Origin of the sequence: Polaromonas sp. OV174 (assembly GCF_900112285.1) — a bacterium.
GTDB lineage: Bacteria > Pseudomonadota > Gammaproteobacteria > Burkholderiales > Burkholderiaceae_C > Polaromonas.
Genome location: NZ_FOKZ01000017.1, coordinates 57,672 through 100,068, shown reverse-complemented (window position 1 = coordinate 100,068; position 42,397 = coordinate 57,672). Strand labels below are relative to the sequence as shown.

General features: G+C 62.2%; 38 protein-coding genes (1 of these 38 running past the window's edge). 25 read left to right on the top strand and 13 right to left on the bottom strand.

What is annotated here, in order from left to right:
- From BM160_RS15505 to BM160_RS15480, 6 genes are all read left to right on the top strand, one after another.
- Positions 1 to 329, top strand: a 329-nt coding sequence (locus tag BM160_RS15505) for an integrase core domain-containing protein (protein ID WP_143093263.1), incomplete at its 5' end; no start/stop codon positions are given.
- Positions 330 to 613: 284 nt separating this feature from the next.
- Positions 614 to 2,365 carry a DNA internalization-related competence protein ComEC/Rec2 gene (locus BM160_RS15500; RefSeq protein WP_369821793.1) on the top strand — a complete coding sequence of 584 codons (1,752 nt, stop codon included), beginning with the start codon at positions 614 to 616 and terminating at the stop codon, positions 2,363 to 2,365.
- Positions 2,366 to 2,462: 97 nt separating this feature from the next.
- Positions 2,463 to 3,950, top strand: coding sequence for a circularly permuted type 2 ATP-grasp protein (locus BM160_RS15495; RefSeq protein WP_092007076.1), 1,488 nt, complete (start codon positions 2,463 to 2,465; stop codon positions 3,948 to 3,950).
- A 2-nt stretch (positions 3,951 to 3,952) separates the two neighbouring features.
- Positions 3,953 to 4,915, top strand: coding sequence for an alpha-E domain-containing protein (locus BM160_RS15490; RefSeq protein WP_092007075.1), 963 nt, complete (start codon positions 3,953 to 3,955; stop codon positions 4,913 to 4,915).
- 193 nt (positions 4,916 to 5,108) lie between these two features.
- The gene (locus BM160_RS15485; protein WP_092007074.1) at positions 5,109 to 5,930 is read left to right on the top strand and encodes a transglutaminase family protein; all 822 of its coding nucleotides are present in this window, start codon (positions 5,109 to 5,111) and stop codon (positions 5,928 to 5,930) included.
- 419 nt (positions 5,931 to 6,349) lie between these two features.
- Positions 6,350 to 6,850: a DUF4124 domain-containing protein gene (locus tag BM160_RS15480; protein WP_092007073.1), complete on the top strand. Its 501-nt coding sequence runs from the start codon at positions 6,350 to 6,352 to the stop codon at positions 6,848 to 6,850.
- A 316-nt stretch (positions 6,851 to 7,166) separates the two neighbouring features.
- On the opposite strand, the gene mltB is transcribed toward BM160_RS15480, so the two are convergent.
- From mltB to BM160_RS15460, 4 genes are all read right to left on the bottom strand, one after another.
- Positions 7,167 to 8,258: a lytic murein transglycosylase B gene (gene mltB, locus BM160_RS15475; protein WP_092007072.1), complete on the bottom strand. Its 1,092-nt coding sequence runs from the start codon at positions 8,256 to 8,258 to the stop codon at positions 7,167 to 7,169.
- A 31-nt stretch (positions 8,259 to 8,289) separates the two neighbouring features.
- Complete coding sequence (locus BM160_RS15470; RefSeq protein WP_092007071.1) at positions 8,290 to 10,290, bottom strand: transglutaminase TgpA family protein; 2,001 nt, start codon at positions 10,288 to 10,290, stop codon at positions 8,290 to 8,292.
- A 391-nt stretch (positions 10,291 to 10,681) separates the two neighbouring features.
- On the bottom strand, positions 10,682 to 11,704 hold the full coding sequence (locus BM160_RS15465; RefSeq protein ID WP_255368942.1) for a DUF58 domain-containing protein: 1,023 nt from the start codon (positions 11,702 to 11,704) through the stop codon (positions 10,682 to 10,684).
- Between the two features lie 20 nt (positions 11,705 to 11,724).
- Entirely contained in the window at positions 11,725 to 12,645 is a 921-nt protein-coding gene (locus BM160_RS15460) for an AAA family ATPase (protein ID WP_092007070.1), read from the bottom strand.
- 42 nt (positions 12,646 to 12,687) lie between these two features.
- Between BM160_RS15460 and BM160_RS15455 the strand changes: the two genes are divergently transcribed.
- The 8 genes from BM160_RS15455 to BM160_RS15420 all read left to right on the top strand — a co-directional run bounded on the left by BM160_RS15455 (position 12,688) and on the right by BM160_RS15420 (position 21,757).
- On the top strand, positions 12,688 to 13,641 hold the full coding sequence (locus BM160_RS15455; protein ID WP_092007082.1) for a histone deacetylase family protein: 954 nt from the start codon (positions 12,688 to 12,690) through the stop codon (positions 13,639 to 13,641).
- Positions 13,642 to 13,650: 9 nt separating this feature from the next.
- Positions 13,651 to 14,460: an enoyl-CoA hydratase gene (locus BM160_RS15450; protein WP_092007069.1), complete on the top strand. Its 810-nt coding sequence runs from the start codon at positions 13,651 to 13,653 to the stop codon at positions 14,458 to 14,460.
- On the top strand, positions 14,439 to 15,776 hold the full coding sequence (locus BM160_RS15445; RefSeq protein WP_092007068.1) for a mechanosensitive ion channel family protein: 1,338 nt from the start codon (positions 14,439 to 14,441) through the stop codon (positions 15,774 to 15,776). Before BM160_RS15450 ends, BM160_RS15445 begins: the two co-directional genes overlap by 22 nt.
- A gap of 163 nt (positions 15,777 to 15,939) precedes the next feature.
- Positions 15,940 to 16,689 (top strand): electron transfer flavoprotein subunit beta/FixA family protein, encoded by a 750-nt coding sequence (locus BM160_RS15440; RefSeq protein ID WP_092007067.1) that lies wholly within the window; start codon positions 15,940 to 15,942, stop codon positions 16,687 to 16,689.
- A complete protein-coding gene (locus BM160_RS15435) occupies positions 16,690 to 17,622 on the top strand; it encodes an electron transfer flavoprotein subunit alpha/FixB family protein (protein ID WP_092007066.1) in 933 nt (310 codons plus the stop codon).
- 108 nt (positions 17,623 to 17,730) lie between these two features.
- Complete coding sequence (locus BM160_RS15430; RefSeq protein ID WP_092007065.1) at positions 17,731 to 19,521, top strand: acyl-CoA dehydrogenase; 1,791 nt, start codon at positions 17,731 to 17,733, stop codon at positions 19,519 to 19,521.
- Between the two features lie 134 nt (positions 19,522 to 19,655).
- On the top strand, positions 19,656 to 20,609 hold the full coding sequence (locus BM160_RS15425) for an NAD(P)H-dependent flavin oxidoreductase (RefSeq protein WP_092007064.1): 954 nt from the start codon (positions 19,656 to 19,658) through the stop codon (positions 20,607 to 20,609).
- A gap of 29 nt (positions 20,610 to 20,638) precedes the next feature.
- Positions 20,639 to 21,757 (top strand): acyltransferase family protein, encoded by a 1,119-nt coding sequence (locus BM160_RS15420; protein WP_092007063.1) that lies wholly within the window; start codon positions 20,639 to 20,641, stop codon positions 21,755 to 21,757.
- Here BM160_RS15420 and BM160_RS15415 read toward each other — a convergent pair.
- Positions 21,692 to 23,044 carry an MFS transporter gene (locus BM160_RS15415; protein WP_092007081.1) on the bottom strand — a complete coding sequence of 451 codons (1,353 nt, stop codon included), beginning with the start codon at positions 23,042 to 23,044 and terminating at the stop codon, positions 21,692 to 21,694. The two genes, BM160_RS15420 and BM160_RS15415, sit on opposite strands and share 66 nt — an antisense overlap.
- 126 nt (positions 23,045 to 23,170) lie before the next feature.
- Here BM160_RS15415 and BM160_RS15410 point away from each other — a divergent pair, with 126 nt between their 5' ends.
- Positions 23,171 to 23,836 (top strand): helix-turn-helix transcriptional regulator, encoded by a 666-nt coding sequence (locus BM160_RS15410; protein ID WP_092007062.1) that lies wholly within the window; start codon positions 23,171 to 23,173, stop codon positions 23,834 to 23,836.
- 83 nt (positions 23,837 to 23,919) lie between these two features.
- Here the strand turns inward: BM160_RS15410 and BM160_RS15405 are convergent, their stop codons facing one another.
- Positions 23,920 to 24,267 (bottom strand): DOPA 4,5-dioxygenase family protein, encoded by a 348-nt coding sequence (locus tag BM160_RS15405; protein ID WP_092007061.1) that lies wholly within the window; start codon positions 24,265 to 24,267, stop codon positions 23,920 to 23,922.
- A 128-nt stretch (positions 24,268 to 24,395) separates the two neighbouring features.
- On the opposite strand from BM160_RS15405, the gene BM160_RS15400 reads away from it, so the two are divergent.
- From BM160_RS15400 to BM160_RS15365, 8 genes are all read left to right on the top strand, one after another.
- Positions 24,396 to 25,484, top strand: a complete 1,089-nt coding sequence (locus BM160_RS15400) for a PA0069 family radical SAM protein (RefSeq protein ID WP_092007060.1) — start codon at positions 24,396 to 24,398, stop codon at positions 25,482 to 25,484.
- Between the two features lie 273 nt (positions 25,485 to 25,757).
- Positions 25,758 to 26,669 carry a bifunctional GNAT family N-acetyltransferase/nucleoside diphosphate kinase regulator gene (locus BM160_RS15395; protein WP_092007059.1) on the top strand — a complete coding sequence of 304 codons (912 nt, stop codon included), beginning with the start codon at positions 25,758 to 25,760 and terminating at the stop codon, positions 26,667 to 26,669.
- A gap of 34 nt (positions 26,670 to 26,703) precedes the next feature.
- Positions 26,704 to 27,159, top strand: a complete 456-nt coding sequence (locus BM160_RS15390) for an N-acetyltransferase (protein ID WP_369821792.1) — start codon at positions 26,704 to 26,706, stop codon at positions 27,157 to 27,159.
- A 290-nt stretch (positions 27,160 to 27,449) separates the two neighbouring features.
- Entirely contained in the window at positions 27,450 to 28,445 is a 996-nt protein-coding gene (locus BM160_RS15385) for a Bug family tripartite tricarboxylate transporter substrate binding protein (RefSeq protein ID WP_092007058.1), read from the top strand.
- A gap of 56 nt (positions 28,446 to 28,501) precedes the next feature.
- Complete coding sequence (locus BM160_RS15380; protein WP_092007057.1) at positions 28,502 to 29,086, top strand: amino acid synthesis family protein; 585 nt, start codon at positions 28,502 to 28,504, stop codon at positions 29,084 to 29,086.
- Positions 29,076 to 29,888: an alpha/beta fold hydrolase gene (locus BM160_RS15375; RefSeq protein WP_092007056.1), complete on the top strand. Its 813-nt coding sequence runs from the start codon at positions 29,076 to 29,078 to the stop codon at positions 29,886 to 29,888. The genes BM160_RS15380 and BM160_RS15375 overlap by 11 nt, the downstream gene beginning before the upstream one ends.
- A 180-nt stretch (positions 29,889 to 30,068) precedes the next feature.
- A complete protein-coding gene (locus BM160_RS15370) occupies positions 30,069 to 31,526 on the top strand; it encodes an NAD-dependent succinate-semialdehyde dehydrogenase (RefSeq protein ID WP_177219036.1) in 1,458 nt (485 codons plus the stop codon).
- A gap of 2 nt (positions 31,527 to 31,528) precedes the next feature.
- Entirely contained in the window at positions 31,529 to 32,224 is a 696-nt protein-coding gene (locus BM160_RS15365; protein ID WP_255368941.1) for a GntR family transcriptional regulator, read from the top strand.
- Between the two features lie 143 nt (positions 32,225 to 32,367).
- Here the strand turns inward: BM160_RS15365 and BM160_RS15360 are convergent, their stop codons facing one another.
- Together BM160_RS15360 and BM160_RS15355 are read right to left on the bottom strand one after the other, a co-directional pair.
- Positions 32,368 to 33,966 (bottom strand): sulfatase family protein, encoded by a 1,599-nt coding sequence (locus BM160_RS15360; RefSeq protein WP_092007054.1) that lies wholly within the window; start codon positions 33,964 to 33,966, stop codon positions 32,368 to 32,370.
- A 15-nt stretch (positions 33,967 to 33,981) separates the two neighbouring features.
- The gene (locus tag BM160_RS15355) at positions 33,982 to 35,016 is read right to left on the bottom strand and encodes a Bug family tripartite tricarboxylate transporter substrate binding protein (RefSeq protein WP_143093271.1); all 1,035 of its coding nucleotides are present in this window, start codon (positions 35,014 to 35,016) and stop codon (positions 33,982 to 33,984) included.
- A gap of 33 nt (positions 35,017 to 35,049) precedes the next feature.
- Here BM160_RS15355 and BM160_RS15350 point away from each other — a divergent pair, with 33 nt between their 5' ends.
- A complete protein-coding gene (locus tag BM160_RS15350) occupies positions 35,050 to 35,946 on the top strand; it encodes a LysR family transcriptional regulator (RefSeq protein WP_092007052.1) in 897 nt (298 codons plus the stop codon).
- Between the two features lie 37 nt (positions 35,947 to 35,983).
- On the opposite strand, the gene BM160_RS15345 is transcribed toward BM160_RS15350, so the two are convergent.
- The 5 genes from BM160_RS15345 to BM160_RS15325 form a co-directional block, all read right to left on the bottom strand.
- Positions 35,984 to 36,652: an amino acid ABC transporter permease gene (locus BM160_RS15345; RefSeq protein ID WP_092007051.1), complete on the bottom strand. Its 669-nt coding sequence runs from the start codon at positions 36,650 to 36,652 to the stop codon at positions 35,984 to 35,986.
- Positions 36,653 to 37,016: 364 nt separating this feature from the next.
- Entirely contained in the window at positions 37,017 to 37,799 is a 783-nt protein-coding gene (locus tag BM160_RS15340) for a transporter substrate-binding domain-containing protein (RefSeq protein ID WP_092007050.1), read from the bottom strand.
- Positions 37,800 to 37,932: 133 nt separating this feature from the next.
- Positions 37,933 to 39,549, bottom strand: coding sequence for a phosphoethanolamine transferase (locus BM160_RS15335; RefSeq protein ID WP_255368940.1), 1,617 nt, complete (start codon positions 39,547 to 39,549; stop codon positions 37,933 to 37,935).
- 162 nt (positions 39,550 to 39,711) lie between these two features.
- Positions 39,712 to 40,572, bottom strand: a complete 861-nt coding sequence (gene fghA / locus BM160_RS15330; RefSeq protein ID WP_092007049.1) for an S-formylglutathione hydrolase — start codon at positions 40,570 to 40,572, stop codon at positions 39,712 to 39,714.
- A gap of 131 nt (positions 40,573 to 40,703) precedes the next feature.
- Positions 40,704 to 41,810: an S-(hydroxymethyl)glutathione dehydrogenase/class III alcohol dehydrogenase gene (locus tag BM160_RS15325; RefSeq protein WP_092007048.1), complete on the bottom strand. Its 1,107-nt coding sequence runs from the start codon at positions 41,808 to 41,810 to the stop codon at positions 40,704 to 40,706.
- 218 nt (positions 41,811 to 42,028) lie between these two features.
- Between BM160_RS15325 and BM160_RS15320 the strand changes: the two genes are divergently transcribed.
- Positions 42,029 to 42,397, top strand: the 5' portion of a protein-coding gene (locus tag BM160_RS15320; protein ID WP_092007047.1) for a transporter substrate-binding domain-containing protein. 516 nt of this gene lie beyond the right edge of the window; only the first 369 of its 885 coding nucleotides appear in the window; it begins with the start codon at positions 42,029 to 42,031; its stop codon lies beyond the right edge, outside the window.

Sequence of the window (42,397 nt, the reverse complement as noted above, 5' to 3'; positions counted from 1 at the left end):
AGGCGCTGGTGCATCACTCCGACAGGGGCATCCAGTATTGCTCAAATGACTATCAGGAAATCCATCGGCGTCACGGCATCAAGTGCTCAATGACCGACGGCTACGACTGCTACCAGAACGCGCTGGCCGAGCGGGTTAACGGAATCCTGAAGATGGAGTTCCTGCTGCATCGACCGGCCGACCTGAGCCAGGCCAGCCGCATGGTTCAGCAGGCCGTACAAATCTATAACCAGGAAAGGCCGCACCAATCCCTACAATTGAAAACGCCCGATGAGGCTCATCGGGCGTCTTTAGCTGGCCTCATCGGCTCGGCTATTTGTGCTTCATAGGTGTCAACCTATGGCAGGACGGGTCACAATTTAGTTTGGATAAGGGCTGCGATGGCCAAAATCTTGAGGTCAACAGGATGCGAGCGGCGGACTGCAATTGACACAAATCCAGATTTTCCAATTGCATCAACCACTTAGGCTTCCACTTTCGAACTTTCCAGCTGCCTCGTGGCGTGCTACCACGGGTGCTACTTTCAGACTATTTGTTAATTTGAGCCACTTTCAAACTATTTGTCTCACTTTCGAACTTAATTGTTAATGGCCATGAGCGCGCCGATTGGGATGTGTTTCGCGCCACCGGCGTGGCCCATTTGATGAGTATTTCGGGTCTTCACATCACCATGTTCGCCTGGGCCGCGTCCTGGCTGATTGGCGCCCTGTGGCGGCGCTCGGCCAGGCTGACGCCGCGCCTGTGTCTGGCCTTGCCGGCCAGCCGCGCCGGCGCCTTGGGAGGGCTGCTGCTGGCCGTCCTGTATGCGCTGTTTTCGGGCTGGGGCGTGCCGGCCCAGCGCACCATCTGGATGCTGGCCACGGTGGTCTTGCTGCGGCAAAGCGGCAGGCAGTGGCCCTGGGGCCAGACCTGGCTGCTGGCCATGGCCGTGGTGGTGGCGCTGGATCCCTGGGCGCTGATGCAGGCCGGCTTTTGGCTGTCGTTTGTCGCTGTAGGTGTTTTGTTTGCCGCCGGGCCGGCCCAAGGAAAACAAGCCCCCTCGGGGGGCAGAGAGCCACGTGAAGCGGGCGAACGTGGGGGCGATGTAGCTACTGATTCAGGAGCTGGTGGCGTTCGTCCACAAAGGGCTGAAGGCCGATTTGATTTAAAAAATGGGCTGGCGTCGCGTTTTTTGCCACCCCTGCTGCACGCCGCGCGCGAGCAATGGGTGGTAACGCTGGCGCTCACGCCCTTGTCGCTGCTGCTGTTTAATCAGGTCTCGCTGGTCGGGCTTCTGGCCAATGCCGTAGCCATTCCCTGGGTGACCTTGCTGGTCACGCCGCTGGCCATGCTGGGCGTGCTCTGGGCGCCGCTGTGGGATGTGGCAGCCTGGGCGGTGGGCTTGCTGGCGCTGTTGTTGCAGTGGCTGGCCAGTTGGCCGCTGGCTTCCGTTAGCGTGGCGGCCGCGCCATTGTGGTGCGCGGTTGCCGGTGTGCTGGGCGGTGCCTTGCTGGCCTTGCGCCTGCCCTGGCATTGGCGCGTGCTGGGCCTGCCGCTGCTGTTGCCGGTCTTGCTGTGGCAGCCGGTGCGCCCGGCGCCGGGGCAGTTCGAGCTGCTGGCCGCCGACATAGGCCAGGGCAATGCGGTGCTGGTGCGCACCGCCAGCCACAGCCTGCTGTACGACACCGGACCGCGTTTCTCGCGCGAAAGCGATGCCGGCCACCGCGTGCTGGTGCCCTTGCTGCGGGCGCTGGGCGAGCGGCTGGACCTGCTGGTGCTGAGCCACCGTGACAGCGACCACATAGGCGGTGCGCCCGCCGTGCTGGCGATGCAGCCGCAGGCGCGCCTGCTGAGTTCCATTGAAGACAGTCATCCGCTGCAGGCGCTGCGCCCATCAACGCGCTGTGCGGCGGGCCAGCACTGGGTCTGGGACGGCGTGAGTTTTGACGTGTTGCATCCCGACGCCGCCGACTATAGGGAGGTGAGCAAATCGAATGCCATGAGCTGCGTGCTGCGCATTTCCAACGGCGGCCAGACCGCCTTGCTAGTGGGTGATATTGAGGCGGCGCAGGAGCTTAGGCTTAGCAGCGTCCCGGCCAGCCTGAAGGCTGATTTTCTGCTGGTGCCGCACCATGGCAGCAAGACCTCGTCGAGCGCGCTCTTTCTGGACGCGGTGCAGCCGCCGCTGGCGCTGGCCCAGGCGGGCTACCGCAACCGCTTCGGTCATCCGGTGGCGTCTGTGGTGGCACGCTACGATGAGCGCGGCATTCGGCTGGTGCGCTCGCCGCAGTGCGGGGCCGCCAGCTGGCAGAGTCAGAAACCGGCGGAACTGGACTGCCAGCGGCAAGCCGGCCTGCGTTATTGGCAGCATCTGCCCGAGCCGTAAAAAATGACCGAATGCACCGGCTTGGCGCATTACTTGCTAAGCTCTGTACAGGTGCCTCTCGACGCACCACACGCCAACTTTGCTGGAGATCATGCTCATGAGCCGACCGATGTTTGACGAGATGAATGCAACGGCTTCCAGCGTCCGCGCGCACTACCAGGACTACCAGCGCTGGCTGGCCCGGCAGACGCCAGATGCAATGCAGGCGCGCCGCGCCGAAGCGGAAATGATTTTTCGCCGCGTCGGCATCACCTTTGCCGTGTATGGCGCCAAGGATGAAGACGGCGCCGGCACCGAGCGCCTGATTCCCTTCGATCTGATTCCCCGCATCATTCCGGCCCATGAATGGGCCAGCATGGAAAAAGGCCTGGTGCAGCGCGTCACGGCTTTGAACCGTTTCCTGCACGATGTTTACCATGGGCAGGAGATCATCAAGGCCGGTGTCATACCGGCCGAGCAGGTGTTCCAGAACGATCAGTTTCGCCCGGAGATGATGGGCGTGGTGGTGCCCGGCAACATCTATTCGCACATCAGCGGCATAGACATCGTGCGCGCGCCCAATGCGCAGGGCGAGGGCGAGTACTACGTGCTGGAAGACAATCTGCGCGTGCCCAGCGGCGTGAGCTACATGCTGGAAGACCGCAAGATGATGATGCGGCTGTTCCCCGATCTGTTCAGCGAGAACCGGGTGGCGCCGGTGGAGCATTACCCCGACCTGCTGCTGGAGACGCTGCGAGCCATGGCGCCGCCGGCCACCGCCCAGCCCACCGTGGTGGTGCTGACCCCCGGCATGTACAACTCGGCTTATTTCGAGCACGCGTTTTTAGCGCAGCAAATGGGCGTGGAGCTGGTCGAAGGCCAGGACCTGTTCGTCAAGGACAACTTCGTCTACATGCGCACCACGCGCGGCCCCAAGCGCGTCGATGTGATTTACCGCCGCGTCGACGACGACTTCCTTGATCCGCTGGCCTTTAGGCCCAACTCGACCCTGGGTTGCGCCGGCCTGCTCAATGTCTACCGCAGCGGCAATGTCTCGCTGTGCAACGCCATAGGAACGGGCGTGGCCGACGACAAATCCATCTACCCCTATGTGCCAAAAATGATCGAGTTCTACCTGGGCGAAAAGCCCATCCTCAAGAACGTGCCGACCTATATCTGCCGCAACAAGGAAGACCTGCAATACACCCTGGCCAACCTGAAAGACCTGGTGGTCAAAGAAGTACACGGTGCCGGCGGTTACGGCATGCTGGTGGGGCCGGCAGCCACCAAGGCCGAAATCGAAGACTTTCGCGCCGCGCTGCTGGCCAACCCGGCTGGCTATATTGCCCAGCCCACCTTGAGCTTGTCGACCTGCCCGACCTATGTGGAAAGCGGCATCGCGCCGCGCCACATCGATTTGCGGCCCTTTGTGTTGAGCGGCAAGGACGTGCAGATGGTGCCCGGTGGCCTGACCCGCGTGGCGCTCAAAGACGGCTCACTGGTCGTCAATTCCTCGCAGGGCGGCGGCACCAAGGACACCTGGATTCTGGAGGACGGGGCGGGCATGCCGGCTCAGTCGCAGTCGCAATCACAGGGAGGGATCTGATCATGCTGTCACGCACTGCCGATCACCTGTTCTGGATGTCGCGCTATACGGAGCGCGCCGAAAACACCGCCCGCATGCTGGATGTGAATTACCAGACCTCGCTGCTGCCGAAATCGGCGACGCTGGTGCAGGCCGGCTGGCAGGGCTTGCTCAGCATCAGCGAGCTGAAGTCCTCTTACGCCGCCAAGTACGGTGAGCGCATCCATCCGCGCGAGGTGATGGATTTCATGGTGCGCGACGAGAAAAATTCGTCCAGCATCATCTCCTGCCTGCAGAACGCCCGCGAAAACGCCCGCGCCGTGCGCGGCTCGTTAACCACGGAAGTCTGGGAAACGCAAAACCAGACTTACCTGGAGGTGATTCGCATGCTCAAAAATGGCGATTTCGAGCGTGATCCGGGCGAGTTTTTTGAGTGGGTCAAGTTCCGCTCACACCTGTCGCGCGGCGTGACGGCAGGCACCATGCTGCAGGATGAAGCCTTTCATTTTCTGCGCCTGGGCACCTTTCTGGAGCGCGCCGACAACACCGCCCGGCTGGTCGATGTGAAGTTTCATGCCGTGCAGAATGATTTTCTTGGCACGGTCAGCGAGAAGCATCAGGAATACGATTTTTATCACTGGAGCGCCATCTTGCGCAGCGTGTCGGCTTTCGAGGTCTATCGCAAGGTTTACCGCGACGTCATCAAACCCGAGCGCGTGGCCGAGTTGCTGATTTTGCGCCCCGACATGCCGCGTTCCCTGCTGGCCTGCCTCAACGAGGTGATGGGCAACCTGGCCATGGTAACCAGCGACAGCAACAGCGAAACCCAGCGCCGCGCCGGCAAGCTGCGGGCCGAGTTGCAATATGCCCGCATCGACGAAATCCTGGCGACCGGCCTGCATGCCTACCTGACCCAGTTCCTCGATCGGGTGAACGAGCTGGGTTTTCATATCAGCCGCGAGTTTCTGGTTCCGGTGACCCATTGACACCCCATCCTGACGCGGCGGCCGCAGCGCCGAGCCGCCCCAAGCAAGGCCAGCCCCCTCGGGGGGCAGAGAGTTACGCGAAGCGGAGGAACGTGGGGGCAATGGCCGCAGCGCCGGGCCGCCCCAAGCAAGGCCAGCCCCCTCGGGGGGCAGAGAGTTACGCGAAGCGAACGAACGTGGGGGCACATCTCACATGAAATTGCACGTCAATCACACGACCGAGTACCGCTACACCGCGCCGCTGCGTTACGCCTTGCAGACGCTTTGGCTGGTGCCGCAGTCCGGTCCGGCGCAAACCGTGCACTTCTGGAGTGTGGGCGCACCGCAAAAGCTGTTCGCCCAGCGCGACGCCTTTGGCAACAGCGTCAACGCCTATACCTTTGTGGGCCAGGAATCTGGCGACGTGCGCTGGAGCCTGGTCAACGCCGCAGGCGAGGTGGACACCCTGGGCATCGCGGAGTTCAACGATGACGCCAGCCTGCCGCTGCCCCAGCTGTATTTGCGCGCCACGCAGCTGGCCCAGCCGCATCCGCTGCTGGCCGAATTCGGCCGCCGCTTCGTGCTGCCGGATGGCGCCGACGGAAGCGCTGATTTAAGTGAGCTTTTGGCCTTGAGCCAAGGTGTGGCGGGCGCGGTAAGCTATCAAAAATATAGTACCAACGTCACCACCACGGCGCTGCAAGCCTTTGAAGCCGGCGCCGGCGTGTGCCAGGACCAGGCCCACGTGATGGTCGCCATTTGCCGCAGCCTGGGGATTCCGGCGCGCTATGTGAGCGGCTATTTTTACGCCGCCAATGAGCCCGATCTGGCCAGCCATGCCTGGGTAGATGTCTGCCTGGACGTGGCCAGCCGGCGCTGGGCCAGCATAGACGTGACCCATAGCTGCCTGATCGACGAGCGCCATGTGCGCCTGGCCATGGGCACCGATTACAACGCCTGCCCGCCCATCAAGGGCGTGCGCCAGGGCGGCGGCGAGGAGTCGATGACGGTGAATATCACGATTGAGCCGGTTTGATCGGCTTGGGCCGACATGGGTTTGCAACGCCATCGTGAATTGATGGCAGTTGGATTGGCTTAGTAACGATCTGGGCCTATTGTTGTCCGCTGTTGCTTATCGAGAGGCAGTCCGCAATGCAGCGACTCCTGCCCTTGGCGAGCGACTGTTTTCTGGAAACTCAGTTGCTTTCCGGCAGAAGGCCTACAACGACGTAGAGCGCATGCTCAAGAACGTATGCTGAATCCTTAGGTACAGGCGGAGAGGTCGCGCTTCGCTGCATGGGGGTGCACCCCATACCCGGCGTGCCGCCTCATTGGGCACTCCTGCTAGCCCTTTTCTCAGGCGTTTTACAGGGGGAAAAGGGGAGTCGAATATGATTGCCGGGGACTTTTTTCGAAGAATTAGTTTGTAAAAAAATTTGCGTTGAAGGGTTGGCCATGAGCAAAACAATCGGGATGGCAATTTTCTTAGGAGCATTGGCGCTGGCAGCCGGTGGGAATGCCAGTGCCCAACAGCATGTTTATAAATGCCAAAGCGCAGCTGGTAAGTTCGAGTTCTCTGATGCGCCATGCAATGGTGCCAAGACTAGCGAAAAACTTCAGACTCAGGGAAACTCACTTGACTTTTCAGGTAGCAGGGAGTCCCAGTTGCGCCGGGAAAATGAACAACTCAGAGAGCAACTGCGCGACCAGCAAAAAGGGGCAACCTCTGCGGGGTCAGCGGCCCGACGAACACAGCCCGACCTGCAAGCAGAGCGAGTTGACACTATCGCATGTGAGAGAGCAAAACGTGACTACGAGGTTACGGCTAATTCAAACTACAACAATACTCCTATTGTCGAGGCTAAGCGATCAATGATGTATGGCACTTGTGGTATGCGAGAGCCAGACAGCAAGACGATTAACGTTGACACCCGGGTCAACACCTACGTTCGATAGTTGTTCAGCTTCTTCCTACAAAGGCCTGGAGGCTGTGCATGTTTAGGGCGAGGCGTCGCTAAGGATTTACCCGAGACAAATCTCACAGATCCAGTTCTCAGGATCGACCGCACCAGGGAGCTAATCGATGCTCGAACCTCCGCAGGGCATTTCTCTTAGATAACAGAGGTCGCCTGGTAGTCTGAATCGGTCATCGGCCTGCGGCTGCAGCGATAACGGCAACTGGCTGACCTTCCTCAAATCCGCAATGGTGTGCGGTGATCACGCCTATGGTTTTGCTCTGTTGGACGCGCCAGCGCCCAACAGCGCACATCAGTTACGGCTTCACCTGCTGCGCCACTTCCCGCCCCAGCTCCAGCACCGCCATGGCGTAGTAGCTGCTCCAGTTGTAGCGGGTGATGACGTAGAAGTTTTCAGTGCCGGCGACGTATTGCGGTGCGTCCGGGCCGTTGAGCAGTTCTACCAGTGCCAGCGGGCCTTTGTGTTCCAGGGCTGCGCCTTCGAGCACCGCGCCTTTGGCTGTGAAGCTGTCGACGCTGAAGGTGGGCAGGATGTCGGGCGCCATCAGGGCGTCCATGTCCAGGCGGCTGGTATCAAAACTCACCGGGTAATAGCTGGGCATGCCCGGCTGCCAGCCGTAGGCCTTGAAGTAGTTGGCGACCGAGCCGATCACGTCGGCCGGGCTGTTCCACAAATCAACCTTGCCATCGCCGTCGAAGTCCACCGCGTATTTGACCCAGCTGGAGGGCATGAACTGCGGCATGCCCATGGCGCCGGCGTAGCTGCCCTTGAGCTCGAAGGGGTCGGCGCTCTTGCGGCTTTCCTGGGTCAGAAACTGCTCCAGCTCGCCCTTGAAGTAATCGCTGCGTTCCTGGGCACGCGGGTGGCTGGCCGGAAAGTCGAAGGCCAGGGTGCTGAGCGCGTCCATCACGCGAAAGCTGCCGGTGTCGCGGCCGTAAATGGTTTCCACGCCGATGATGCCGACGACGATGTCTGCCGGCACGCCGTATTCTTTTTCGGCGCGCTCCAGCGTTTCCCGGTTGGCCAGCCAGAAGCGCCGGCCGGCCTCTATGCGTATCGGGTCTATGAAGCGGCTGCGGTAGACGCGCCAGTTTTTCACAAAGGGCTTGGTGGCGGGCTGCATCAGCCGTGCCACGGTGGCGTTATAGCGGGCCTGGCCGATGGCGCTGCGCACCCATTCCGGGTCCAGGTCGCGCCGGCTGGCCATGTCGGCGGCAAACTGCATGGCCTCGGGCCGCGTGGCGTAGAGCGGGCCTTGCGCTGGCGCGGCCTTGGCGCCAGTCGTCTTTTTTAAGGGTTTTGTGGCGTTTGCGCCCGTGTAGCCTGCGATGGCAGCTATTAAAACAATAGCTAGTCGGAAATAGGGGAAGTTTTTGGATCGTGTCATGCGTGGCAGTCGGGTGGGCGGCAGGGCAATTTTAAGCAGGCCAGGGCAGGCGCTTGAATTGCTGTTTCAGGGGTTGGAGCGAATGGGTGGACGATGGCGCGTAGCGCTGGCGTTCCAGCGCCATCAGCCAGTCATGCAGGGCTTGGCCCTGGCTGCCGTGACTGGCCAGCACCTGCTGGGCCAGTTGGCGCGGTGAACTGGCGGCGCAGCTGGGTATGCCGGCCCGGGCCAGCCGCTGGCGCGCGCGGGCCAGCAGGCGCAGCCAGGGGTCGTGCTGGCTGCGCTCCCACAGGGTCCAGGCGGCGCCGGCCAGGCTGCTCAGGACCAGGATGGCCAGCAGGACATAGCTCAGGTCTTGCCAGCTTGGCGATGTGAAGCCGAGATTCTTGAGCAGCTGGAGCTGCTTGCCCTGGGTGTAATTGAGCACCCACTGGTTCCAGCCGTTGTTGATGGCTTCCCAGCCGGCCCGCAGCTGCGCCGACAAGGTCGGGCTGAAATTGCCAAGCGCCTGTGCCACCACGCCTTGCGGCGCGGCCAGGCGCTGGAAGGCGCCGGTGCGGCCGGGGGCCACGGCCGATGTTGGATCCACGCGCAGCCAGCCCTGGCCGGCCTGCCAGACTTCGGCCCAGGCGTGGGCGTCGCTTTGCCGCACGACCCAGAAGTCGTCCAGGCTGTTGCGCTCGCCGCCCTGGTAGCCGGTGACGATGCGGGCGGGAATGTTCATGGCGCGCATCAGGATCACAAAGCTGGAGGCGATGTGCTCGCAAAAGCCTTCCTTGCGGTCAAACCAGAATTCATCAGCCGTGTGCTGGCCATAGACGCCGGGCTCCAGCGTGTAGCTGTAGCCGCCGCTGCGCAGGCGCTCGAGCGCGGCCTGAACCAGCTGTGCGGTGCTGGCGCCGGCATGGCGCGGGTCGCTGCGGATCTGCTCGGCCAGTGCCTGGGTGCGCGGATTGAAGCCGGGCGGCAAGTCGACAAAGGCCTGCAGGCCGGCCACGGGCTGCAGCGGGCCGTGGCGAAAGCTGGAGTAGCTTTGCGCCTGGTAGCGCACCAGGTCGGTGACGGGCCGGTCGAGCTGCCACTGCAGATCGGTCTGCATGGCGCTTTGGTAGCCGGGCAGATCCGGGCTTTGCGTGGCCGCTTCCATCACAAAAAGCCAGGGGCGGCTGGTGGGCGCCAGCGTGACCTGATAGTGCACGGGCGCGCCGGACACGGCCAGATTGGCTGTGACACCGTAACGCGATGCCGTGCCGAAACGCGCCGGTCGCCATTCGCGCCCGTCAAAGTCGGACAGCACCGGGCCGCGAAAATACAAATCGGCTTGCGGCGGCGGCTGGCCTTCAAACTTGATGCGCATGGCCACGCTGTCGTCCAGCGCCAGCTTGGCAATCGTGCCGACCTGCATACTGCCGCTCAGGCCGGTGCGGCCCGTCATGGCATCGCTGGGTACGCCCCACAAGGGCGCTAGGCGCGGAAACAGCAGAAACAGCACCAGCATGACGGGCGCGCCCAGCAAGGCCATCCAGCCGGCGGTTTTGGCGGCCTGCGCCAGCGGTGGCCGGCCCACCGGCATATGGGCATTGACCAGGGCGGTCAGCAGGCCCAGCAGCGCCAGCAGCATGGCCACGGCGGTCATGAGTGACTGCGAGTAGAAAAAATTCGTCAGCATGGCGAAGAAGCCAAGAAAGAAAACCACGAAGGCATCGCGCCGCGCGCGCAGCTCAAAGGTCTTGAGCGCCAGCAGCAGCACCACCAGCGTGACGCCGGCATCGCGCCCCAGCAGCGTGCGGTGGCTGGCGTAGGTGGCGGCCAGCGCGACCAGCAGCAGCCCGGCCCGCCACCAGTGGCTGGGCAGGGGCAGCGCCTGGACGGCGAGCTTGCCGCGCCACAGCAGCGCGGCGGCCGTGAGCGCCGTGCACCACCAGGGCAGCTGGCTGACCTGGGGCAGCACGATCAGGGCGATCACCACCAGCAGGAAGAGGGTGTCGCGGGCTTCTCTGGGGAGGGTGGAGAGCTTGGTCGTGGGGTTCATTTTTTCGGGGGATTGTTTTTTTGGTTCCGGGGCCGGGTTTCGGCCCGGCGGCCGACTCACTTTCTCTTGCTTCGCCAAGAGAAAGTAAGCAAAGAGAAGGCGACCCGCAGTCTGGGTCCTTGCGCTTCGCTCCAGGCAACCTGCGCTGCTCGACTCCGGCGGGGGGCCGCAGAACTCGCTGCGCTCAAACAACTGCGGCCCTGATCCCGCCTCCATCTGCGCTGCTCGGCCCAGCCAGGACGGGGTGGGAGCGGATACGAATACCGAATACCAAGAAAAGCCGGGATACACCACATCATTTCTTTGCAGGTTTTTGTAGCGGGTCTCGCTAAAAGTGAGTCGCCTGCCAGGGCGAGACCCGGCCTCCACTCGCCGCCAAACCCCCAAGCCCTCAGCATGTCGCCAACATCTCCAGGCAAGCCCGCTTATGCGCCTCGCCCCGAGCCGGCTTGATCTCGCGCCCGGCCAGGCGCAAGCCGTAGTCCAGGCCCAGCCGGTCCGCCATCAGCACCCAGGCGCATAGGCGCGACAGGCGGGCCTCCTGCTCGGGCAGGCCGGCGGCCTGCGCGTCCAGCCACAAGGCCTGTTGCTGGGTCTGCTGGGTGTCCCGGCTCAGCAGCTCGTTCGATCCGGTAGCCTGCGCGCGGGCGGCTTTTTTCCAGACCACCAGCTTGAGCGGGTCGCCACGGCGGTAAGCGCGAATGCCATCAAATTCGCCGGAGTTTTGTGAACGCGCTGCCGTGGCCGCACCTTGGGCACGCGGCTCACCCGGGGGGAGCGGTGGCGGATTGAGCTCGGGCGCCGGGTAGACCAGGATTTGCGCGGCCGGCCGCCAGACCGTCCAGACCCTGAAGGTGCCCAGCGGAAAGCGGGTCTCGGCGGTCAGCGTCGGCAGGCGCTGCAGGCCGCGGCGCGGGGGCGTGAAGGCCACCTGCACCACACTGCTGCCTTGCGCCGGGACGTCGGTCCAGGCCCAGTGCAGCGCGCTGGCTTTTGGCGCAGTCGCCGCCTGAGGATTCAGCACGCTCAGGCCCAGGCCGTAACGCGTAGCCGCCTTGGTATTCGTGAGTTTGATGTCAAAAATGGCTGTAGCGCCCGCGTACTGGGCGCGGGGCGCTACCAGGTTCATAGCAAGGCCGCGCAGGGTGGCATGGCTGACATGCATGCCGACCAGGGCGCAGCCGGCCAGCAAAAAGGTCAGCAGGTAGCCCAGGTTGAGCTGGTAGTTGATGGAGGCGACCAGCAGCACCAGCAGGGTGGCGCCCAGCATCAGGCCGGGACGCGTCGGCAGGATGTAGACGTTGCGCTGGGTCAGCGTGACGCTGTCGGTGAAGGGGAGGCGGGATTCGAACCAGCTTTGAAAACGTTGTCGGAGCAGGCGCGCAGGATTGGGCATGAAGGCGAAGACGGCCATGTCAAACGCGGGCGTGCGGATCAGGGCAGGGCCACGGCGTCAAGCATGGCGCGCACCTGCTCGGCCGCACCCCGGCCGGCATCGCTGACGGGCACCAGGCGGTGCGCCGCGGTTTGCGGCAGCACGGCGGCGATGTCATCGGGCGCGACGTAGTCCCGCCCGCTCAGAAAGGCCTGCGCCTTGGCGGCCCGCATGATGGCGATGCCGGCGCGCGGGCTCAGGCCCTGCAAAAACCAGCGCCCCGAGCGGGTGGCGGCCATCAGGTCTTGCAGGTAGTTCAGCAGCGGCTCTGCGGCATGAACTTGCTGCACCAGTTGCTGCAACTCCAGCAGGTCGTGCGGCGCCAGCAGGGCCGGCAAGTTGTCCACCATGTCGCGCCGGTCGCCGCCCCTGAGCAGTTCACGCTCGGCGGCGCGGTCCGGGTAGCCCAGCGAGATACGCATGTGAAAGCGGTCCAGCTGGGACTCGGGCAGAGCGTAGGTGCCGAGCTGGTCTTGCGGGTTTTGCGTGGCAATGACAAAAAACGGAATCGGCAGGGGCCGGGTCTCGCCTTCGACGGTGACCTGCTTTTCCTCCATGGCTTCGAGCAGGGCGCTCTGGGTCTTGGGGCTGGCGCGATTGATCTCATCGGCCAGCAGCACCTGCGCAAACACCGGCCCGGGGTGAAACACAAAGCCCTCGCGCTGGCGCTCGTAAATAGATACGCCCGACAAGTCGCTGGGCATCAGGTCGGCGGTGAACTGCACGCGTGAAAACTGCAGGCCAAAGGAGCGCGACAGCGCGTGCGCCAGCGTGGTTTTGCCGACGCCGGGCACGTCTTCAATCAGCAGATGACCGCCGGCCAGCAGGCAGGCGACGCAGTCCTGTACCTGCGTGGATTTGCCCACAATGACCGTGTTAAGCTGATTCAAAAGCGCTTGAAGTTTTTCTTTGACGTGCATGCCTTCAACCATACCGTAATTTTTTCGCCAAACTTTCAAGCCATGAATGCGACTGGTTACTTCACTCACAAAGATTGCTGGAAACATGAGATGGGCCCAGGACATCCGGAGTGTCCCGAGCGGCTAGATGCGATTGAAGACCGCTTGCTGGTCAGCGGCGTGGGCGACGCGCTGGCAAGACGGGAAGCGCCGCTGGCGGCGCTGGGCGACATCGAGCTGGCGCACGACCGCATGCTGGCGGCGGCGCTGCGCGGTCTGAGCGATACCCTGGCCGATGACATCAAGGCGGGTGGACCACCCTACGTCCAGATTGATCCCGATACCTTGCTCAACGTACACACCTGGAATGCCGCTTTGCGCGCTGCCGGTGCGGTACTGGCGGCCACCGACAGCGTGATCGCCGGCGAGATGGAGAACGCCTTTTGCGCCGTGCGTCCGCCTGGCCACCATGCCGAGCACAACAAGGCCATGGGCTTTTGCTTTTTCAACAACATCGCCATTGCCGCCAAGTACGCGCTGGAGCGCCACGGCCTCAAGCGCGTGGCGATTGTTGACTTTGACGTGCACCACGGCAATGGCACCGAAGACATCATTCGCGGCGATGAGCGGATTTTGATGGTGAGCTTTTTCCAGCATCCGCTGTTTCCGTTTAGCGGCGCCGAGGCGCACGACGGCAATATGGTGAATCTGCCGGTGCCGGCCTATACCAAGGGCATGGAGGTGCGCGAGCTGATAGAGATGATGTGGATGCCGCGCCTGGAAGCGTTCCAGCCCGAAATGATTTTCATCAGTGCCGGCTTTGACGCGCACCGCGAGGACGAGCTGGGCCAGATGGGCCTGACCGAGCAGGACTACGCCTGGATCACCATGCGCGTCAAGGACGTGGCCAAGCGCCACGCCAAGGGCCGTATCGTGTCCGCGCTGGAAGGCGGCTACAACCTGAGCGCGCTGGGGCGCAGCGTGGAAGCGCACATCCGCGTGCTGGCAGATTTATAGGAGTTTTTTATGCGTACCACTGGGCCTGCCGCTGCGCCGCCGCCCGTTCTTCATACCTGGGATGCGCGGGGCGTGCACCGCCTGGTGCTGAACCAGCCAGGCAGTTTCAATACCTTGAGCGAAGAGGTTCTGGCCGCGTTGCAGACGGCGCTCGATGCCATCGCCGGTGAGCCTTCGGCCCGCGCCGTCGTGTTGTCGGCCGAGGGCAAGGCCTTTTGCGCCGGCCACAACCTCAAGGAGATGCGCGCACAGGCCGAGCTGGCCTATTACCAGAAACTGTTTGCCCGCTGCACGCGCGTGATGCTCAGCATCCAGAATCTACCGGTGCCGGTGATTGCCAGGGTGCAGGGCCTGGCCACCGCCGCCGGTTGTCAGCTGGTGGCGCAATGCGATCTGGCGGTGGCCGCCAGCCAGGCCAGTTTTGGCGTCAACGGCATCGACGTGGGCCTTTTTTGCGCCACGCCCAGTGTGCCGCTGGTGCGCAACATGCCGGCCAAGCAGGCCATGGAAATGCTGCTGACGGGCGAGTTCATCACGGCTGACGAGGCGCGGCTGCGCGGGCTGGTGAATCGCGTCGTGCCGCTGGAGGCGTTGGATGCCGAGGTCGAGCAGCTCCTGCTGGCCTTGCTGTCCAAGCCGCGCGAAGCGCTGGCCATGGGCAAGGCGCTTTTTTACAAGCAGCGCGAAACCGGCGTGGAGGCGGCTTACCAACTGGCCGGCCAGGCCATGGCCTGCAATATGATGCACGCCGTTGCACAGGAAGGCGTACAAGCCTTCATCGAGAAAAGGAAACCTGAATGGCCGGTACTGGCACCCTGAATTTTCGTCCTCCATCCCCGCTCCCAATTGACAGCCTGGATCAGTGGTTTGCCGGGCTGATGCAGCCCATGGCCCTGATTGAGCTGGCGGCTTTGCTGGGCTGCGTGCTCCTGGCCTGGTTGGTGGCACGTCTGCTGGGCCGTTCGCGCCACCAGCCCGATGATCAGTCGATTCTCTTTGGCCGGCGCATTGTCGATGGCGTGCTGTTTCCGCTGTTGCTGCTGTCGTTTGCCTATGCCGCCCAGGAGCTGGTGGCGCGCATGCTGCCGCTGGCGGTCTTCAAGGTGGCGATTCCCGTGCTGCTGTCGCTGGCCGTGATAAGGCTGGGCGTCAAGGTCTTGCAGGCCGCCTTCAAGGATGCGCCGCTGGTGCGGGCGCTGGAGCGCACCATTTCCTGGGGCGCCTGGGGCGCCATGGTGCTCTGGGTCAGCGGCTTGCTGCCGGTCATTCTGGAGGAGCTGGACGATATCAAGTGGAAGGTCGGCAACTCGGTCATGTCGGTGCGCACCATGCTGGAAGGCGCGCTGACCGCCGGCATCGTGCTGCTGATTGCCTTGTGGATTTCCTCTGCGATAGAGGCGCGCCTGCTGCGCTCGGCCACCGGCAGCGAACTGTCCCTGCGCAAGGCCATCAGCAATGCCACGCGCGTGGTGCTGATGTTTGTCGGTTTGCTGCTGGCGCTGTCTTCTGTGGGCATAGATCTGACGGCGCTGTCGGTGCTGGGTGGTGCGATTGGTGTGGGCGTGGGTTTTGGCTTGCAAAAGCTCGCGGCCAACTATGTCAGCGGTTTTGTCATGCTGGCCGAACGCAGTGTGCGCATCGGCGACAACGTGCGTGTTGATACCTTTGAAGGCCGCATCACCTACATCAATGCCCGCTATACGGTGGTGCGAGCCGCTTCCGGGCGCGAGTCCATCGTTCCCAATGAGATGTTCATCAGCAACCGCATTGAAAATCTGTCGTTCACGGACTCGCGCCTGTTGCAGACCACCATGGTGTCCGTCGGCTATGACAGCGACGTCGAACTGGTCATGCGTTTGCTGACCGAGGCTGCTGTGACGCAGGCGCGCGTGCTGCGCGATCCCGGTGTGTCGGTGGCCTTGACCAATTTTGGCGCCGACGGCCTGGAGTTCACGCTGAATTATTGGCTGGCCGATCCGGAAAACGGCCAGCAAAACCTGCGTTCGGCCGTCAACCTGTCTATCTTGAAGGCTTTGCGTGAAAACGGCATAGATATTCCCTATCCGCAGCGAGTAATTCATACCCAGGTCAGCGTGGAGCCTACGCTCAAGTCCGACTCAATCAAGCCCTTATAATCAACAAAATAGAACGACCGTTCTTTTTTTGTCGACTGCCACGGATAACCCTCTTGCAGTTGGGTCGCCGCCCCGCATCATGAATGCCGCAGCATAGAATGCAAAGCTTACCTTTACGTCAACGTAAACGTCACCGTCCATCAATAAACTCTGGAGTCCTCCAATGAAGGTTTTGGTCCCCGTCAAGCGTGTAGTCGACTACAACGTGAAAGTGCGCGTCAAATCAGACGGCACAGGTGTCGATATTGCCAACGTCAAGATGAGCATGAATCCCTTTGACGAAATCGCCATCGAAGAGGCGACCCGGCTCAAGGAAAAAGGCGTGGCCACGGAGGTTATCGCCGTGTCCTGCGGTGTGCTGCAGTGCCAGGAAACCCTGCGCACCGCCATGGCGATTGGCGCGGACCGCGCCATCCTGGTCGAAACCGACGCCGAACTGCAGCCGCTGGCCGTGGCCAAGCTGCTGAAGGCCCTGGTCGACAAGGAAGCCCCGCAACTGGTGATCCTGGGCAAGCAGGCGATCGATGATGACTGCAACCAGACCGGCCAGATGCTGGCCGCGCTGCTGGGCTGGCCGCAAGCGACCTTCGCCTCCAAGGTGGAAGTCGAAGGCGGCGTCGCCAAGGTCACGCGCGAAGTCGACGGCGGCCTGGAAACCCTCTCGCTCACCCTGCCGGCCATCATCACCACCGACTTGCGCCTGAACGAGCCGCGCTATGTGACCTTGCCCAACATCATGAAGGCCAAGAAAAAGCAGCTGGACAACGTCAAACCCGCAGACCTCGGTGTTGACGTCACGCCCCGCATCAAGACCCTGAAGGTCAGCGAGCCGCCCAAGCGCAGCGCCGGCGTCAAGGTGGCCGACGTCGCCGCCCTGGTCGACAAACTCAAAAACGAAGCGAAGGTGATCTAAATGACTGCACTGGTAATTGCCGAACACGACAACAAGGCCATCAAGCCCGCCACCCTGAACACCGTGACCGCCGCCGCTCAGTGCGGTGGTGAGGTGCATGTGCTGGTGGCCGGCCTGAATGCCGCAGCCGCGGCCCAGGCCGCCGCGCAAATCGCCGGCGTGGCCAAAGTCATCCACGTCGATGGCGCGCACTTTGAACATGGCCTGGCCGAAAACATGGCCGCCCAGGTGCTGGCCATCGCCAGCAGCTACTCGCACATCCTGTTCCCGGCCACCGCCTCCGGCAAAAACATCGCCCCGCGCGTGGCCGCCACGCTGGATGTGGGCCAGATCTCGGACATCACCAAGGTGGATAGCCCCGACACCTTCGAGCGCCCCATCTACGCCGGCAACGCCATTGCCATCGTGCAAAGCCTGGACGCCACCAAGGTCATCACCGTGCGCACCACCGGCTTTGACGCGGCAGCGGCCAGCGGCGGTTCGGCCGCCATTGAAACCCTGGCCGGCGTGGCCGACAGCGGCAAGTCCACCTTTCTGGGCGCCGAGATCGCCAAGAGCGACCGCCCCGAACTGACGGCGGCCAAGATCATCGTCTCCGGTGGCCGCGCCCTGGGCAGCGCCGAGAAGTTCATGGAAGTGCTGACGCCGCTGGCCGACAAGCTGGGCGCCGCCCTGGGCGCCAGCCGCGCCGCCGTCGATGCGGGCTACGCGCCCAACGACTGGCAAGTGGGCCAGACCGGCAAGATCGTCGCGCCCCAGCTCTATGTGGCCGTCGGCATCTCGGGTGCCATCCAGCATCTGGCCGGCATGAAGGACTCCAAGGTCATTGTGGCCATCAACAAGGATGCCGAAGCGCCCATCTTCGGCGTGGCCGACTACGGCCTGGAGGCCGACTTGTTCACGGCCGTGCCCGAACTGGTGGCTGCGCTTTAAGCCAAAGAAAGCCAAGGGCGTCTTGCGGGACGCCTTTTTTTTATCTGTTTTTTGTACCCGGATGACCTGCGCTGGCGGGCATTTGCTGACATAAGTGGAGAGACTGTCATGAGCTACATCGCCCCCGTCAAGGACATGCTGTTTGATATCCAGCATCTGGCCAATATTGAGCAGGTCGCGCAAATCCCCGGTTTTGAAGATGCCGGTTTGGAGACGGCGCAGGCGGTGTTGGAGGAATGCGCCAGGTTTAACGAGGGGGTGCTGGCACCGCTGAACGTCGAAGGCGACACCAACCCCTCAAGCTTTCAATCCGGCGTGGTCACCACCACGCCAGGCTTCAAGCAAGCCTTCAAACAATACGTGGAAGGCGGCTGGCAAGGCCTGCAGCACCCGGTCGATGTTGGCGGCCAGGGCCTGCCCAAAACCATAGGCGCGGCTTGCGGCGAAATGCTCAATTCGGCCAATATGAGTTTTGCCCTGTGTCCGTTGCTCAGCGACGGCGCCATCGAGGCGCTGCTGACGGCCGGCTCCGATGAGTTGAAAGCGGTCTACCTGGAAAAGCTGGTGAGCGGCCAGTGGACAGGCACCATGAATCTGACCGAGCCCCAGGCCGGCTCGGATCTGGCCATGGTGCGGGCCAAAGCCGAGCCGCAGGGCGACGGCAGCTACAAGGTCTTCGGCACCAAGATCTTCATCACCTATGGTGAGCACGACATGGCCGAGAACATCGTGCACCTGGTGCTGGCCCGCGCCAGTGGCGCACCCGAAGGCGTGAAAGGCATCAGCCTGTTTGTGGTGCCCAAATTCATGGTGGGCAAAGACGGCTCGCTAGGCGCGCGCAACGATGTGCATTGCGTCAGCATCGAGCACAAGCTGGGCATCAAGGCCAGCCCCACGGCCGTGCTGCAATACGGCGATCACGGCGGCGCCGTCGGTTACCTGGTCGGCGAGGAAAATCGCGGCCTGGAATACATGTTCATCATGATGAACTCGGCGCGCTACGCCGTCGGCATGCAGGGTATTGCGATTGCCGAGCGGGCCTATCAAAAGGCCGTGAGCTTTGCCAAGGACCGGGTGCAGAGCCGGCCGGTCGACGGCTCCATCAAGGCCAGCGTGCCCATCATTCACCACCCCGACGTCAAGCGCATGCTGATGACCATGCGTGCCTACACCGAAGGCTGCCGCGCCATGGCCTCGGTGGCCGCCGCCGCCTACGACGCATCGCACCACCATCCCGACGCGGAAGTGCGCCAGCAGAACCAGGCTTTCTATGAATTCATGGTGCCGCTGGTCAAGGGCTATAGCACCGAGATGAGCCTGGAGGTCACCTCGCTGGGCGTGCAGGTGCACGGCGGCATGGGCTTTATCGAGGAAACCGGCGCGGCGCAGTATTACCGTGATGCCAAGATTCTGACGATTTACGAAGGCACGACCGCCATCCAGGCTAATGACCTGGTGGGCCGCAAGACCTCGCGCGATGGCGGCCAGACCGCGAAGGCGATCGCCGGGCAAATCGAAGCCACCGAAGCCGAGTTGCTCAAGCAGGGCAGTGCCGACGCGCTGGCCGTGGCCAAGCGCTTGAAAGCCGCGCGCGAAGCGTTTGTTGAAGTGGTCGAGTTCGTCGCCGCCAACACCAAGGCCAAGCCGAATGCGGTGTTTGCCGGCAGCGTGCCCTATTTGATGCTGGCCGGCAATCTGGTGGCCGGCTGGCAGATGGCGCGTTCGTTGCTGGTGGCGCAGGAGCAATTGGTACTCGGCGTTGACGTCGCCTTCATGCAGGCCAAAATCATCACCGCCCGCTTTTACGCCGACCATTTGCTGACCAAGGCGCCCGGTGTGCGCGACAGCATTGTCGAAGGCGCCGACAGCGTGACGGCGCTGGCGCTGGAGTCGTTTTAACAGTGGCCGGGCGCAAGAGGCCAGCCCTCTTGCCTTAATTGCTTTGCTGCTATTTTGATAGCTGCTTGCGCCCGTCTATTAAGGGCTGCAGCTCGTTTTTGCTTAAATTTCGCAAGACTTTGATGAAAGAAGCCATGTCCAGACTTCCCGCGCCCCTGAATAATTTGCCGCTGCCCATCATCGGCTCGCCGCTGTTCATCATCAGCAATCCCCAGTTGGTGATCGCCCAGTGCAAGGCCGGCGTTGTCGGCGCCATGCCGGCGCTCAATGCCAGGCCGGCCGCGCAGCTGGACGACTGGCTGGCCGAGATCACCGAAACCCTGGCCGCCTATAACCAGGCGAATCCGGACGCGCCCGCCGCACCCTTTGCCATCAACCAGATCGTGCACAAGAGCAACGACAGGCTGGAGCACGACCTGCAGGTCTGCGCCAAGTACAAGGTGCCCATCATCATCACCTCGCTGGGCGCGCGCGAAGACGTCAACCAGGCCGTACACGCCTGGGGCGGCGTGGTGTTGCACGACATCATCAACAACAAGTTTGCCCGCAAGGCGATTGAAAAGGGCGCCGACGGCCTGATCGCCGTGGCCGCCGGTGCCGGTGGCCATGCCGGCATCAAAAGCCCGTTTGCGCTGATTCAAGAAATCCGCCAGTGGTTTGATGGCCCGCTGGCGCTGTCGGGCGCGATTGCCACCGGTGGTGCGGTGCTGGCCGCCCGTGCCATGGGGGCCGACTTCGCCTACATCGGCTCGGCCTTCATCGCCACCGAGGAAGCGCGCGCCGCCCAGGCCTACAAGCAGGCCATCGTCGATGGCAGTTCCGATGACGTGGTCTACAGCAATCTGTTTACCGGTGTGCACGGCAACTACCTGGCGCCATCGATACGCGCCGCCGGCATGGACCCGGACAACCTGCCCGAGAGCGATCCGAGCAAGATGAATTTTGGCGGTGACAAGTCCAAGGCCTGGAAAGATATCTGGGGTAGCGGCCAGGGCATTGGCGCCGTCAGCAAGGTGCAGAGCGCCGCCGCTTTTGTGGCCCAGCTCAAGCGTGAGTATGAAGATGCGCGTCTTCAGTTGGCGCTTTGAGTCCCTCATCTCCTTCATCTGCCAACTTGATGCGTTCGCCTGATCAGCGTCTGCCCGGCCTGGACGCGCTCAAGGGCCTGGCCTGCGCGCTGATCATCTGGCACCACCTGGCTTTTTATGGCCCGATGTCGGATGTGCTTTATCCCTTTGTGCCTGAGCTGACCGACTGGCTGTATGAGTATGGCCGCATGGCGGTGCAGGTGTTTCTGGTGGTGGGCGGCTTTCTGGCGGCCAGCTCGCTGGCGCCGCGCGGCGTGGCCAGTTTCGGGCGGGCCGGTGGCCTGATTTTTCGCCGTTATCGCCGGCTGGTACGTCCCTATCTGGTGGCGCTGCTGGCCAGTGTGCTGGTCACGGCGCTGGTGCGGCCCTGGTTTCACGATGACTCGCTGTCGGCAGCGCCCGGGCTTTGGCAAGTGCTGGCCCATGTGCTGATGTTGCAGGACGTGTTTGATCTGGAAGCGCTGTCTGCCGGCGTCTGGTATGTGGCGATTGACCTGCAGCTGTTTGCCCTGAGCGTGCTGATTTTCAGCCTGGCCGGCTGGCTGGGGCGGCGCTGGCGCGGCATGCCGGCTCAGCTTGGGGTCTGGCTGGTCGGCGTGCTTGCCGCGCTGTCACTGCTGGTGTTCAACCTCCAGGAAGGCCTGGACATGACGGGGCTGTACTTTTTTGGGGCTTATGCCCTGGGCATGCTGGCTTTTTGGTCAGGCAGCATGCCGAGGCAGTGGCTTTGGTGGGGCGGCATGGCCTTGCTGGGCAGCGCGGCGCTGCTGCTCGATTTCAGGGAGCGCCTGCTGCTGGCGCTGCTGGTGGCGTTCGGCCTGGTCTGGCTGCGTCAGAGCGCCGGGGCGCGCCAGGGCCTGCGGCTGCGCTGGCTGACACAGCTGGGCCAGATGTCTTACTCGGTCTTTTTGATTCACTTCCCGGTCTGCCTGCTGGTCAATGCCGTGGTCAGCTATTTCTGGCCGACCCAGCTGCTGGCCAACACCCTGGGTTTGTTCGCGGCTTTTTTCCTGTCCTTGCTGGCGGGCCGCATGCTGTACCTGTGGGTTGAGTTGCGCCCGCCGGCACGCCAGCTTCGCGCTTCAGCTGCGCACGATTTTTCGGGTCAGCAGCATGGCCAGGGTCGGAGCCAGGGCAAAAGCGCCTAGCAGCCAGTAGGCCGCGCGCTGCGCGCCGGCCACGCCGCCCGGCTCTGACAGGCCGGCCGCGTTGGCGGTCAGGCCGGCCAGTGCCGCGCCTATGGCCATGGCATAGAGCTGCACCGTGGTGATGGACGAGGAGGCCAGGTTTTCTTCACCCGGGGCGGCCGATTTCAGCACCCGCGTCACCAGGTGCGGCCAGCCCTGGCCCACGCCGAAGCCGGCACCGGCCAGGGCCAGAATCATGAGCAGATCTTGCGCCGGCCCGGGCAGGCCGGTGGCGCCCGGCAGCACCACGGCCAGCGTGGTCAGCGAGAGCGTCATCACCAGCGGGCCGGTGCTCACCATGCGCTTGGCCGCCGCGCCGCTGTGGCTTGAGGTCAGCAGCGAAGCCAGGCTCCAGCCACCGGCCATCGCGGCCGTGGCGTAGCCGGCCATCAAGGGCGTGTAGCCGTGCAGGGTCTGCAGGAAGTAGGGCACATAAATCTCCGTGGTCGTGCCTATCATGAGCAGGCAGATGCAGGCGAAAACCTTGCCCATGGGGCTGTGCAGCGAGTAGGCGCCGGTGGGCAGCAGCGGCACGCCGGCGCGCTGGTCCAGCCTGGCCATCAGCAGGCCCAGGGCCAAGCCAAAGGCCACGCCGCCAAGCTTCCAGGCAGTGGACGGCCACAGGCCGGCCAGCGCAATCACCAGCACCGAGCTGGCCAGCAGCGTGATTTTGAGCGCCGGCACGCGCACCGTGGCCGGGCCGGTTTTTTTCTGTTGCGGCAGTTGCGACATCACCACCAGGGCCTGCAGCAGGGAGATAGGCAGCAGCACCCAGAAAGCCAGCCGCCAGTGACCGCTTTGCGCAAACAGGCCACCGACGGCGGGGCCGAACAAGGTGGCCACACCCCACATGCCGGAGACCAGCGCCACGGCGCGCGGCCACAGCGGCGGCGCGAACACGACGCGGATCAGCGCATAGCTGAGCGCCGCCAGCAGGCCGCCGCCCAGGCCCTGCACGCTGCGGCCGGCCAGCATCCAGCCCATGCTGGGCGCGCTGGCGCAGGCCACGGCGCCCAGCGTGAAGACGGACAGGGCCAGCAGATAGGCCAGGCGCGGGCTGAGCCGGTCCAGCAGCTTGGCCGTCAGCGTGGAGCCGAGTATGGAGGCGACCACGAACAGCGTGATGTTCCAGGCGTAGTACTCCAACCCGCCTATGTCGTTGACGACCGAGGGCAATATGGTGGTGACGATGTGCACATTGATGGCGTGCAGCGCGACGCCGCCGGTCAGGGCCACGGAGCGCAGCATATTGCAGCCCGACAACAGGTCGGCCCAGGAGGGCGGCGAAGGGCTGGTGGTGTTCAAGTGAAATCTCGACTTTCTAAGCTATCGCTTTTATTATGCAAGTAGTTGTTTGGATATTAAGGGTTGCTCATGGAATATGCAAGTAATAACTTGGATAATAAAAATCTGCATTCCAGCAGCGAACGCCTGCTGTTTCGCCTGAAGACCCGAGGCCCGGCTTCAACCGCAGCGCTGGCGCAGGAGCTGCAGCTGAGCGCCGAAGCCGTGCGCCTGCAGGTGCAAAAACTGCTGGCCGAAGGACTGATCACCGGCCAGCAAGAGGCCCAGGCCAGCGCCGGCCGGCCCAAGCAGAACTGGGTGCTGACGGCGGCCGGCAACGCCCGCTTTCCCGACGCGCACGCGCAACTGAGTATTCAGCTCATAGGCTCGATCAAGCAGCTGTTTGGCGAACAGGGGCTGGAGCGGCTGATTGCGCAGCGCGAGAACGACATGCGCGCCGACTACCTGAAAGCCCTGCAAGGCTTGAATAGCCTGCCGCAAAAACTCGAGCAACTGGCGCAGCTGCGCGCCGCCGAAGGCTATATGGCGCGCGTGGAAGAGGACGGCCAGGACTGGCTGCTGATCGAAGACCATTGCCCGATCTGCGCGGCGGCGCAAAGCTGTCAGGGTTTTTGCCGCTCCGAGTTGCAGCTGTTTCAGGAGGTGATGGGCCAGGAGGCGGTGGTCAGGCGTGAAGAGCATTTATTGGCCGGGGCGCGGCGCTGCGTTTACCGCATCAGCCGGCGCCAGGCCTGAGGCGGCCATGAGCGGTGAATTTAAGGAAAAAGTGGCTCTTGGGCAGGTGGGGCGGGCGCAAGCAGCTATCGAATCGATAGTGATTAAGGCCTGAACATGTCCAGCTTCAGGGCCGAGGCCTGACCCAGCCAGGAGGCATGGCGGGTGTGATCGGCCAGGTCATCGCCCGTGACGCCGTGAACCAGGATGTCAAGGCCGCCGCGATGCTGCTCCAGCCAGGGAATCAGGCGCTCAAACTCCGCGCTGTCAAAGCTCAGCTGGCAACTCCAGTGCGGATGTGGCCCGACCTCGCGCTCATGCACCCGTCCCACCGCCACCTTGAACAAGGCGCCCGCCTGCTGGCTCAGCGCGCGGGCTTGCTCCAGGGTTTGCGGCCCGAAATAGAGATGGGCGTGGTAGTGGGCGTAAAGGTTTTCGGGGCGCGGGGTCATGACAATTCCAGCTGAATTCGTAAGTCTCAAGTGTAGGCTTGTGAAGGTGGCGTATTTTGATAAACTGTATATTTATACAGTTATTTTGAGTAGCCCAAGCGCCAACCATTTCTGAGCCTGAGAGCGTCATGACCGAGGTTTTTATCCCCCTGCATGCCATCAAGGGCCGCGGCACGGCCACGCGCATGGCGCACCGCTTCGAGAAAGAGGCCCGCCAGGCCTATGACGACGGCTGGGGCACGCTGCAAGAGGCGGCGGCAGGCGAGCCGCCGCGCCTGCCAACCGAGGTGTTGTTTGAAGATGCGCGCAGCGCCATCACCCGCAATGACTCGCCCGACATCTTTTTTGACTACGGCCTTAACCCTTATCGGGGCTGCGAGCACGGCTGCGTATATTGCTACGCCCGGCCCACGCACAGCTACCTCAATCTCTCGCCCGGCCTGGACTTCGAGACCAAGATCATCGCCAAGTGCAATATTGCCGAGGTGCTGCGCGCCGATCTGGCCAAGCCGCGTTATGTGCCCAAGCTGCTCAACATCGGCTCGGCCACCGACTGCTATCAGCCGGTCGAGCGCGAGCTGCGCCTGACACGCGGCGTGATCGAGGTCTTGCAGCAGGCGCGGCATCCGTTTTCGCTGGTCACCAAGTCCAGCGGCGTGGAGCGCGACCTGGACCTGATTGCGCCCATGGCGGCCGACGGCTTGGCGGCGGTGTACGTCACCATCACCACGCTGGACGGCGAATTGGCGCGCAAGCTGGAGCCGCGCGCGGCGGCGCCGCAGCGTCGCTTGCGCACCATACGGGCTCTGGCAGACGCTGGCGTTCCGGTGGGCGTCAGCGTGGCGCCGCAGATTCCGTTCGTCAACGAGGACATGGAGCAGGTGCTGCAAGCGGCCTGGGAGGCGGGCGCGCGCACGGCGTTTTACACCGTGATCCGCTTGCCCTGGGAAGTCGCGCCGATTTTTCAGGAATGGCTGGCGCTGCATTACCCGCAACGTGCCGCCCGCATCATGGCGCGCATTCAGGAGATGCGTGGCGGCAAGGATTACGAGGCTGACTTTGCCACCCGCATGAAGGGGTATGGTTTGTGGGCCGAGCTGATCCGCCAGCGCTTTGAGAAAACCTGCTTGCGGCTGGGCTTGAATCGCCAGCGCACGGAGCTGGATTTGAGCCGTTTCAGAGCGCCGGGTCGGGGTGGCCAGGGCACGCTTTTTTGAGTCTGTCGTTTGAGGGCTTGGCGCTGGGCCAAGTACCGCACTGAAGACGTGCGATATAGCAAGCTCACTAGCATGACGGGCTTTGTCAATCCAGCCGTGGAGCGTTTCATTCATGCACGGCTTGCATTTCACTGCCGACCCGTGCTCATGCCGGGCAGATGTATTGGTGCCCGCTCGCGCGTTGCATTAAAATGAGCGCTTTGTCGAAAGAACCGTCACGGCCATGTCCGTGCTCGTGAAAGGCTTTCATTCTTGCAACCTAAGGGGGTGAAGATGAGTAGGCCTTTTATTTCGCTGTGTCCAGAGATCACTCGGTCCAACGCACTAACGCTGATGAACTGGTTGGAAGACGAGAGTGTCACCCACCACCTGAGCGATTCGCGCCACGTTTCCCGCTTCATCGAGCAAGTCCTCGATCGGGTCCAGATGCCGATCCTGACCCATCTGTTCAACCAGGGCGGCCGCTTCTTCATGGCCTACGACCGCCATGACGTGCCTGTGGGCTTCGTTCGACTCGTCAAGACGGGCGTTGACTGCGAGATGGTCTTGGTCATCGGCGACCGCGATAACTGGGGCCGTAAGCTCGGCGCCAGCGCCATCCGTGAAGGCATGAAGCTCGCCTTCTTCGACATGCGGGCCGACAAGCTCATCGCCAAGATCCATCCAGACAACGTGCGGTCGCTGAAGGCCTTCGTGCGCTGCGGCTTCCAGCTCGAAAGCGAAACGCCTACGCTGGCGTCATTCGCCCTGTCCTCGGCACGCTATCGCTGGCTCTTGCGTGAAAGCCCTGAGGGTGAGCCCGCCCATATCACCATCACCGAAATCGACAAGGCCCGGCTCCTGGACCTGATCGCCCTCGAACAAGGCCCAGCGGTTGTCGAGTTGGAGCACGAGGTTGAGCGGGCCATCGTCGTCGATCCGCGGCAAGTGGCGCGGGATGTTGTCACGATGAACTCCAGGGCCTTGCTGCAGCTGGACGACGAAGAAGTGGAAGTGGCCTTGGTCTACCCCGAGGACGCGGGCGACAGTGCCGGGAAGCTGTCGGTTTGCTCCGGCATCGGCACGGCGATCCTGGGCTACAAGGAGGGCGATGCCATCGACTGGCGCATTTCGGACCGGACCCGCCGTATTTGGATCGAGAAAGTACTTTACCAGCCAGAAGCCGCGGGCGATTTTCACCTGTAGGTTCGCTACGTTGCGCCACAGCCGCAGATCTTGCATGAGCACCCCGGCGACGACGAGCCGGCACCAGGTGTGTTCGCCCGACGCACACGTAGAGCTGTCATTGAATTCTGAAGGGGGATTGGCCGGCTATACGGTCTTCAACCGCCTGGTAGAGCTTGAGCGCCGCGCCGACCGCTACCTGCGGGCGCCGCATTCCAAATACGACCCGGCTTACCAGCGGCGCGGCCTGGCCACGGCGGTCTATCGGTGGGGGCTGGACGCGGGTCTTTGTTTGATGACCGGGGCACGCCAGTCACCCGGTGCCCATGCGCTCTGGCATGCCCTGGCCAGACGCTACGAACTGGGTTATGTGGACTTGCGCAGCAAGACCCTGCGCTATCTGGGGCCGCAGGTGAGGCCTCAGGTACTCGATGACCTGCACACCCGGATGATCTTGCTGGGGCAGGGCTGGACCATGGATGGGTTTTGCGCCGCCGCTGGCATGCGCTGAGTTCAGCGGGCAGGCTCTCAGATCACTGGCCCAGGGCCGCTTGCCGCGGCGGGTCTTTGGCGACAGAGTCCCGTCAATGTTTCGCCTATGGCATCAATCTGCGATGGCTGGCGCACAGATTGAGCGGAGCGCACCAGCCTTGCCTTGGCGAGGCCTCGCTTCGGAGGGGCGGCAGCTACCAAGGGTTTACCACTATTCGTGTTGATTTTTATTGCCCAGATAATTGGTATACCAACATACGGTATTCAATTTTACCGAGATCAATTCACTTTTTCGCAAGAAGGGTCGCCATGCTTATCAAGCTCAAACATTCCTCCACCCAATCATTGGGCCGCCTGCTTGCCGGTCTGGTCGTGTCCGTGGTGGCATCAGCGGCCATGGCGGCCTGGCCGGAAAAGCCCATCACCATCGTTGTGCCATTCGCTCCCGGCGGCAGTTCCGACATCGTGGCCCGCAATCTGGCCCCCATGCTGGGTGAACGGCTCGGCCAGGCCGTGGTGATTGAAAACGTGGCGGGTGCCGGCGGCATGCTGGGCACGCAACGCGCGGTACGCGCCGCTCCTGACGGCTACACCATTCTTCTTGGCTCCGGTTCGGAAATCCTGATCAACAAGCTGATCAATCCGAAAGTGGCCACTGACGGCATCAAGGATTTGTCGCCCGTCGTTTTCGTCGGCACCGGCCCCATGGTGTTGGTGGGTAAAGCGGGTCTGCCGGCCAATTCCGTTGCCGACGTCCTGGCCCTGGCGCGCGCCAAACCCGGAACCCTCAGCTATGCCTCGGCAGGCAATGGCACGCCCATGCATGTCGCGGGTGAGTTGCTGAAGATGCGCGCTGACGTGTTCATGACCCACATTCCCTACCGCGGCGCAGCCCCGGCATTGATTGACCTGATAGGCGGGCAGATCGACCTGGGCGTGTCCACGCTGAGCGCGGCACAGCCCTACATCAAGTCCGGCAAGATCAAGGCCTTTGCCGTGACCAGCGCCAAGCCATCCGAGCTGGCGCCCGGCATTCCGGCCATGGGGCAGGTCAAAGGGCTGGAAGGCTTTGATCTGGGAGTCTGGTTTGGTCTGTTTCTGCCGAACAAGACGCCACCCGAGATCCTGCAAAAAGTCCAGACCGCCGCGCAGCAGGTGCTGGCCGATCCGCAGGTCAAGAAACGCCTGGCCGAGCAGGGCATCAGCGCATCCGGCGCGTCGGCCGCCGAGCTGAGCAAGTTCATGGCGACGGAAGTCGAGAAATACCGCGCCGTCGTCAAGGCCGCCAAGATCACCGCTGAATAAAGCTGGCTCACCTGAGCCAGTGCAAACCCATACCGAAATTTTTAGGAGTAGAACCCATGGCCGAGATTCGTAAAATCGTCACTTTTTATGAGCAGACGCTGATTGAGGGCGGCAAGGCCGCGCCGACGCCGCTGAGAATGTTTGCCGCCGCCGCTGTGTTGAAGAACCCATGGGCCGGCATGGGCTTTGTCGAGGACCTCAAGCCCGGCATTCATTCGGTGGCGCCCGTGCTGGGCGAATTGTTGACGGATGAAATCCTGCGCATGACGGGCTCGGGCGCGGTCATTGAAGGTTATGGAAAAGCCGCCTTGGTGGGTACCAACGGCGAAATTGAGCATGCCTCGGCCCTGATACACACCTTGCGCTTTGGCAACTTCTACCGCAAGGCCGTGGGCGCCAAAAGCTACCTGAGTTTCACCAATGTGCGCGGCGGCCCGAATTGCGCCATTTCCATTCCCATGATGCACAAGGATGATGAAGGCATGCGCTCGCACTACCTGACGCTGCAATTTGCCATCAACGACGCGCCGGGTCCCGATGAAATCGTGGTGGCCTTGGGCGCATCCATAGGCGGTCGGCCGCATCACCGCATCGGTGATCGTTACCAGGACATCAAGGACTTGGGCGGCAATGCAGTCTGATTCAACACAGCTGGACGTGTCGGCCTCGGCCGGCGTGACGGGCGGCACGGCTTACAGCGTCTATGGCGAAGGGCCGGCGGTGGTGCTGATTCACGGCGTTGGCATGGAGCAGGCCGTCTGGGCACGCCAGGTGTCCAGCCTCGCCAGAACGCACCAGGTCATTGTGTACGACATGCTGGGTCATGGCGCCAGCCAGGACCCCTGCGAGGGCGTCAAGCTGGCTGAATACGCCGTGCAACTCAAGCGCCTGCTGGACCACCTGAAGATAGCGTCCGCCGTCATCGTCGGGCATTCCATGGGCGCCCTGGTGGCGCTGGAATTTTCCCTCAGCTACCCCGAGCGGACTCGGCAGCTGGTGGCCCTGAACGCCGTCTTCATGCGCACGCCAGCGCAGCGCGAGGCGGTGCAGGAGCGAGCCCGCAAGCTGCAACAGGTGGGTGTGGCCGCGACGGTTGACTCGACCATAGAGCGCTGGTTTGGCAATCCCGTGCCGGTCGAACTCCAGGCCGATGCGCAAGTGGTGGCCAGTTTCATGCGGCGAGTCCATCACGAGGGCTATGCGCGCAGCTACCAGCTGTTTGCCACGTCCGATGCGGTGCATGCAGATGGCTTTGCCAAGCTGGCCATGCCGGCTCTCTTCATGACCGGAGAGCTTGACCCCAACTCCACGCCGGCCATGTCCGAGGCGATGGCCGGACTGGCACCGCAGGCGACGCTGGTGGTGCTGGAAGGGGCTCGTCACATGATGAACATCACCTCCGCCGAGCGTGTCAATCAGGAACTGCTGAAATTCATCGGCTAGGCTGCCTGGCCCTCTGGCAGTCATTCACAGGCGGCTTCCTGACAGGGGTTTGGCAATGGCCAGGGTTCCCGGCTGCTACGCAGAGCACGGCCGGGAACCGGCTGAGTTCCAGCAGCACTTTATTTGCCGCCTTGATGCGACTCTCTCTTTGCTAGTAATAGCCCTCTTTGGATCGATCTCGTGAAAATTTTTACCTATCAGGAATTGCTGCCATCGCGTTGCTATATCGACGGCGAATGGCTGGACAGCGCACAGCGCCTTGACGTTACCAATCCGGCGACAGGTGCGCTCGTCAGCAGCGTGCCAATGTTCGGTGCTGAGCAGACCCGCCGTGCCGTGGAGGCGGCGCACCGCGCCGGTCCGGCCTGGCGTGCCATGACGGGCAAGCAGCGTTCCGCATTCTTGCGTCGCTGGTTCGATCTGGTGACGGCCAATGCAGAGGTGCTGGCGCAAATCCTGACCGAGGAAATGGGCAAGCCGCTGGCCGAAGCCCGCGGGGAAATTGCCTATGGGGCCTCCTACATCGAGTGGTTTGCCGAAGAGGCCAAGCGCATTTATGGCGACGTGATTCCGACCGCGCAAGCCGACAAGCGCTTTGTCATGCTCAAGCAAGCCGTTGGCGTGGTCGCGGCTATCACGCCCTGGAATTTCCCCAATGCCATGCTGGCGCGCAAGATCGCGCCCGCTCTGGCTGCCGGCTGCACCGTGGTGGCCAAACCCGCCGAGCAAACGCCCTTGTCGGCCCTGGCCCTGGCCAAGCTGGCCGAGATTGCCGGCATTCCGCCCGGCGTCATCAACATCGTGACCGGCGACCCGCGCGCCATTGGCGGCGAACTGACGGCCAATCCGCTGGTGCGCAAGCTCACTTTCACGGGCTCCACGGAGGTGGGCAAGCTGCTGATTCGCCAATGCGCCGATACCGTCAAACGCCTGAGCATGGAGCTGGGCGGCAATGCGCCCTTCATCGTCTTCGATGACGCCGATCTGGATGCCGCGGTGGAAGGTGCCCTGGCTTCCAAGTTCCGCAACACCGGTCAGACCTGTGTCTGCGCCAATCGCCTGTATGTGCAGGAAGGCGTGTACGAGGCCTTTGCCAGCAAGCTGAGTGTCGCGGTCCAGAAGCTCAAGGTGGGCAAGGGCACGGACGAGGGCGTGACGCAAGGCCCACTCATTGATGTCCGTGCACTGGCCAAGGTCGAGGCACATATCGCCGATGCCCTGTCCAAGGGCGCGTCCATCGTGACCGGCGGCAAGCGTCATGCATTGGGGGGCTCGTTTTTCGAGCCCACGGTGTTGCGCGACGTCACGGCCAGCATGCATGTGGCAACCGAGGAGACCTTTGGCCCCCTGGCGCCGCTGTTCCGGTTTACCGATGAGGCCGATGTCATTGCGCAGGCCAATGCCAGCGATTTTGGCTTGGCGGCCTATTGCTATACTCAAAATACTGCGCGCGTCTGGCGCGTGGCGGAGGCCATTGAGGCCGGCATGGTGGGCCTCAATACGGGTCTCATGTCATCCGAGGCGGCACCCTTTGGGGGCATGAAGCAGTCCGGTTTCGGAAGAGAGGGCTCACGCTACGGCATGGATGACTACCTCGAAATTAAATACTTTTGCCTTGGTGATGTAGATAGGGATTAATGGTGCCTGCCAAAGACGTAGCCTCGCTCAAAGTAAACCGCACCGCAAAAACCTTGCGCGAGCTGTCGCTGGAGAAAATGCGAGAAGCCATTTTGAGCGAGCATTTCAAGCCCGGCGAGCGTCTGGTGGAGCGCCACCTCTGCGAGCAACTCGATGTCAGCCGTTCCATTGTTCGCGAGGTGCTCAGGCATCTGGAAACCGAAGGGCTGGTCGAATCCATTGCGCACCAAGGACCGGTGGTGGCCACGCTGGATGCCGATCAGGCCGCCCAGATTTACGAGATACGCGCGTTGCTGGAAGGCCATGCCGCCCGGCTGTGCGCTGAAAAGGCCAGTGATGAAGTCATCGAGAGGCTGGATGCACTGAATCGAAAAATCCAGACCGCTTTTGAGAACGAAGATTTTCATGAGGTCATGGTACGAACCGCGGCGTTTTATGAAGCCATGTTCACGGGCAGCGGCCTCACGATGGCGTGGAAGGTGGTGCAGTCGCTGAACGCCCGGATCAACCGTCTGCGTGCGATGACCATCAGCGCCAAAGACCGCCGCGTGGAGGCCGCCGTGGAAATGGCCAACATTGTCCAGGCCTTGCGCCAGCGCGACCCGCAAGCGGCGCAGGACGCCTCGCAAGCGCATGTTCGCCGCGTTGCCGAGATCGCCGCCCAAAAGCTCGATCAGCTCGCCAAACCCCCTGTCTGAGCGCTGTTCACGCGCTCTGCCGCCCGATAGACCCGGATGAGCGGAGAGGGCTTGAGGTCTAGGGACGAACTTTGGGCGGCTTTTCAGCCCTTGCCTGCAGTTCGTCCCTTTGTCGTTTCATCCTTGTGCCTTGTTTGCCCGGCTCAAGCCAGGTGTGTGGGGCGCGGACTGGAATCCGCATGCTCCATCAACAGGTGAACCAGCTGCTCCATCAGCTGGGCGCGTAATTCTTTGGAGCTTGGGTCGTCCCAGAGGTTGTGCGTTTCGTCGGGGTCGGCTACCAGGTCATAGAGCTCGCCCCATTCGCCTTCCTGGAACACGCTGAGTCGATGGCTTTGCGTCACAACGGTTCGCATGCGCACCGGCGTTTCAAAACCCAGGTAGGCGCGCTGCTGGTTTTCTTCCACCAGCACGGCAGCACGGCCCGAGTTTTGGGGAACACCGGCAGCGCTGAACAGCGCCTTGCCCTGAACCCCGTTGGGTGGATTGATGTTCGCCCGGCGCAGAATCGAAGGTGCCAAATCTATGGTGCTGACCAGGTCGTTGCGTACCACGTTGCCGCCTTGCGCCGCTGCATCGGGCTCGCGCCAGATAAACGGTACGCGGATCAAGCCCTGATAGTGCAGCGGCCCCTTGAGCATCACGCCATGATCGCCCATGAGATCGCCATGGTCGGAGGTGAATATCACCACCGTGTTGCGGTCCAGGCCGCTGTCTTTCAGCGCTTTCATGACCATGCCTATGCGGTCGTCGATATTGGTGATCATGCCGTAGGTCAGGGCAATCACCTCCTGGATCTCGCGCGGCGTGGCGGCGAACATGCGGGGTGACTCGAGCTGCGCCTTGCCGGAGGCCCGCTCTTGCCACAGCCATGCCACGTGACGCTCTTTATCCACATCAGGCATGGCCGTCGCCGGCACGGGCATGGCGTCGGGGTCATACATGTCCCAATAGCGGCCCGGTGGCGTCCACGGGTGATGCGGGTCGGGGAATGAGCACATGAGCGCAAACGGTTGCGAGGCATTCGTCTGGCTGTGATTGTGCAGCCACTCGCAGGTTTTTTCTGCAATGTAGTGGGTTGGATATTGCTGCTCGGACAGATGGGTTCGCCACGCCTGCGGAGCCGTAAAGCCGGCATCGCGCACGCCATTTTCACGTCCCAGGCGATCAATCATTTCCGGGTGATGAAGGCTTAGCCAGCGCAGGTAGTCGCCAAAGCATTCATCGGCATGGTGATTGCACAGAATGACGTCCTGAAAGCCGTAGTAGGGCAGTGTCAATTGGTGCGCCGGATCGGACCAGCTAGACCGTAGTTCTTGGCGGTAGGGCGCACTGTCTCCTTTGCCCCTGATGGCTTCTTTGAATTGGCTGGGCGTGCGGGAGCCAGGCTCTATCACCTCCGGCGGCAACACGGCCGCACGGTCCTCCATATTCTGCAAATGGCTTTTCCCTATCAATGCGGTGCGATAGCCGAATTCACCCAGGACATCGGCATAGGTGACCGAGTCCAGCGGGAGCGGGACACCATTGCCGCGTGCGCCGTGCACCGACGGAATCCGGCCGGTCATCATGGAGCCCCGGTTGGGCATGCAAACGGGATTGGCGACATAGCTGCGGTTGAATCGCCAGCCTGTGCTTGCCAGCGCGTCGATGTGCGGGGTGCGCACAACCGGGTTGCCGTAGCACCCCAGATGATCGGCCCGGTGCTGGTCGGTAACAAAAATCAGGAAATTGGGTTGCATGGTGGACTGCCGCTTTTATTCCGCTGTGATTTTTTTATTCTTGATGAGCGTGGCCCAGCGTGCTCGGTCCCGTTCAATCCACTGGCTGGTGGTAGTTGCGTCCTGGTCAAGAAGCTCCACCCCTTGAGCGGTAAACGATTTGCGCAATTCGGGGCTGTTCAAGGCCTCTTTGACCGCAGCATCCAGACGCGAGCGAATGGCCTGCGGCACGCCGGCGGGCACCATGACCGCCCACCACACGGCGGTTTCGTCACCCAAGCCTTTGATGCCGGCCTGCGTAAAAGTCGGCACGTTGGCAAGCTTCACGGCACGCTTGTTTCCGGTGACTGCAAGTATGGTCACTTGATCGCGTCCGGCTTGTTGCAGCGCGACCGGCATGCCCACAAACATCATGTCGATCTGTCCACCGATCAAGTCTGTCATGGCGGGGCCTGCACCCTTGTAGGGCACATGAAGAAGGCTCAGGCCAGTGGCGTTCTCGAACAGTGCGCCGACCAGGTGAGTCGGTGTCCCGTTGCCGGCTGATCCGTAGGTGAGTTGACCCGGCGAAGCCTTTGCTCGCGCGATAAGTGTGGCCATGTCGGAAATGCCGGTGGCTTTATTAACCATGAGCACGTTGGACTGGCCCGCCACCATACGGATCGGTGCGAAGTCGCGTTGGGTCTCATAGCCGGCTTTGTTGGACAGCTGGGGCAGTAGCGTCAACTGCCCGTCACCTGCGAACAGGATGGTGTAGCCGTCCGGCGCGGCCTTGGCAACGCTCTGGGCACCCAACAGTCCGCCACCCCCGGCCTTGTTGTCAACGATGACGCTATTGCCCAAGGTCTTTCCCATCGCGGTGGCAACCACGCGGGCCAGAATATCGGTGGGGCCGCCGGGTGCGAAGCCTACAACCATCTTGACGGGCTTGTCTGGATAGCTCTGGGCGACGGCGGGCTGTACGCCAATGGCTGCCGCGCAAAGCGACATCAATACAAATTTCAACATGCTTGCCTCTTCCTTATCGGGGTGACTGTCACTCATTATTTGTTCACCGTCCGAATGAAACAATGCCGGAGTCGGGAAGATACATAATCTCTCCTTATGAATCTGCGCTACCTTGAATATCTGCGCCTTGTCGTCGAAAAGGGAGGCTATGCGCAGGCGGCACAAGCGGCTGGTGTTTCGCAGCCGGCGGTTTCGCAGGGCCTGCGAGCGCTGGAGGGCGAAGTGGGGTTTGAGCTGTTTGAGCGGCAAGGTCGACGCCAGCTGCCTACGGCGAAAGCGCGGGAGCTTGCAGAGGCCGGCAAAGCCGTCGATGTCGCCATGAAACAGGCGGTGCGTTCGATGCGTGCACCGTCGACAGTCAAATCGAACTCCAAGCGTCTGCGGGTTGGACTGGCGCCTGCAGCAGGCCTGCTCTACGGTGCTGCCATTTTCAAGGCGCAGAAGGCCTGTATGCCTGAGTGCACGCTGCAGATTGTTTCAGGAGGTGCGCTGTCCATGCTCGAGGATCTGGTTGCCAGGCAGCTGGATCTGGTGATCGCACCCCAACCCAGGCGCTTTCATCATCCGGGTCTGTCCCAGGTCGAGATGTACACAAGCCGTCCCGCTATTTACGCGCGGCAGGGACATTCCTTGTCCGCCGTGAAATCATTGGCCGACATTGCCAAGGCCGAGTGGGTGGTCGCCGGCACGGCGGGCACGCCGGGTAATGTGATTGAAGAGGCCTTTCGGGTCCGGCGCTGGGCGCCACCTCGGATCGCCGTGCAATGCACGGACTACGCCATGCTGGTTAGACTGGTCGCGAGTAGTGATTTGCTCGGCGTGGTGTCGCACCCGGCGCTTGTCCCCGATCCGGAAAAAATGGGTATACACCGCCTGGGCGTCTCTGAAGGTCTGCCCCACTACAACGTCTGCATGTTCTGGTTTCAGGATGCGTCGTCTGAACGTAATCGCCCACTGCAGGCCTTTGTTGCATCCATGATCGCCGGCCGGTGATGAGGCGAACTCAAGCTCATTTGAGCTGACCCATCCACTATCGCAAATAGCTCCGGTTCAAACGGGTTTCCAGTTTTTTCTGCAGCGTCTCAAACGAGGCGCTCATGGCCCAGTAGATACCCGCCGCTGCCAGGTAAAGCGGAAAAGGCTGGAAGGTGGTCGCAATGACTTCCTTGGTGGCCAGCATCAGCTCACCCACGGCAATCACCGATACCAGCGAGGTGTCCTTGATCAGGCTGATCAAGCTGTTCGAGAGGCTGGGAACGGCCAGTCTAAGGGCTTGCGGGCCTATGACGTAACGCAGTGTCTGGGGCTGCGTCAAACCCAGGCTTTTGGCCGCATTCCATTGCCCGTGCTCAACGCCGTTGATGGCGCCGCGAATGGTTTCGGACAGGTAGGCGCCGACGTTCAGGCTTAGCCCCAAAATGCCTGCCGTGATGGGCTCGAATTGAATGCCTATGCTGGGTAGGCCAAAGTAGATCACGAACAGCTGCACCAGCAGCGGCGTGCCGCGCATGCAGCTGACATAAAGCGCGGCGAATCGCGACAGAAGCGGAAGCTTGGCCAGCCGCGTCATGGCGACCAGGGTGCCGAGAATCGCCCCAAAAAAAACAGCGGACACGGCCAGCAGCAGTGTCCAGGCGGCGCCCTTGAGCATCAGCGGCAGGGCATCCCGCAGCAACTCGGTCAATCCGGATAGATCCATACAGGTCTCCACAAATAAAAACCCCGGCGACAGGCCGGGGTTGTTTTAGCCAGCCGGAGGGCGGCGCACGGGCTGGCTTGATGTTACTTCCTTCATAGAACGTGTTCCCGATTTATCCGGGGTCGCGTTGGGGTGCAATCGGGATGAGTGGGCCGCCCGGCACCGCCGCATGGGCTGATGCCCATGCAAGGGATTGGGTGGCTCAATCGCCCGATTTCACCCCAACCCGCAGGGCAAGTGCCTTGTCGGGCGGCCTGCTGCGTTACAGCGCTTGCCAATAGCCGTGCTATTGGCCGCGCACTGCGCCTTGCATCCCATCCCGGCAAGGTACTTGCGCGACCCCGGATAAATCGTGAACACGTTCTTACTGGGCGACTGGCGGCTTACTCACGTCACGGTCAAACCATTTGTTGGAGATCTTGGCGAAACTGCCGTCTGCCTGCAGATCGGCCAGAGCCTTGTCGATGGCCGCCTTGAACTTGGGATTGCCTTTGACGAAGGGAATGCCGGATTTTTCAAGTTCGCCCACCGGTGCGCCTGGTTTCAGGGGAAGCTTGGTTTTCTTCACGATGTAGGGAATCAGCAGGCTGTCGTTCAGCGCGGCATCGATACGGCCCAGGGCCAGGTCTTGCAGATATTCGGGCGAGCCTGGGTAGGTTTTGATGTCTATGCCGCCCACCGCTTTGGCGACTTCCGCGAAGTTCGTGCCCTGGCCTAGGCCCAGTTTTTTGCCCTTCAGGTCGGCCAAGGTTTTGAAATCACGTTTTTCGTCCTTGCGGATGATCAGCTGCGGACTGGAGACGGTGTAGGGCTGGGAGAAATCAAAGGTCTCCTTGCGCTTGTCGGTGATGCCGACCTGGTTCATGACCACGTCGTATTTGCCGGCCTGCAAGCCTGCCAGGATGGCGCTCCACTCGCTGGTGGCGAATTCTGCCTTGACGCCCAGTTTTTGCGCCAGCGCATTGGCCAGCTCAACTTCAAAACCGGCGAGCTGACCGTTTTCCTTGTAGTTAAAGGGCGGGTAAGTGCCTTCCAGTGCCACTTTGAGGGTGCCGCGCTGCTTGACGGTATCGAGCAAATCGGCGGCGCTGGCGCCCAGAGCCAAAGAAAGAAGCAGCGTGGAAATCAGCGTTTTACGAATATTCATATTCTTCCACCGCATAAGGCGCGGTTATTTGTGGCGAAAAATGAATAATAAACCTGCGCTTGGCAGGCCGTTGCTGCAGTGCGGAAAACCCTACTCTGTATCAGGCTGAATTGGCCTGCCTGCCCGGACTTTGTCAGGGCTTGGCGCAGTGGGCGTAGATGTCGAGGGTGGGTTTGTACACCTGGGTCTGCACGTTCATCAAGCCCAGCACTGAGTGAAAGTAATTGTCATGGCTGATGGGCGCGTCCAATTGTTGCTTGAGGCAGTTGGTGGTGATTTTGGTGCGCTGCTCGAATTCGGGCGATAGCCAGGTGATCCAGGGCACGCGCTTTTGCACGTCGGGCGCCACGCTGTAAGGCATGCCGTGCAGGTACAAATTGTTTTCACCCAGCGACTCGCCATGGTCGGAGAGGTAGAGCATGGCGGGCGCGTTGGTGGACTCCCGCCCCTTGAGCCACTGAATCGCGGAGCCCAGCAACTGGTCGGTGTAGACGATGCTGTTGTCATAGGCATTGAGCAGCCCTTCCCGCGTGCAGCTTTGCAGGGAGTTGCTGGTGCATTCGGGTAAAAATTTCTTGAACGCCGGTGGCGAGCGTTTGTAGTAGGCGGGTCCATGGCTGCCCATCTGGTGCATCACCACCACCACGCCCTTGGCCCGGCGTTCGGCGCTCAAGGCGGCAATGCGTTCGTCGATGTTGTGCAGCATCACTTCATCAAAACACTCGTCGCCATCGCACAGTCCGGGCACTTTCAGCTGGCTGGTCTGCACATTGGGAACGCGGTCGCACACGCCCTTGCAGCCCGACTGGTTATCTATCCAGAGCACGGCCAAGCCGGCGTGTTGCAGCACATCCAGCAGACCTTGATAGTTGGCGGGGCGGGCGTCATAGCTTTCGCGCCCGAAGTTGGAAAACATACAGGGCAGGGAAGCCGCCGTGCTGGTGCCGCAAGACCAGGCATTGCGCTGGCTGGCGATGTTTTCCTGCGCCAGTCTGGGCGTGGTCGGCCGCTGGTAGCCGTTGGTGGCGAAGTTGCCGCTGCGCCCGGTTTCACCCAGCACCAGAAGTAGCAAAGGCGGTTTGGTCTGAGCCGCGTAGCTGGCGCCCAGCCTGGCGTCCTCACCTAGGGGCAGGGTGATGGACTCGTCGCGCTGAAACGGTTTTGCTGCCACGGCGCCCAAGGCGTAAAAGGAGTTGAGCGGATTGATCAGATAGCGCACATGGGTGTTGTTACGCATCACCGAGGCGATGCTCTGAAAGAAAAGAAACACCACCAGCACCAGCAGGGCGCAGGCGCCTGCCAGCGTCATGACATTGGTCAACACTTGTCGGGGAATGCTGGTGCGTTTGAGTTTTTTTCGCCACAGAAAAATACCGGGCAACAGCGCCAGCACCAGCACCGTCGCGGCCATGCGCCAGTTCAGCAGGTCGCGTGTTTCACGCACGTCGGTCTGCAAGGTGTTGATCATCATGGTCTTGTCTATGACCACGCCGTAAGCCATCATGAAATAAGCGCCAAAGGCCGCCGACAGCAGAAAAATGGTGATGACTGGTTTGAGCGTCCAGCGCCAGGCCAGCAGACTCAGCAAGGCGCAGGTGCTCAGCGCAATGACCAGGCTTAGTGCGACGCTGATGGTGGCGATCTGAGCAGCGCTCAGTCCGGGCAGCCGGGCCAGTTCACGCCACAGCGCCACGTTGCAGGCGGTGGCAATCCAGAGGCTGGACAGGATGATCAGCCAGATTGGCCGCATGCCGTCAGCGCCTTGCTCCTTGCTTCTGAAAAGATTCCAAAAAGTGCGTGGGGACGCAGGCCCGGAGGCCGGCGTCATGGAGGGGGAGGGCTGGTGCAGCGACATAGCGCTGCATTGTATTTGCCGGGTCTTATGCCTGGCTTAGGGTGGCCTGTTTCAGGTTCAGGCCAGCAACTGGCGCGCATGGTGCCGCAGGTGATCTTCCATGAAGCTGGCAATGAAGTAGTAGCCGTGGTCGTAAGCCGCATGTCGGCGCAGCGTCAGGGGCTGGCCGGCGGCGGCGCAGGCCGCCTCGAACAAGTGCGGGTGCAGCTGCTCCGCCAGGAATTTGTCGGCCAGGCCCTGATCTATCAGAATGCCGCCGGGGTAGGGCGCGCTGGATAGCCCGCCCATCAAGGCCGCGGCATCGTGCGCCAGCCAGCTGGTTTCCTCGCTGCCGAGGTAGCCGCGGAAGGCTTTGTGGCCCCAGGCGCACTGGCTGGGGGCGCAGATGGGGGCGAAGGCAGATACCGACTTGAAGAGCTCGGGATGCCGCAGCGCCAAGGTCAAGGCGCCGTGGCCGCCCATGGAGTGGCCAAAAATTCCGATGCGTTTTGCGTCCAGCGGCAGGGCGCTGGCGAGCAAGGGGAGCAGTTCCGCTGTCAGGTAACTCTCCATGCGGTAGTGCTTGGCCCAGGGCGCTTGTGTGGCGTCCAGGTAAAAACCGGCGCCCACGCCAAAATCCCAACTCTCTGTTTCACCCGGCACGCCGGCGCCGCGCGGGCTGGTGTCGGGCGCGATCAGGGCCAGGCCCAGCTCGGCCGCCAGGCGCTGGGCGCCGGCCTTGGTGGGGAAGGTTTCGTCGTTGCAGGTCAGACCGGCCAGGTACAGCAGGGCCGGCACTTTGGCGCCGGCTTGCGCTTGCGGCGGCAGGTAGACCGAGAACTTCATCGGCAGGCCGATGGCACTCGAGGCATGGCGGTAAAAGCGCTGCACGCCGCCAAAGCAGGCATGCTCGCTGAGCAGTTCCAGTTGTGTTGTCATGGGGCTCTTTTTCAGTTCAAGCAAGGGTGCTACGTTTTCACCAGCCAGGGCCGCGGGACTGGCTTCGCCAGACCGCAGGCGCAGCGCCCCCTCGGGGGGCAGCGCAGTACACGAAGTGACAAGCGTGGGGGCTAGAAAAGAACGACACCTCGAATCGACTCGCCGCTTTTCATCAAATCGAAGCCCTTGTTGATGTCTTCCAGCGGCATGGTGTGCGTGATCAGGTCGTCGATGTTGATCTTGCCTTCCATGTACCAGTCGACGATTTTTGGCACGTCGGTGCGGCCGCGCGCGCCGCCGAAGGCCGAGCCTTCCCACTTGCGGCCAGTCACCAGCTGGAAGGGCCGCGTGCTGATCTCGGCGCCGGCCTCGGCCACGCCGATGATGATGCTGCGGCCCCAGCCCTTGTGCGTGCATTCCAGCGCCTGGCGCATCACCTGGGTGTTGCCAATGCATTCAAAACTGTAGTCGGCACCGCCGTCGGTCAGTTGCACGATGGCATCGACCACGTTCTCGGTTTCTTTCGGGTTGATGAAGTGCGTCATGCCGAACTTGCGGGCCATTTCCTGGCGCGCCGGATTGATGTCGACGCCGATGATCTTGTCGGCGCCCACCATCTTGGCGCCCTGGATCACGTTCAGGCCGATGCCGCCCAGGCCGAAGACCACCACGTTGGCGCCGGCTTCGACCTTGGCCGTGAACAGCACCGCGCCTATGCCGGTGGTGACGCCGCAGCCGATGTAGCAGACCTTGTCAAAGGGCGCATCTTCACGGATCTTGGCCAGCGAGATTTCGGGCGCCACCGTGTAGTTGCTGAAGGTGCTGGTACCCATGTAGTGAAAGATGGGCTTGCCGTCCAGGCTGAAGCGGCTGGTGGCGTCGGGCATCAGGCCCTTGCCCTGCGTGCCGCGAATCAGCTGGCACAGATTGGTTTTGCGGCTCAGGCAGAACTTGCACTGGCGGCATTCGGGCGTGTAAAGCGGAATGACATGGTCGCCCTTTTTGAGGGTGGTGACACCGGGGCCGACATCGACGACGATGCCCGCGCCTTCGTGGCCCAGGATGGCCGGGAATATGCCTTCCGGGTCAGCGCCCGAGAGCGTGTAGTAGTCGGTGTGGCAGATGCCCGTGGCCTTGATTTCGACCAGTACTTCGCCGAATTTTGGGCCTTGCAGGTCCACGGTTTCAATGGTCAGGGGCTGGCCTGCTTGCCAGGCGACGGCGGCTTTGGTTTTCATGGGAGTGAGCGCTTGCGCTTGGAGTGAACGAAGAATGAGGTGGGACTATAAGCCAGTCCTGGCGGGCACATGCTGCCTGGGGTCATGAAATCTTGGCAGGGAAATTGCATGTTGCGTGGGCCTGGCTGGCCGCTGGGCGGCTTGGGTAAACCATGAGCTTGCCCCCGAAGTTTGTGACGAAAATGATTCGATCAACTTTATTCCTTGAAAGACACCGTATGAAACTCTCTCTTCTCATGACGGCCGCGCTGTTGAGCGTCGGCTTGGCCAGCACCGCCAGCGCACAAACCCTGAAAAAAATCGCCGACAGCAACAAGATCACCGTGTCTTACCGCGAGTCCTCGGTGCCTTTCAGCTACCTGATAGGTTCGACCAAGGCGGTGGGCTTTTCCGTGGAGCTGACCGACGCCATCATTGACGACGTGCGCAAGAAACTCAAGAAGCCGAATCTTGAAGTGGCGACCATGCCGGTGACCTCGCAAAACCGTATCCCCTTGCTGGTCAACGGCACCTATGACCTGGAGTGCGGCTCCACCACCAACAACACTGCGCGCGGCAAGGACGTGGACTTTGGTATCAACCACTTC

Excerpts from the sequence above, each read along its gene's own strand:
- BM160_RS15495 (WP_092007076.1), top strand. The coding sequence starts at position 2,463 with ATGAGCCGACCGATGTTTGACGAGATGAATGCAACGGCTTCCAGCGTC.
- BM160_RS15490 (WP_092007075.1), top strand. The coding sequence starts at position 3,953 with ATGCTGTCACGCACTGCCGATCACCTGTTCTGGATGTCGCGCTATACG.
- BM160_RS15485 (WP_092007074.1), top strand. The coding sequence starts at position 5,109 with ATGAAATTGCACGTCAATCACACGACCGAGTACCGCTACACCGCGCCG.
- BM160_RS15480 (WP_092007073.1), top strand. The coding sequence starts at position 6,350 with ATGAGCAAAACAATCGGGATGGCAATTTTCTTAGGAGCATTGGCGCTG.
- mltB (WP_092007072.1), bottom strand. The coding sequence starts at position 8,258 with ATGACACGATCCAAAAACTTCCCCTATTTCCGACTAGCTATTGTTTTA.
- BM160_RS15470 (WP_092007071.1), bottom strand. The coding sequence starts at position 10,290 with ATGAACCCCACGACCAAGCTCTCCACCCTCCCCAGAGAAGCCCGCGAC.
- BM160_RS15465 (WP_255368942.1), bottom strand. The coding sequence starts at position 11,704 with ATGGCCGTCTTCGCCTTCATGCCCAATCCTGCGCGCCTGCTCCGACAA.
- BM160_RS15460 (WP_092007070.1), bottom strand. The coding sequence starts at position 12,645 with ATGCACGTCAAAGAAAAACTTCAAGCGCTTTTGAATCAGCTTAACACG.
- BM160_RS15455 (WP_092007082.1), top strand. The coding sequence starts at position 12,688 with ATGAATGCGACTGGTTACTTCACTCACAAAGATTGCTGGAAACATGAG.
- BM160_RS15450 (WP_092007069.1), top strand. The coding sequence starts at position 13,651 with ATGCGTACCACTGGGCCTGCCGCTGCGCCGCCGCCCGTTCTTCATACC.
- BM160_RS15445 (WP_092007068.1), top strand. The coding sequence starts at position 14,439 with ATGGCCGGTACTGGCACCCTGAATTTTCGTCCTCCATCCCCGCTCCCA.
- BM160_RS15440 (WP_092007067.1), top strand. The coding sequence starts at position 15,940 with ATGAAGGTTTTGGTCCCCGTCAAGCGTGTAGTCGACTACAACGTGAAA.
- BM160_RS15435 (WP_092007066.1), top strand. The coding sequence starts at position 16,690 with ATGACTGCACTGGTAATTGCCGAACACGACAACAAGGCCATCAAGCCC.
- BM160_RS15430 (WP_092007065.1), top strand. The coding sequence starts at position 17,731 with ATGAGCTACATCGCCCCCGTCAAGGACATGCTGTTTGATATCCAGCAT.
- BM160_RS15425 (WP_092007064.1), top strand. The coding sequence starts at position 19,656 with ATGTCCAGACTTCCCGCGCCCCTGAATAATTTGCCGCTGCCCATCATC.
- BM160_RS15420 (WP_092007063.1), top strand. The coding sequence starts at position 20,639 with ATGCGTTCGCCTGATCAGCGTCTGCCCGGCCTGGACGCGCTCAAGGGC.
- BM160_RS15415 (WP_092007081.1), bottom strand. The coding sequence starts at position 23,044 with ATGCTGCGCTCCGTGGCCCTGACCGGCGGCGTCGCGCTGCACGCCATC.
- BM160_RS15410 (WP_092007062.1), top strand. The coding sequence starts at position 23,171 with ATGGAATATGCAAGTAATAACTTGGATAATAAAAATCTGCATTCCAGC.
- BM160_RS15405 (WP_092007061.1), bottom strand. The coding sequence starts at position 24,267 with ATGACCCCGCGCCCCGAAAACCTTTACGCCCACTACCACGCCCATCTC.
- BM160_RS15400 (WP_092007060.1), top strand. The coding sequence starts at position 24,396 with ATGACCGAGGTTTTTATCCCCCTGCATGCCATCAAGGGCCGCGGCACG.
- BM160_RS15395 (WP_092007059.1), top strand. The coding sequence starts at position 25,758 with ATGAGTAGGCCTTTTATTTCGCTGTGTCCAGAGATCACTCGGTCCAAC.
- BM160_RS15390 (WP_369821792.1), top strand. The coding sequence starts at position 26,704 with ATGAGCACCCCGGCGACGACGAGCCGGCACCAGGTGTGTTCGCCCGAC.
- BM160_RS15385 (WP_092007058.1), top strand. The coding sequence starts at position 27,450 with ATGCTTATCAAGCTCAAACATTCCTCCACCCAATCATTGGGCCGCCTG.
- BM160_RS15380 (WP_092007057.1), top strand. The coding sequence starts at position 28,502 with ATGGCCGAGATTCGTAAAATCGTCACTTTTTATGAGCAGACGCTGATT.
- BM160_RS15375 (WP_092007056.1), top strand. The coding sequence starts at position 29,076 with ATGCAGTCTGATTCAACACAGCTGGACGTGTCGGCCTCGGCCGGCGTG.
- BM160_RS15360 (WP_092007054.1), bottom strand. The coding sequence starts at position 33,966 with ATGCAACCCAATTTCCTGATTTTTGTTACCGACCAGCACCGGGCCGAT.
- BM160_RS15350 (WP_092007052.1), top strand. The coding sequence starts at position 35,050 with ATGAATCTGCGCTACCTTGAATATCTGCGCCTTGTCGTCGAAAAGGGA.
- BM160_RS15345 (WP_092007051.1), bottom strand. The coding sequence starts at position 36,652 with ATGGATCTATCCGGATTGACCGAGTTGCTGCGGGATGCCCTGCCGCTG.
- BM160_RS15340 (WP_092007050.1), bottom strand. The coding sequence starts at position 37,799 with ATGAATATTCGTAAAACGCTGATTTCCACGCTGCTTCTTTCTTTGGCT.
- BM160_RS15335 (WP_255368940.1), bottom strand. The coding sequence starts at position 39,549 with ATGCGGCCAATCTGGCTGATCATCCTGTCCAGCCTCTGGATTGCCACC.
- fghA (WP_092007049.1), bottom strand. The coding sequence starts at position 40,572 with ATGACAACACAACTGGAACTGCTCAGCGAGCATGCCTGCTTTGGCGGC.
- BM160_RS15325 (WP_092007048.1), bottom strand. The coding sequence starts at position 41,810 with ATGAAAACCAAAGCCGCCGTCGCCTGGCAAGCAGGCCAGCCCCTGACC.